General features: G+C 55.6%; 48 protein-coding genes, 1 tRNA gene and 3 pseudogenes (1 of these 52 only partly in view). 28 read left to right on the forward strand and 24 right to left on the reverse strand.

The window, feature by feature from the left end; genetic code table 11:
- The 3 genes from H9L05_RS11225 to H9L05_RS11235 all read left to right on the forward strand — a co-directional run.
- A protein-coding gene (locus H9L05_RS11225) for a hypothetical protein (RefSeq protein ID WP_187731081.1) crosses the window boundary here: on the forward strand, window positions 1–396 show its final stretch. 441 nt of this gene lie to the left of the window's left edge; 396 of the gene's 837 nt are visible here — the last part of the coding sequence; the start codon falls outside the window, past its left edge; the stop codon is at window positions 394–396.
- 17 nt (window positions 397–413) lie between these two features.
- Window positions 414–836, forward strand: coding sequence for an alpha-2-macroglobulin family protein (locus H9L05_RS11230; protein WP_187731082.1), 423 nt, complete (start codon window positions 414–416; stop codon window positions 834–836).
- Between the two features lie 151 nt (window positions 837–987).
- Window positions 988–1422: a hypothetical protein gene (locus H9L05_RS11235; protein ID WP_187731083.1), complete on the forward strand. Its 435-nt coding sequence runs from the start codon at window positions 988–990 to the stop codon at window positions 1420–1422.
- Window positions 1423–1470: 48 nt separating this feature from the next.
- On the opposite strand, the gene H9L05_RS11240 is transcribed toward H9L05_RS11235, so the two are convergent.
- From H9L05_RS11240 to H9L05_RS11255, 4 genes are all read right to left on the reverse strand, one after another.
- A complete protein-coding gene (locus H9L05_RS11240) occupies window positions 1471–1800 on the reverse strand; it encodes a 2Fe-2S iron-sulfur cluster-binding protein (RefSeq protein ID WP_084446342.1) in 330 nt (109 codons plus the stop codon).
- A gap of 205 nt (window positions 1801–2005) precedes the next feature.
- Window positions 2006–3022, reverse strand: a complete 1017-nt coding sequence (locus tag H9L05_RS11245) for an NAD(P)/FAD-dependent oxidoreductase (protein ID WP_187731084.1) — start codon at window positions 3020–3022, stop codon at window positions 2006–2008.
- A gap of 281 nt (window positions 3023–3303) precedes the next feature.
- Window positions 3304–3377: transfer RNA gene (locus tag H9L05_RS11250), tRNA-Arg, on the reverse strand.
- Between the two features lie 114 nt (window positions 3378–3491).
- Window positions 3492–4211 (reverse strand): TVP38/TMEM64 family protein, encoded by a 720-nt coding sequence (locus H9L05_RS11255; RefSeq protein WP_223284373.1) that lies wholly within the window; start codon window positions 4209–4211, stop codon window positions 3492–3494.
- A gap of 207 nt (window positions 4212–4418) precedes the next feature.
- On the opposite strand from H9L05_RS11255, the gene H9L05_RS11260 reads away from it, so the two are divergent.
- The 3 genes from H9L05_RS11260 (at window position 4419) to H9L05_RS11270 (ending at window position 9331) form a co-directional block, all read left to right on the forward strand.
- Complete coding sequence (locus H9L05_RS11260) at window positions 4419–5558, forward strand: cystathionine gamma-synthase (protein WP_187731085.1); 1140 nt, start codon at window positions 4419–4421, stop codon at window positions 5556–5558.
- A gap of 3 nt (window positions 5559–5561) precedes the next feature.
- Complete coding sequence (locus tag H9L05_RS11265; RefSeq protein WP_187731086.1) at window positions 5562–6080, forward strand: hypothetical protein; 519 nt, start codon at window positions 5562–5564, stop codon at window positions 6078–6080.
- Between the two features lie 428 nt (window positions 6081–6508).
- Window positions 6509–9331: a TonB-dependent receptor gene (locus tag H9L05_RS11270; protein ID WP_187731087.1), complete on the forward strand. Its 2823-nt coding sequence runs from the start codon at window positions 6509–6511 to the stop codon at window positions 9329–9331.
- A gap of 71 nt (window positions 9332–9402) precedes the next feature.
- Here H9L05_RS11270 and H9L05_RS11275 read toward each other — a convergent pair whose 3' ends face one another.
- Window positions 9403–10401, reverse strand: coding sequence for an OmpA/MotB family protein (locus H9L05_RS11275; RefSeq protein WP_223284374.1), 999 nt, complete (start codon window positions 10399–10401; stop codon window positions 9403–9405).
- Window positions 10402–10573: 172 nt separating this feature from the next.
- Between H9L05_RS11275 and H9L05_RS11280 the strand changes: the two genes are divergently transcribed.
- The 7 genes from H9L05_RS11280 (at window position 10574) to H9L05_RS11310 (ending at window position 16991) form a co-directional block, all read left to right on the forward strand.
- The gene (locus tag H9L05_RS11280; RefSeq protein ID WP_187731089.1) at window positions 10574–11623 is read left to right on the forward strand and encodes a class I fructose-bisphosphate aldolase; all 1050 of its coding nucleotides are present in this window, start codon (window positions 10574–10576) and stop codon (window positions 11621–11623) included.
- 124 nt (window positions 11624–11747) lie between these two features.
- Window positions 11748–12656 (forward strand): acetyl-CoA carboxylase, carboxyltransferase subunit beta, encoded by a 909-nt coding sequence (gene accD, locus H9L05_RS11285; RefSeq protein WP_187731090.1) that lies wholly within the window; start codon window positions 11748–11750, stop codon window positions 12654–12656.
- A gap of 211 nt (window positions 12657–12867) precedes the next feature.
- Window positions 12868–13611 (forward strand): OmpA family protein, encoded by a 744-nt coding sequence (locus H9L05_RS11290; RefSeq protein WP_187731091.1) that lies wholly within the window; start codon window positions 12868–12870, stop codon window positions 13609–13611.
- A gap of 182 nt (window positions 13612–13793) precedes the next feature.
- Entirely contained in the window at window positions 13794–14111 is a 318-nt protein-coding gene (locus tag H9L05_RS11295; protein WP_223284375.1) for a YMGG-like glycine zipper-containing protein, read from the forward strand.
- Between the two features lie 253 nt (window positions 14112–14364).
- The gene (locus H9L05_RS11300; RefSeq protein ID WP_187731092.1) at window positions 14365–15069 is read left to right on the forward strand and encodes an OmpA family protein; all 705 of its coding nucleotides are present in this window, start codon (window positions 14365–14367) and stop codon (window positions 15067–15069) included.
- A gap of 119 nt (window positions 15070–15188) precedes the next feature.
- The gene (locus H9L05_RS11305; RefSeq protein ID WP_187731093.1) at window positions 15189–15950 is read left to right on the forward strand and encodes an endonuclease III domain-containing protein; all 762 of its coding nucleotides are present in this window, start codon (window positions 15189–15191) and stop codon (window positions 15948–15950) included.
- 57 nt (window positions 15951–16007) lie between these two features.
- Window positions 16008–16991 carry a radical SAM protein gene (locus H9L05_RS11310; RefSeq protein ID WP_187731094.1) on the forward strand — a complete coding sequence of 328 codons (984 nt, stop codon included), beginning with the start codon at window positions 16008–16010 and terminating at the stop codon, window positions 16989–16991.
- Here the strand turns inward: H9L05_RS11310 and H9L05_RS11315 are convergent.
- Complete coding sequence (locus H9L05_RS11315) at window positions 16988–17497, reverse strand: hypothetical protein (protein ID WP_187731095.1); 510 nt, start codon at window positions 17495–17497, stop codon at window positions 16988–16990. The genes H9L05_RS11310 and H9L05_RS11315 overlap by 4 nt on opposite strands.
- Window positions 17498–17574: 77 nt before the next feature.
- Here H9L05_RS11315 and H9L05_RS11320 point away from each other — a divergent pair, with 77 nt between their 5' ends.
- Both H9L05_RS11320 and H9L05_RS11325 read left to right on the forward strand, forming a co-directional pair.
- Window positions 17575–18084 carry a gamma carbonic anhydrase family protein gene (locus H9L05_RS11320; protein ID WP_187731096.1) on the forward strand — a complete coding sequence of 170 codons (510 nt, stop codon included), beginning with the start codon at window positions 17575–17577 and terminating at the stop codon, window positions 18082–18084.
- A gap of 119 nt (window positions 18085–18203) precedes the next feature.
- Window positions 18204–18791, forward strand: a complete 588-nt coding sequence (locus H9L05_RS11325; protein WP_187731097.1) for a TM2 domain-containing protein — start codon at window positions 18204–18206, stop codon at window positions 18789–18791.
- Between the two features lie 67 nt (window positions 18792–18858).
- On the opposite strand, the gene H9L05_RS11330 is transcribed toward H9L05_RS11325, so the two are convergent.
- Window positions 18859–20190, reverse strand: a complete 1332-nt coding sequence (locus H9L05_RS11330; protein ID WP_187731098.1) for a hemolysin family protein — start codon at window positions 20188–20190, stop codon at window positions 18859–18861.
- Between the two features lie 201 nt (window positions 20191–20391).
- On the opposite strand from H9L05_RS11330, the gene H9L05_RS11335 reads away from it, so the two are divergent.
- From H9L05_RS11335 to H9L05_RS11345, 3 genes are all read left to right on the forward strand, one after another.
- On the forward strand, window positions 20392–22596 hold the full coding sequence (locus tag H9L05_RS11335) for a protein-disulfide reductase DsbD family protein (protein WP_187731099.1): 2205 nt from the start codon (window positions 20392–20394) through the stop codon (window positions 22594–22596).
- A 460-nt stretch (window positions 22597–23056) separates the two neighbouring features.
- Entirely contained in the window at window positions 23057–23521 is a 465-nt protein-coding gene (locus tag H9L05_RS11340; protein WP_187731100.1) for an Lrp/AsnC ligand binding domain-containing protein, read from the forward strand.
- A gap of 125 nt (window positions 23522–23646) precedes the next feature.
- Window positions 23647–24609, forward strand: coding sequence for an energy transducer TonB (locus H9L05_RS11345; RefSeq protein ID WP_187731101.1), 963 nt, complete (start codon window positions 23647–23649; stop codon window positions 24607–24609).
- 78 nt (window positions 24610–24687) lie between these two features.
- Here the strand turns inward: H9L05_RS11345 and trxA are convergent, their stop codons facing one another.
- Together trxA and dnaE are read right to left on the reverse strand one after the other, a co-directional pair.
- Complete coding sequence (gene trxA, locus H9L05_RS11350; protein ID WP_084446370.1) at window positions 24688–25020, reverse strand: thioredoxin; 333 nt, start codon at window positions 25018–25020, stop codon at window positions 24688–24690.
- Window positions 25021–25925: 905 nt separating this feature from the next.
- A complete protein-coding gene (gene dnaE, locus H9L05_RS11355; protein WP_187731102.1) occupies window positions 25926–29639 on the reverse strand; it encodes a DNA polymerase III subunit alpha in 3714 nt (1237 codons plus the stop codon).
- A 240-nt stretch (window positions 29640–29879) separates the two neighbouring features.
- Here dnaE and H9L05_RS11360 point away from each other — a divergent pair, with 240 nt between their 5' ends.
- Complete coding sequence (locus H9L05_RS11360; RefSeq protein ID WP_187731103.1) at window positions 29880–30947, forward strand: fatty acid desaturase family protein; 1068 nt, start codon at window positions 29880–29882, stop codon at window positions 30945–30947.
- 111 nt (window positions 30948–31058) lie between these two features.
- Here the strand turns inward: H9L05_RS11360 and H9L05_RS26090 are convergent, their stop codons facing one another.
- The 10 genes and pseudogenes from H9L05_RS26090 to H9L05_RS11410 form a co-directional block, all read right to left on the reverse strand.
- The gene (locus H9L05_RS26090; protein WP_187731104.1) at window positions 31059–31517 is read right to left on the reverse strand and encodes a LysM peptidoglycan-binding domain-containing protein; all 459 of its coding nucleotides are present in this window, start codon (window positions 31515–31517) and stop codon (window positions 31059–31061) included.
- A gap of 131 nt (window positions 31518–31648) precedes the next feature.
- Window positions 31649–33334, reverse strand: coding sequence for a lytic transglycosylase domain-containing protein (locus tag H9L05_RS11370; protein ID WP_187731105.1), 1686 nt, complete (start codon window positions 33332–33334; stop codon window positions 31649–31651).
- 179 nt (window positions 33335–33513) lie between these two features.
- Window positions 33514–34140, reverse strand: coding sequence for an outer membrane beta-barrel protein (locus H9L05_RS11375; protein WP_187731106.1), 627 nt, complete (start codon window positions 34138–34140; stop codon window positions 33514–33516).
- 41 nt (window positions 34141–34181) lie between these two features.
- Window positions 34182–36005 carry an outer membrane beta-barrel protein gene (locus H9L05_RS11380; protein ID WP_187731107.1) on the reverse strand — a complete coding sequence of 608 codons (1824 nt, stop codon included), beginning with the start codon at window positions 36003–36005 and terminating at the stop codon, window positions 34182–34184.
- A 26-nt stretch (window positions 36006–36031) separates the two neighbouring features.
- A complete protein-coding gene (locus H9L05_RS11385) occupies window positions 36032–36379 on the reverse strand; it encodes a carboxypeptidase-like regulatory domain-containing protein (protein WP_187731108.1) in 348 nt (115 codons plus the stop codon).
- Between the two features lie 223 nt (window positions 36380–36602).
- A pseudogene (locus tag H9L05_RS11390) lies at window positions 36603–37246 on the reverse strand (O-methyltransferase).
- Window positions 37243–38049 (reverse strand): DUF4184 family protein, encoded by an 807-nt coding sequence (locus H9L05_RS11395; protein ID WP_187731109.1) that lies wholly within the window; start codon window positions 38047–38049, stop codon window positions 37243–37245. Before H9L05_RS11395 ends, H9L05_RS11390 begins: the two are co-directional and overlap by 4 nt.
- A 45-nt stretch (window positions 38050–38094) precedes the next feature.
- Window positions 38095–38583, reverse strand: coding sequence for a YDG/SRA domain-containing protein (locus tag H9L05_RS11400; protein ID WP_187731110.1), 489 nt, complete (start codon window positions 38581–38583; stop codon window positions 38095–38097).
- Between the two features lie 9 nt (window positions 38584–38592).
- Window positions 38593–39825 carry a M16 family metallopeptidase gene (locus H9L05_RS11405; RefSeq protein ID WP_187731111.1) on the reverse strand — a complete coding sequence of 411 codons (1233 nt, stop codon included), beginning with the start codon at window positions 39823–39825 and terminating at the stop codon, window positions 38593–38595.
- Between the two features lie 184 nt (window positions 39826–40009).
- Entirely contained in the window at window positions 40010–41050 is a 1041-nt protein-coding gene (locus tag H9L05_RS11410; RefSeq protein WP_187731112.1) for a glycosyltransferase family 9 protein, read from the reverse strand.
- Between the two features lie 321 nt (window positions 41051–41371).
- On the opposite strand from H9L05_RS11410, the gene H9L05_RS11415 reads away from it, so the two are divergent.
- Window positions 41372–42661, forward strand: coding sequence for an aminopeptidase P N-terminal domain-containing protein (locus H9L05_RS11415; protein WP_187731113.1), 1290 nt, complete (start codon window positions 41372–41374; stop codon window positions 42659–42661).
- 333 nt (window positions 42662–42994) lie between these two features.
- Window positions 42995–44485: an OmpA family protein gene (locus tag H9L05_RS11420; RefSeq protein ID WP_187731114.1), complete on the forward strand. Its 1491-nt coding sequence runs from the start codon at window positions 42995–42997 to the stop codon at window positions 44483–44485.
- Window positions 44486–44930: 445 nt separating this feature from the next.
- Here H9L05_RS11420 and H9L05_RS11425 read toward each other — a convergent pair whose 3' ends face one another.
- The 4 genes from H9L05_RS11425 to H9L05_RS11440 form a co-directional block, all read right to left on the reverse strand.
- Window positions 44931–45500 carry a DUF4252 domain-containing protein gene (locus H9L05_RS11425; RefSeq protein WP_187731115.1) on the reverse strand — a complete coding sequence of 190 codons (570 nt, stop codon included), beginning with the start codon at window positions 45498–45500 and terminating at the stop codon, window positions 44931–44933.
- Between the two features lie 66 nt (window positions 45501–45566).
- The gene (locus tag H9L05_RS11430) at window positions 45567–47096 is read right to left on the reverse strand and encodes a hypothetical protein (protein ID WP_187731116.1); all 1530 of its coding nucleotides are present in this window, start codon (window positions 47094–47096) and stop codon (window positions 45567–45569) included.
- 216 nt (window positions 47097–47312) lie between these two features.
- Complete coding sequence (locus H9L05_RS11435; protein ID WP_187731117.1) at window positions 47313–47720, reverse strand: EVE domain-containing protein; 408 nt, start codon at window positions 47718–47720, stop codon at window positions 47313–47315.
- 128 nt (window positions 47721–47848) lie between these two features.
- A complete protein-coding gene (locus H9L05_RS11440; RefSeq protein WP_187731118.1) occupies window positions 47849–48088 on the reverse strand; it encodes a hypothetical protein in 240 nt (79 codons plus the stop codon).
- An 839-nt stretch (window positions 48089–48927) separates the two neighbouring features.
- On the opposite strand from H9L05_RS11440, the gene H9L05_RS11445 reads away from it, so the two are divergent.
- From H9L05_RS11445 to H9L05_RS11465, 5 genes are all read left to right on the forward strand, one after another.
- Window positions 48928–50679: a DNA polymerase/3'-5' exonuclease PolX gene (locus H9L05_RS11445; RefSeq protein WP_187731119.1), complete on the forward strand. Its 1752-nt coding sequence runs from the start codon at window positions 48928–48930 to the stop codon at window positions 50677–50679.
- A 29-nt stretch (window positions 50680–50708) separates the two neighbouring features.
- On the forward strand, window positions 50709–51797 hold the full coding sequence (locus H9L05_RS11450; RefSeq protein ID WP_187731120.1) for a glycosyltransferase family 9 protein: 1089 nt from the start codon (window positions 50709–50711) through the stop codon (window positions 51795–51797).
- Window positions 51798–51963: 166 nt separating this feature from the next.
- Window positions 51964–52620, forward strand: coding sequence for a hypothetical protein (locus H9L05_RS11455; RefSeq protein WP_187731121.1), 657 nt, complete (start codon window positions 51964–51966; stop codon window positions 52618–52620).
- A gap of 182 nt (window positions 52621–52802) precedes the next feature.
- A complete protein-coding gene (locus H9L05_RS11460) occupies window positions 52803–53222 on the forward strand; it encodes an OsmC family protein (RefSeq protein ID WP_223284376.1) in 420 nt (139 codons plus the stop codon).
- 19 nt (window positions 53223–53241) lie between these two features.
- The gene (locus tag H9L05_RS11465) at window positions 53242–53514 is read left to right on the forward strand and encodes a UBP-type zinc finger domain-containing protein (protein WP_187731123.1); all 273 of its coding nucleotides are present in this window, start codon (window positions 53242–53244) and stop codon (window positions 53512–53514) included.
- 100 nt (window positions 53515–53614) lie between these two features.
- On the opposite strand, the pseudogene serS reads toward H9L05_RS11465, so the two are convergent.
- Window positions 53615–54890, reverse strand: a pseudogene (serS, locus tag H9L05_RS11470) (serine--tRNA ligase).
- A gap of 418 nt (window positions 54891–55308) precedes the next feature.
- Between serS and H9L05_RS26850 the strand changes: the two are divergent.
- Window positions 55309–56478, forward strand: a complete 1170-nt coding sequence (locus tag H9L05_RS26850; RefSeq protein WP_394368420.1) for a Rho termination factor N-terminal domain-containing protein — start codon at window positions 55309–55311, stop codon at window positions 56476–56478.
- A gap of 8 nt (window positions 56479–56486) precedes the next feature.
- Window positions 56487–57584: pseudogene (gene rho, locus H9L05_RS11480) on the forward strand (transcription termination factor Rho); the annotation flags it as partial.
- Window positions 57585–57671: the final 87 nt, after the last annotated feature.

The raw sequence follows: 57671 nt of genomic DNA on the forward strand, positions 1-57671 counted from the left end.
TACTGGCGAGAGGCGCCCACCGAAACCCAGGCCACGCTCATCGAGGCCTACGACGAAGTACAGAACGACCAGAAAGCAGTGGATGAGATGAAGCTCTGGCTGCTCAAGCAAAAGCAAACCCAGAGCTGGGAAAGCACCCGCGCCACCGCCGACGCCTGCTACGCCCTGCTCCTGCGCGGCTCCGACTGGCTACAGCCCGCCCAGCCCATTCAAGTGACGGTAGGCGGCGCGCCAGTGCAGCCCACCACCCAGCAAGCCGGCACCGGCTATTTCAAAATCACTTTCCCCGCCGCCAGCATCAAGCCCGCTCAAGGGAAGGTGACCGTCAAAAAGACCGACGCTGGCGTAGCCTGGGGGCAATTTATTGGCAATACTTTGAGCAGCTGGATAAAATAACGCCCGCCGCCACGCCTTTGCAGCTTCAGCGTCAGCTGTTTCGGGAGCGGCGCACGGCGGCCGGCCCCGTGTTGGAACCGCTCACGCCGGCCAAGCCGCTGCGGGTAGGGGAGGTACTGGTAGTCCGCCTGACGCTGCGCACCGACCGCACCCTGGAGTACGTGCATTTGAAGGACCAACGGGCCGCTGGCTTGGAGCTGATCAGCCAGGTGTCGGGCTACCGCTACCAGGGCGGGCTGGGCTACTACGAGAGTCCGCGCGATGCGGCTACCAACTTTTTTATGGGTGAATTACCCAAGGGAACCCACGTGTTTGAGTACCGCTTGCGAGCGGCCCAAAGCGGTGATTTTTCGGGTGGCCTAAGCCAGATTCAGTGCCTCTACGCCTCCGAATTTACGAGCCATTCGGCGGGTCAAAGGCTTCAGATTGGGAGCAACTAAGCTCCTTAGTTAGCCAAGTTTTTTTAGCCTCAAAAACGGGCTCGACAGTACTGAAAGGCTGTTTCCAGTGAGTTAAAGCATATGCAGTCTTGTCTGGGCACCATTTAGGCTGTACTTTTGCGTCCTCTTAGCCCTTTTTAAAGCTATGCTGATGCGTAAAATATATGTGCTTGCCGGCCTGCTTTTGTGCGGTGCGCCGGTGCTTGCCCAAGGCAAGAAAACAACCCAACTTCCGAAGTCTTCTGGTCACTTTACAGTACCCGTTACGCCGGCTTTGCCCGGTGAGGAAAAGCTTTCCGCCCGGGAGCGCGTCGAGCGGGATCTGCTGATGCCCGTGCGTCGCAAACAAGCTGCCCTGACCTTGCAGGAAGCCAAACAAGCGTCCGCCGACATTACCGCTCAAGGTGTAGCAGCGGCCGAAGCCAACGCCGCTGAGGAAACCAAAAAAGCCCCCAGCCCACCGCCGCCGAGCCGCACGTTATCTTCTCCACTGCCGACCGCAAGCCGGAGCCAGCTACTAGGAAGTCAACCCGTCGCCGTCGCTAGCCATTGCTGTAAGCTGACCATAAAAAAGCCCCCAGAATAGTTCTGGGGGCTTTTTTATGATTGCTCTGTGAATGTAGCAAAGCAGTGCTTAGATAATGGGCATCAAACGCACTACCAAGCCATCGAGGCGGGGCGTAATGCGGATCTGGCAGGAAAGGCGACTACCGGGGCTAAGTACGGGCAGTGTTTCGAGCATGTACATTTCTTCGTCGCCAGGCTCATCAAGAGCGGGGCCGGCGAGTACTTCTACGTGGCAGGTAGCACACAGGGCCATGCCGCCGCAGGTTGCTTGAATATCGTAGCCGCTGGCCTTGAGTACTTCCATCAGGCTGAGGCTCATATCGGTAGGCGCCTCTATCTCGCGCCGCTGGCCGGGCGCCTCCTCCACGTACACTCGAACTTCGGTAGCGTCAGTCATTTAGTTGGGAGTCCTTGGTTGGTGGTAATCAGTAGTCGGAGTACCAAACTTATCAATTAAAATCGGTGCCCTATCAAAAAATCGTTGTCATCCTTACAAAGAAAAGACCTGCTCACACCAGAACAACAAGCGCACAAACGGCTAGCTTTCACGCGAGTAGGTCTTTCCTTCGGTACGTCAGATAAGGATAGCAATCAAGCCCCGTTTACATAGTAGGCACCCCGTTTACGGTCGTATACTTAAGCACGTATTTCTTGTCCGGGAACATGTACTTGTAAGCGCCCTGTGCCATTAGCGCGGCCTCATGAAAACCGCACAGAATCAGCTTCAGCTTGCCTGGATACGTGTTGATATCACCGATGGCGTACACGCCCGGCACGGAGGTCGAGTAGTCCAGCGTATCTACCTGCACCGCATCGTTGTCTAGGCCCAGGTTCCATTCACCAATAGGGCCAAGCTTTGGCGTAAGGCCAAACAGCGGAATAAATGCATCCACGGGCAGGCTCTCGGTAGTACCGTCGTTGGCGGTGATGGTAACGGCCTCCAGATTATCGATGCCATGCACATGCGTCACGTTAGACGACAGCACAAGGCGCGCGCGGCCGGCTTCGTGCAGGTTTTTCACCTTCTCCGCTGAGTCGGCCGCCCCGCGGAAGGTGGTGCCGCGGTGCACGAGCGTTACTTCTTTGGCAATATCAGCCAGGAAAATAGTCCAGTCGAGCGCTGAGTCGCCGCCGCCGGCAATCACGATGCGCTTATCGCGGAAGGTTTCGGGGTCGCGCACCATGTAGTACACGCCGCGGCCCTGCTCAAAGCGCTCCAGCTCATCGATAGCCGGTTTACGGGGCTCAAACGAGCCCAAGCCGCCGGCAATAGCTACGGCCTTGCACAGCACCTCCGTTCCATCAGTAGTGAACAGCTGAAACGAGCCGTCGTCGAGCTTCGCGAAGCGCTCTACCCGCTCGCCCAGCGTAAAAGTGGGGTGGAAAGGCTCAATCTGGCGCATCAGGTTGCGCACCAAGTCGCCGGCCAGCACCTCAGGAAAGCCGGGAATGTCGTAGATAGGCTTTTTGGGATAAATCTCGGTCAATTGACCTCCTACGGCGGGCAGCGCATCCACCACGTGGCAGCGCAACTTCAACAACCCAGCCTCAAACACCGCAAACAGCCCCACCGGGCCAGCTCCGATAATACAGATATCGGTCGAAATAGTATTCAGCATGCAATCAAGAATCAGCGAAAAACAAACAAACGGCCCTAAGCCGCCTGAATAACAAACAAAGCCCCCAAATCGTTGGGCCCGCCCCACGAATGATGAGCGGTTGCCAAGCGTAGGCATTGCGGGTGCAAAGATAAGTTCAGCCCGCCGCGTTTTTGGTATTCGGCGGCAAAATGTACGGGACTCTGGTAGTTACCTATCGGGCCACATGGCTTTACTGTGTCTAACTACCGAGTCAAATTAACATAAAAAAAGCCCCCCAGCATGTGCTGGGGGCTTTTTCGTGGTCGTGTAAGGAGTCGAACCTTAAACCTCCTGATTCGTAGTCAGGTGCTCTATCCAGTTGAGCTACACAACCATTATCCCGCTTGGGGAGCGCAAAGATAGTCGCTAAAATTTCAGACGTCCAAGCCGGGGGCATTTTTAGCTTAAAATTTTGCCAGAAAACGCGCAAATAGCTGAGAGTCAGATTTTATTTTTCAACGGTTTTTTCGGTGCCACGGTTCAGGGCTCGCTTCAAAGCACGGTTGAAGAGGTAATAAAGCCCAAAAACCGATACGATGATCAGCCCAATTACCAGCAGCTTGCCCGCCGTACCCGTGTCGGGGTCGCTGACGAGGCTAATAACATCCTGCGCTTTGGTGCCCAGCCAATAGAAAAACAGGCTGCGCGGCAGCATTCCAACCACTGAGGCCAGCAGAAACTTGCGCCGGTCGATGCGCATCACGGCCAGCACGAAGGTCATGAGGGCAAAGGGCAGTACCGGCGAGATGCGGGTGAGAATGATGAGTTGCCAGCTTTCAGTTTTCAGCTCCCGCATCACGGCGTCGGCCTTCGGGAAGTGGCGCAGGAAGCTGAGCATGCGGCCATGATCGAGAGAGGTCGCTATCTGGTAGCCTACCAATGCGGCCAGCGCATACGCGACCACCATACCCGGCAGCCCAGCCCAGCTAAAATAAAACCCCGTTACCAGCGCCACAAACGTGGTGGGCGTGAAGGCAAAGGCCATTGTGAAGGCTATGACCACGAAATAAAGAGCAGTCTGGGCGGGTGTGAGCTGCAGCAGCAGTTCCTGATTGCGATAAAGCAGGAAAGTGAGCGAAGAGCTACCCAGCACCGGCAAGGCCACCAGCAAAAACATGGAGACTAGCGTAGACGCGTTTTTTTGGAAAAGCTCTTTGAGTACAGACATAAGCAGCAAAAAATCGGGCCGACTGTGCGTAGCCGGCCCGAAGGTAGAACGTAAACTGCTCAGCAAAGGCTACGCGCCGAGGAAGCCGTTGGCAGTAGAAGCCATTCCGGGAGCTGGTGTCTACCAAAAAATAATCGCGCGCGACATTCTACCTTTGGCCTCTCTTGCCCCACCTCCTAACCTCTACCTTTTCGATTCGCTTCTTCTATGAAATTCGGCACCAAGACTATCCACGCCGGCGTACATCCCGATCCAGAGACCGGGGCCATCATGACGCCTATCTATCAGACTTCTACATACGTGCAGCGCTCGCCCGGCGACCACCGCGGCTATGAGTATTCACGCACCCATAATCCTACCCGCACTCAGCTCCAGGATTCGCTGGCAGCCCTCGAAAACGGGCAGCACGGCTTGGCATTCGCCTCCGGCATGGCTGCAACCGACGCCATTGTGAAGCTGCTTCAGCCCGGCGACGAGGTAATTTCGACCAATGACCTGTATGGCGGCAGCTACCGTATTTTCACCAAAGTATTTGCCCCCCTGGGCATCAAATTCCATTTCGTGCCCATGCATGATATGGCTGCCGTGCGTGAGAAAGTAACCGAGCGCACAAAGCTGATTTGGGTGGAAACGCCTACCAATCCGCTGCTGAACGTGATTGATATTGCCGCCGCCGCCGCCGTAGCCAAAGAAGCCGGCGCCCTGCTGGTAGTGGATAACACGTTCGCTACGCCTTATCTGCAAACGCCGCTCGATTTGGGCGCCGATATGGTAATGCACTCGCTCACCAAGTATATGGGCGGCCACTCCGACGTGGTAATGGGTGCCATCATCGTGAAAGACGACGAGCTGCATGAGCGTCTGCGCTTCCTGCAAAATGCCTGCGGCGGCACGCCCGGCCCTCAGGATTGCTTCCTGTTGTTGCGCGGCATCAAAACATTGCATATCCGCATGCAGCGCCACTGCGAAAACGGCCGCGCCGTCGCGGAGTTCCTGAAGGCGCACCCGAAAGTGGAGAAGGTGTACTGGCCTGGCTTCACCGATCATCCGAACCACGATATTGCGGCCAAGCAAATGAACGACTTTGGTGGCATGATCAGCTTCGTGCTTCAGGGCGACCGCAAGGAAGACGCTATAGCCGTGCTCGAGAAGCTGGAGCTGTTTGCTCTGGCCGAGAGCCTGGGCGGCGTAGAGAGCCTCTGCGGCCACCCCGCCACCATGACCCACGCCAGCATTCCGGCTGAGGAGCGCCGCAAAGCCGGGCTTTCTGATTCCCTCATTCGCCTCAGCGTAGGTATTGAGGATATCGAGGATCTGATCGAAGATTTGCGTCAGGCCATTGGGTAGCAGATGATCAAGCGGAAGCTAACTGGTTTATTATCAGGAGCAAGTATGGTTGTTGGACTGCTGCATTCGGCTCAGGCCCAGCAGTTGCCCACGGCGCCTTTTAAGGGCAGCAACATTATTTGGGCTTCCTCTTCGATGCCGACAGACTCTGTTTTGAGCCAGTTAAGCCAGCATCTGTTGCAAAGAGGTTTCATACTGGATACGCTAGACCGGAACAAAGGCCTCCTGACGACCAAGGTAGTATTGCCTGCTACCTCCCGGGCCGGAGAAATGAAAATTAGGGCAGCGAAGACAGGCACTGATTGGAAGCTGATAGGGACTTATGTTATTCCGGCTTACGGAAGTGGTGTTGCGTATCCGGCCGAATTTATCGGCGCGGAGATGATGCCGGCTAAAAGCGCCTTTCGTATCGTGGAGGAAGCCGCGCGGGTCGTTCCCTGTTGCGACTTGCGCTATGAAAAGGCGAAGGTAAAATTCGGCGCGTTTACCAAAATGGAAGATGCGCTGAAAGTAGTCTGGTAGGTAGTTGTTTCTGGAATGTCTTAACCTATCGTACTGAGAGTCTTGAAGAACCAATAAAAAAAGCGGCATCACACAGAAAAAAGCCCCCAGAATATTCTGGGGGCTTTTTTCTGTGTGATGCTATTGAACATTCGATATATATAAAACAAATCCTGTATACTAGGGAAAGAATTCTATTCTCTCAGTCGCTTACGCAGTTTCGCTTTCGAAATAATGCCTTCTTTCTCACCAATAACTTACGCTTTGCTCGCCGTGGTGGCCGACACGTGTTGTTGTTGCTGATTTTACTCTAAGCTGACACTTAATTCTTTCTGGATACCAAGTACGCAGTGCAGGCGCACTTTTGCCGCTTGTCCGACTGTGGGATACGCCACTGTCGTGATTGTTAGCCGATTCAGCTCCATTCTTTCCAAACCCTTCTTTTTTGTATGAAACAACTACTACTTTTTCTGGTGTTAGTGCTAATATTAGTGCCGGCTTGGGCCCAGAATATCGCTGTGACCGGCCGCGTGCTGGGTGGCAACGGTTCAGCCCAGCCGGGCGTGACCGTGCTGCAAAAAGGCACCACCAATGGTACCAGCACCGACAACGACGGCAGCTACCGCATTCAGGTGCCTTCCGACGCGGTGCTCGTTTTCTCAGCTATTGGCTCGGCTACCCAGCAAATCAACGTAAACGGTCGCACCAGCATTGATGTGCGGATGCAGGACGCCACCACTGACCTCAATGAAGTCGTAATTACGGGTTCTCGGGCTTCAGAGGGGCGCTCCAATATCCTGACTACGGCCCCTGTTGATGTCATTTCGGCCCGTGAAATCAAGGCGTTTGCTCAGACGGAGATTTCTCAGGTGCTTACCTATGCGGCACCGTCGTTTCAATCTTCCCGGCAAGCTATTTCGGATGGAACCGACCACGTAGATCCGGCCAGCTTGCGCGGCCTCGGCCCCGACCAGGTATTGGTGCTCGTGAACGGTAAGCGCCGCCATACGTCGGCCCTGGTAAATATTAACGGCACGGTAGGTCGCGGCTCGGTGGGTACCGACCTGAACGTGATTCCGCTGGCTTCCATCAAGCGCATTGAGGTGCTACGCGAGGGAGCGGCGGCCCAGTACGGCTCCGACGCCATTGCCGGTGTTATCAATATTCAGCTGAAAGACGATTCGACCGGCGTGACAGCCAGCGCAACCGGCGGCCAGCACTATGAGGGCGATGGTGCGGTGTTTCAGGCCGACGCTAACGTGGGCATCGGGCTGGGAGGACGTGGCTTTCTGGATGTCAGCGGGCAGTTTCTGAACAGAGGCTACACCAACCGTACGTTTGAGGATACGGCTCCGCTGATGTATCTGGGGGGTAATAGTGGCAATTATCCCGGCGGTGCGGCCGCTGATACGGAGGCAGAGCGCCGCGCCCTCAAGGAGCAGGATGACGCCATCGTGGCCGAACGGGGCTTCAACCGTAAAAATATGCGTGTGGGCAACTCAGAGGCGCGCAATTATGGAGGCTTCGTGAATGCGGCGTATAGGCTGGGGGGCAATTTGGAGGCGTATGTATCGGGTGGCGTCACGCACCGTACGGGTAAGGCGGCTGGCTTCTACCGCTTGCCCAACCAGCCCACCCAGAGCGACCTGACTATCTTCCCCGACGGTTTCCTGCCTTTCATTAACACGACTATCAACGACCAGTCGGCCATCACGGGGCTGCGCGCGAACATTGCTGGCTTCACCGCCGATCTGAGCAATACCTATGGCCGCAACGAACTGCGCTTTGATATCATGAACACCGTCAATGCCTCGCTGCCCCAGGGTCCGGGTATTCGCAATCAGACCGAATTCTACGCGGGTACGCTGAACTTCAGTCAGAATACCACCAACCTGGGCTTCTCGCGCAAGTTCACAAACCTCGGTTCCCTGGCTACGCTGAACGTGGCCTTCGGTGGTGAGTTTCGCGTTGATAATTTTGAGATTTCGGCCGGTGAGCTGAATTCTTACACCAACGGAGGCCGCTTAATCGGTACTACGCCTACAGCCTCAGGAGCGCAGGTATTTCCCGGCTACCAGCCCTCAGATGAAGTAGATAAGGACCGCAATAACGTAGCGGGCTACATTGACCTGGAAAGCGACATCACGGAAGACTTGTTGGTGCGGCTGGCTGGCCGCGCCGAAAACTACAGCGACTTTGGCTCCAATGTCAGTGGCCAAATTGCTGCCCGCTACAGCTTTCTGGAAGGATTGGCGTTGCGCGGCTCGTTCGGTAATGGCTTCCGGGCGCCTTCCTTGCAGCAGCGCTATTTCACCAATACCAGTACGCAGTTTGTGAGCGGCGTGCCCAACCAGGTGCTCACCGTAAACAACGATAACCCCATTGTGCGCAATAGCTTCGACGATCCCATTCAAAAAGGATTTGGGGTAGAGGCCCTGAAGCAGGAGAAATCGGTGAACTATAGCTTAGGGGTAACGGCTCGCGTGGGCAGAACGCTGACGCTGACCGTAGATGGTTACCAAATTGATATCGACGACCGGATTGTGCTGTCCTCGCAGTTTGTGCGCGCCAATCCTACAGTAAATGCCATTTTGGGGACGCAACCCGTAAGCCGAGTGCAGTTTTTCGCGAATGCCATTGACACGCGGACTCGCGGTATCGACATTGTAGCCAACGAGCGCCTGACACTGGGCGAAAACAGCCGCCTTGGCTTTACGATTGCGGCTAACTTCACCGAAACGGAGGTCCGGGCCTTCAACAGCTCGTCCAGCACTATCAACAATGACCCAACTACCGGTACCACGAACCTGCAAAACACGCTTTTCGACCGGCAGCAGCGCACCCGCATTGAGTCGGCCCAGCCTCGGAGCAAGATAAATCTGGCCGCCAACTACGGCTACGGCATTTTTGGTATTGAGGCGCGCCTGGTACGCTTTGGGGAGGTGGACTTCCGGGATGCCGACCCAGCCCGCGCGGAGCTCGTCGATCAAACGTTTGATGCTAAGTGGATCACCGACCTGACGCTAAGTGCCCAGGTGCTGCCCCAGCTAAGCATTATGGTGGGCGCCAACAACCTGTTCGACGTGTATCCCGACAAATTTCGCCTTCACCCGCGCAACAATCCCAATAACTTCTCAGTGGATCCTGCCACAAGCTTTAACTCCAGTCTCGACAATACCAACCGCAACCGCTTCGTGTATAATGCTAACCAGTTTGGCTTCAACGGTGGCTATTACTTCGTGCGTCTCAACGTAACGCTACCCACTAACTAAACACGATCTTTAGGTTGAGAGAATAAAAAAAGCCCCCAGATACGTTCTGGGGGCTTTTTTATGCATTTGTGCTACTTCGCTGGCTGTGGCGCGCTGGTATTGGAATCCAGAATCTGGAAAAGCTCGTCCAGCTTAGGCGTGAGAATAATCTCGGTGCGGCGGTTCTTTTGGCGGGCCACGGGAGTTTTGGCTACATCAATGGGCACGTACTTTGAGCGGCCCGAGGCTGTCACGCGCTCCGGCGTTACGCCATTGGTGGTTAGCAGGCGGGCAATTTCGGTGGCGCGCAGCACGCTCAGGTCCCAGTTGTCCTGCATACCGGCGGTGCCCCGGCTGATGGGCACATCGTCGGTGTGGCCTTCCACCACCACGTTCACGTCGCGCTGCTCCTGGAGCACGGTTGCCAATTTCTTCAGAGCATCTTGGCCTTTGGGGTCCACTTTTGTAGAGCCCGACTTGAACAGGAGCTGCTCAGAAAGCGACACGTACACTTTGCCGTCCTTGAGCTGCACTTGCAGGTCGCTGTCGTTGAAGCTCAGCAAGGCTTTGCTCACCTTGGCGCGCAGGTCGTTTACGGCCTTGTCTTTCTCAGCCAGAGCTTGCTGCAACTCGGCCAGGCGGGCTTCGCGGGTTTTCAGGTCGGCGGTCAGCTTATCGATTTCCGTCTGACTTTTCCCCAGCTCAGCCTCGCGGCGGGCCAGGTCCTGGGCTACTTTGCTGTAGTCCGCCGATTTGTCGGCCAGAGCGCGGTCGGTGTTTTTGAGCAGCTTCTCGAAGCTGCTGTTCAGCTCGCCGTACAGGCTTTGGGTTTTGCGCAGCACGTTGCCGGTCTGGGTCGAGTCGGCTACCAGGCGCTTATTGTCGAGGCGAAGCTGGGCAAGCTCGTCGCTGGCTTTTTTCAATTCGGCCACGGCCTGGCGCTGCTGGCGCTCCAGGTCGGCCTTGGCTTGCTCGGTGGCCGTTTGGCGGGCACGCAGGTCATCGTATTTTTTGGAGGCAACGCAGCCGGGCAGCAGCGTGGCGGCCGTCAGGCAGAGCGTCCCGAGAAAGAGCGTAGAAGTTTTTTTCACAATAGAACGGTGATTAGCAAAGGGCTGGGGGGCAAATTCAACGGTGTGCACCCCTCGCGGCAAGGTAACCATGCCTGACCCCAACTTCCAACCATTCGTCTTTGCGATGAGATTTTCGACCTATATTTGCCCCCCGTAGTTTTCCGCTCCCGTCTCCCCTAAGAAACCACGCATGGACTCTTATTCTGACCACAGCGCCGACACGCAGGCGCTGCTTCAGCACGAGTGCAAGACGATTGATAAAGCCTTGCTGCACCAGCCCGGCCCCGATTTTCTGGACCGTTGCTTTGTGCCATCCAATCGGACGCCGCAGGTGCTTCGCTCGCTGGGTCAACTCTATAATCATGGGCGGTTGAGCGGAACGGGCTACATGTCTATTTTGCCCGTCGATCAGGGAATTGAGCACACGGCCGGCGCCTCTTTTGGCCCGAACCCCATGTATTTCGACCCCGAAAACATCATCAAACTGGCTGTGGAAGGAGGGTGCAATGCGGTGGCTACTACTTTTGGTACCTTTGGAACGGTAGCTCGCAAGTATGCTCACAAAATTCCTTTTCTGGTTAAAATCAACCACAACGAGCTCCTAACGTACCCCAATAAGTTCGATCAGATTATGTTCGGGTCGGTGGAGGAAGCCTGGAACCTGGGAGCTACGGCCGTGGGAGCTACGATTTATTTCGGCTCAGAAGAGTCGAACCGGCAGATTATTGAAGTGAGCCAAGCGTTTGAGCGGGCGCATGAGTTGGGTATGGCTACGGTGCTCTGGTGCTATACTCGCAACAATGCCTTCAAAACCGCTGACCAAGATTACCACGTGGCTACTGACCTGACTGCGCAGGCCAACCATTTGGGCGTCACCATTCAAGCTGATATCATCAAGCAGAAGCTGCCCGAAAACAACGGCGGCTTCCGCGACCTGAAGTTTGGCAAAACCCACAAGGCCATGTACGAGAGCCTGTCGTCGGATAACCCGATTGATCTGACTCGCTACCAGGTGGCCAACTGCTACATGGGACGTATTGGTCTGATCAACTCCGGCGGGGAAAGCCTCGGCGCCGGCGACCTGGAGCAGGCTGTTAAAACGGCTATTGTAAATAAGCGCGCTGGTGGCCAAGGACTTATCTCGGGCCGTAAGGCATTCCAAAGGCCGTTCGCCGAAGGCGTACAATTGCTCAACGCCATCCAGAATGTGTATCTGGACAGCAAGGTGACAATTGCTTGATTTTAATTAGTGATGAGTAATTAATAAGGAGCAATTATTCTTAGCTGCTCGTAATTTCTTACCGCTTTTTAAAGGGCGTAAATTGCTCATTACTAATTATTAATTACTAATTGATTCAAAAAATATGTCTTGGTTTAAGCGCGTAGAGAAAGGCATCGTCACCCCGACGGAGCATAAGAAGGAGACACCGGACGGCTTGTGGTACAAGTGCCAGGAGTGCAAAACCGTGTCGCCGATGGTGGAGCACAAGCGCCTGCAATACACCTGCCCCAAGTGTAACCACCACGCCCGCATCGATTCGGCCGAGTATTTTGAGGTATTGTTCGACGGCAATCAGTTTACGGAGCTGGATGCCGAACTGTCCTCCGCCGACCCGCTGCACTTCGTAGATACCAAAGGCTATCCGCAGCGCATTGTAGCCACTCAGCAGCAAACCGGGCTGCGCGATGCCGTACGCACGGCGCACGGCCAGATTAATGGTCTTGATCTGGTGGTAGCCTGCATGGATTTTAAGTTTATCGGCGGCTCGATGGGCTCGGTGGTAGGCGAGAAGATTGCCCGCTCCATCGATTACGCCCGCCAGCACCGTGTGCCTTTCCTGATGATTTCAAAATCGGGCGGTGCGCGCATGATGGAAGCGGGCTATTCCCTGATGCAGATGGCCAAAACCTCCGCCAAGCTTGCCATGCTTTCCGAGGCAGGCATACCGTACATTTCCCTGCTCACCGATCCTACCACGGGTGGCGTTACGGCCTCCTACGCCATGCTCGGCGACTTCAACATTTCGGAGCCCGGCGCACTGATTGGCTTTGCCGGCCCCCGGGTTATCAAGGAAACTATCGGTAAAGACTTGCCTAAGGACTTCCAAAGTGCTGAGTTTGTGCTGGAGCACGGCTTCCTCGACTTCATCGTGGACCGTAAGAATCTCAAGGCCCAGCTTACCGACCTGCTGACGATGCTGCGCCCCGCGCCCGAAGTATTAGTGGAGGCACTGCCCTTGCAGCGTAGCCTACGCACGGCTGGCACTGCCTGAAGCTCAACGGACTAGCCATGAAAAAGCCCCCAGATACGTACTAGCGCAGTCTGGGGGCTTTTTTAGCTGCTAGAAGTGCGCTCTTGGTTTCAGCAAGGTTTTTGATAGGTCTAACAATATCTTCAACGAACTTTTTCGGTCGAAATGCAGTAAGCAGCACTGAAATCGTTCATTCCACGTTTAATTTCTGTTTCACTAAGTACATTCTCTCATGAAATCCTCCAACTCAATTCTTTCTCTCTTCCTGGCCTTTACCCTGTTTCTAGGCTCCTGCGCTACGTCGCAGCAGGGCACGGCTACTGGCCCTGATACGTCGGGTAATGGCACAGGCCCACGCAAAACCGGCACTAGCCGTACGGTGAAGGGTGGTGCTATTGGTGCTGGCGCTGGTGCCGTAACGGGTGCTGTACTTGGTCGTGTGATTGGTGGTAAGTCGGGTACGGCAGCAGGCGCCATCATTGGCGCGGCAGTAGGCGGTACGGGCGGTGCACTTATCGGCCGTCGTATGGACAAGCAAGCTGAGGAATTGCAGCGTGATATGCAGAACGCCAAAGTGGAGCGCGTAGGCGAAGGCATTAAGATTACTTTCGACTCTGGTATTCTCTTCGATACCAATGCTGCTACGCTGCGTCCGGCTTCGATGACTGAAATCGACAAAATGGCTGAAACGCTGCAGAAGTACCCCGACACCAATATTCTGGTGGAAGGCCACACCGATGCCAGTGGTTCAGATGCTATCAATCAGCCCCTTTCGGAGCGTCGCGCTCAGGCTGTTGCCAACTATACTACTTCTAAAGGTGTAGATGCTTCACGCGTTCAGACCAAGGGATACGGTTCTTCGCAGCCTATTGCTGACAATACCACTGAGGCCGGCAAGCAAGCTAACCGTCGGGTAGAAATTGCTATCTACGCCAACGAGAAAATGAAGAAGGCCGCTGAGGAAGGCCGCCTGTAATCAGTGCGCTTCGACTAAACGACACAAAAAAGGCCGTCCACATGGACGGCCTTTTTTGTGTCGTAAATAATAAATTACGTGTAGCTCCATCTAAGATTACCCAGAGTAAACTTAAGGACTATACTTATCGTTTACAGATCTGGTTACCACCGGTTTAATCGTGCCACCTAACGAGAAAAATCATGAAAAACATTCGTTTGTATTTCGCTGTGGCTGCGGCCATGTTGTTTTTGGGAAGTAACACTGCCCTGGCTCAGAGCGATACCAAGACTGAAAAGAAAGGCTGGAGCCGTAAAGGCAAGGGCGCTGCAATTGGGGCTGGTACTGGCGCGGCGGCAGGTGCCATTATTGCTGGTAAAGGCGACCGTGGTAAAGGCGCCGTTATTGGTGCCGGCGCTGGCGCCGTAAGTGGCGCCCTGATTGGCAAAAGGCGGGACAAGAAAAAAGACCCGGCCCGGCACCGCGAGTACACCAAGAAAAAAAATAGCCCAAACACTTAGAAAGTTCTCGCAGCAAAAGGCTGCCCTTCGCAAGGGCAGCCTTTTTAACTTCCGGAAAATTAACTCAACTATATTTGCTTCATAAAAAGCCCTTTACGAGTGCGTAAGGGTATTTTTTTGTGGGTGAATAGGATAGGAGCAGGAGTTTGGCAAGGTGGTTGCCTTTCGTGCAGTCATGGAAGGCAATTTATTCCAAACCCTTAAACCAGCCTTTCACCAACGAATACCAAAACAAACCCCCTCACATTACATCATGAAAACTTCCCGTTCGTACATCGCCTTTATACTAGCCCTGTTGCTGCTAGGTGGTAATTTCGCCCAAGCCCAGGACACGACCACCAAGAAGCCAATGAGCAAGACCGCTAAGGGCGGTCTTATTGGTGCTGGTGCTGGTGCCGTAGCTGGTGGCGTATTAGGCCGCGTGCTTGGTGGCAAAAACAGCACCGCTGGTGGTGCTATTATCGGTGCTGCTGTAGGTGGTGCTGGTGGTGCCCTCATTGGCCGCCGCATGGACAAGCAAGCTGCTGAGCTGAAGCGCGAAATGGCTGGTGCCAAAGTTGAGCGCGTAGGCGAAGGCATCAAAATTACCTTTGATTCCGGTATCCTGTTCGCTAAGAACTCGTCTAACCTGACTTCTACTGCTCAGAGCAACATCGCTGAGTTGGCTGCTACGCTGAAAAAGTACGGCGACACCAACGTACTGATCGAAGGCCACACCGACACCAGCGGCAACGACGCCATCAACGATCCTTTGTCGCAGCGCCGGGCCCAGGCAGTTGCTAACTATGCCCAGAGCCAAGGTGTAGACGCTTCGCGCTTCCAGACCCAGGGTTACGGTTCGCGTCAGCCCATCGCTGACAACTCGACTGAGGCTGGCCGCACGGCTAACCGCCGCGTAGAGGTAGCCATTTATGCCAACGAAAAGCTGAAAAAGGCTGCTGAGCGCGGCACTATCTAAGCTTGGTTTATATCTTAAAAAAAGCCCCCAGAATATTTCTGGGGGCTTTTTTGTGCGCTTTTGAATCGTTAGTGAATCGGGTGCGCAACCTCGGGTAAGCCCAGCCGGTACAACCGGCTATGCCAACTACCTACGACTCGCCAGCCGCTGAGAAAACGCGTGAGAATCATGCGATTCTGAATGATTTTTTTCCGCCGCTGACGTTGGAAGCCCCGCGCCGCTCGCCCATGCGCGAGCTCATATCCACGCTGTTATCGCATCGGACTACCCACCACGACGAAGAGCTGGCCTACGACCGGATGCTGGAGGCGTTCAAAGATTGGGAAGGCGTGATGGCCGCGCCAACGGCTGAGTTGGCCCACGCCGTTCGGACTACGCGCTGGCCCGATACCCAGGCCCCGCGTATTCAGGAAATATTGCGCCGCATTAAAGCCGAGCACGGCGAGATTACGCTGGACTTTCTGGCAGATTGGCCCACGGAGAAGGGCTTGGCCTGGCTGATGGATATGCCCGGTATTGGCCTGAAAACCGCTTCTTTGGTGCTGCTTTTCAACTTTCATAAGCCCGTGCTGCCCGTCGATACGCACGTGCACCGCATTGCCCAGCGCGTAGGCATGATTCCGCCCAAAGCCTCCGCCGACAAAGCGCACCAACTATTATTGGCCCAATTGCCAGCCGATGCGCTAGTGTTGCTCAACTTTCACAAGCACAATTACTGGCATGGCCAAAAGATCTGTCTGTTCCTGAAACCAGATTGTCCAAAATGCCCCCTGAAGGGCTTTTGTAACTACTACCAGGAGCATTACGGCCCCGCCACACCAGAGGCGATGGCCGCCACGCCCAAGCACTGGGAAGAAGCTTGGGGCAAACTGCCGCATTGATGAATAGACATCAACAGGAGTAAATTGTAGCGGGCTAAATGAGCTACCTTTGCCGTTATGCGCCTTGTTCGTCATCCGGTACTGTGTAATTACTATGTCACTTACCGGTGCAATGCGCGCTGCTCGTTCTGCGACATTTGGGAAAAACCATCGCCCTATATTCAGCTAGATGATGTGGCCCAAAACCTGCGCGATTTGCAGCGCTTAGGCGTAAATGTGGTGGACTTCACGGGTGGGGAGCCGCTGCTGCACCGTCAGATTCATGAGTTTGTGGGCCTCGCTCACGACATGGGCTTTATCACCACCCTCACTACCAATTGCCTGCTTTATCCGAAATACGCGGAGCGGTTGCGGGGCAAAGTGGATATGCTGCATTTCTCCCTTGATTCGTCGGAGAAGGAAGTGCATGATAAGGGACGTGGCGTCGCCTGCTATGATTTTGTGCTGGAAAGCATCCGAGTTGCCAAAGAACTAGGGGAACGCCCGGATATTCTCTTTACCGTATTTCGCGAAAACCTGGCTCAGCTGGAGGCCGTGTACCGCGACATTACTCAGCCCAACGGCTTGGTGCTTATTATCAATCCGGCCTTTGAGTACAACAGTGTGGCCACGGGCGAACAACTGACCACCGATGAGCTGGATTATTTGTCGGCTTTTGGGCGGCGCAAAGGCGTTTACCTCAACGAAGCGTTCATTCAGCTGCGCAAAGACGGCGGCAACCACGTAGCTAAGCCCGTGTGTCGGGCGGCCAGCACTACGCTGGTTATTTCGCCCAGCAATGAGCTGGTGCTGCCTTGCTACCACCTGGGGGAGAAGAAATTTCCGATTAACGGTCAGCTGTACGAACTGTATCAATCGGGAGAGGTGCAGCAGCTGGCCGCGCTGGAAGGCCGCTTGCCCGCGTGTGAAGGCTGCACTATTAACTGCTATATGCAGCCCAGCTTCGCGGTTGAGACCAGTAAGTATTTCTGGCAAGCCCTGCCCAGCACGCTCCGATACAACCTGGCAAAAGGCACCTGGAAGCGCATGCTGGCGCGCTAATGCACCTGCTCAGGTCGTAGCTGCGCGATAAGCTGGCGCAAGGCTTCGGGCTGTTGGGTGCCCAACAATACCCGGTCGCCATTGTGCAGCTTCAGCTGCAAGCCGTAGGAGCCTGCCACGTTGTAGGCGTAGTTGGAAGTAGAGAGTCCTCGGATGCCCCAGCCGCCGTATTCGCGCAAGGGCGAATATTTGCGTACCTGAGCACTTTTTACTTCCGCCCAGGCCAAGCGACGCCAGTTCAGCGGATAGAAACGATAGGAAATACCTTCTTTGTCAATGTGAGTTTCGAGCCGCAAAAGCGCGAATACACCCATGGTGAGGATAGAAGGCACTATCAGTACCAGCCATTTCAAGCCCGTTGGGGCCGGCATCCGATCAACCATAAAAAAGAATAGCAGGCTTATGGCGAGCGGAATGGCCAGCGTAAGCCACCACCAGGGCCGCCAAAAGTCCTGGCGTTCGGTGAAAAGTGATGGCAGAGCCGGAGCGTTGGCAGATGGCATCATGAATAGCGGAACAGCAGCCGAATCGGGTCTTAATATTAGGCTTTCTTTGTCAATCCTTTCAGCATCTCATCCTGCATATGCCTGCTCTCATTCTGCCCGTTAACGAAATTGCCCCCCAGCTGGGCCCCAACTGTTTTGTAGCCGATAATGCCACCATCGTGGGCGACGTGGTGCTGGGAAAGGATTGCACGGTGTGGTTTAATGCCGTGCTGCGCGGCGACGTGAACAGCATCCGTATTGGTGACAAAACGAATATTCAGGATGGGGCCGTCGTTCATTGCACCTACCAGAAGGCGGCAACTACTATTGGGGCGCGGGTGAGCATCGGGCATCGAGCCATTGTGCACGGCTGCACCGTGGCAGACGATGTGCTGATTGGCATGGGGGCCATTGTGATGGATAATGCGGTGGTGGGCGCGGGCTGCATTGTGGCGGCTGGCGCGGTGGTGCTGGAGAATACGCAGTGCGAGCCCGGCTATCTGTACGCTGGAATTCCGGCTCGAAAAATCAAGCTCGTAACTGAGGAGCAGCGCGCCATGCTTGCCCGTACGGCGGATAACTACGTGCTATATGCCAGTTGGTTTTAACTACCTATTACTCAAATTATTATAATATTTAACTAAATATATATAATAATTTTTCGGTTTATATGGCTAAATAATTACTTTTAGCCTCTCATTTTTCTCATTCTCATTTTATTTCACACATGAAGAAAGTTTATTACTACATCACATTAGCTTTAGTGACGAGTGCCTCTTTGTCATCATGCAGTCAATCAAATTACGCTTTTAAACCAAGTGCTTCGCCTTATCATAGCAGCACTCAACTTGCTGAGAAAGCAGCTACTTCTGAGGTGAATAGCGTAGTTGAGGCAGATATTACGGCTTCTTCAGATGCAGTTACACCAGGGCAAGTATCTAACTCTACTAAAACTGCTGCCAAAGCTCTAGTTGCGGCAACTACTTCAGCCACTACTAAGACGGAGGTTGCACATAATACAGTAAAAGTTGAGGCGCAAAACAAAGTTGAGCAACAAGCTGTCAAAGGCACATCAACCGAGATTAAGAAAGCCGTTGCTGCAGAGGGAAAAAGTCAGACAACAGCTGCACTTCTTTCATTTTTCTTGGGTGGATTAGGTGTTGACCGATTCTATTTGGGATATACCGGTCTAGGAATTCTAAAGCTTTTAACGTTCGGCGGATTTGGCATCTGGGCAATAATTGATTTTGTTCGTATACTGACTGGAAGCTTGAAGCCAAAAGATGGTGAATATGCTCAGAAATTTGATAGCTAAGCTTATTTCAATTAAATAAAAAAGGCCTTTCCGCCATGGAAAGGCCTTTTTTATTTGGTTATTAGCTTTAGAGGTTAAGTGCTTCATCGGCTTCGGCCTCACGCTCGGCGGTGGTGATAACGCGGAGCTGCACCAGCTCCACGGCGCGGCGGGAGCGCTTGAGTACCCGGAACTCGTAGTTATCGACCACGGCCACGTCGTTTACTTCCGGGATGTTGCCATAAATCATGTTCAGCAAGCCGCCAACGGTTTCGTAGTCGTCGCCTTCGGGCAGCGGGTAGGGGAGGTATTCGTTGGCATCCGAAATGGCCGTAGACGTATTCACCCGGTACTCATCGGCCGATACTTTCTCTACCACAGGCACTTCGTTATCGTACTCGTCCTGAATTTCGCCGACCAGTTCCTCGATAATATCCTCGATGGTAACGATACCCGACACGCCGCCAAACTCATCAGAAACGATGGCAATATGCATGTGCTTGCGCTGGAATTGACGCAGCAGGCGGTTGATTTTCTTGGTTTCCGGTACGAAGTAAGCCGGCCGCATAATCTTGGCCAGCTCCACCGATTCGTTTCGCCGAATCAGCTGAAGCAGATCCTTCACGTAGAGAATCCCCACGATGTTGTCGATGGAGCCTTCGTACACCGGAATGCGCGAATAGCCCTCGCTGTACACCGTTTCAAGTACCTCGTCCTGGGGGGCATTTATGTCGATGGCGGCAATCTTGGTGCGAGGCACCATAATCTGCTTCACCATCCGATCATTGAACTGAAAGACATTTTCGATCAGCTCGTGCTCCGAATCCTGAATTTCACCGCTCTGCTTGCTCTGGTCGAGCAGCATGCGAAGCTCTTCGGCCGTATGCACCTCTGAGCCGTGAATGGGCGTAACGCCAATGAGCTTCAGGAAGAAATTCGACAGTCCATTCAGTACCCAGATAAAAGGCCGGAATACGAAATAGAAAAACTGCATGGGCAGCGCCACAAACAAGCTCACCGTCTCGGGCCGCTGAATAGCGAGCGACTTGGGAGCCAGCTCACCAAAAACGATGTGCAGCACGGTAATAACCGCAAACGATGTTGGCAGCGCAATGCGGTGCGCTAATTCAGGGTCAGCCTGGAAGCCAACGAGCTCCATAAAGGCGATAATGATCTGCGAAACAACGCCTTCACCAATCCAGCCTAAGCCCAGCGAAGCTAGGGTAATGCCGAGCTGAGTAGCGGATAAGTAAGCATCCAGATGAGCCAGAATGCCCTGCGTTACCTTCGCAAAGCGGTTGCCCTCTTGCGCCCGGATATCTATTTGCGAGGCGCGTACTTTGACAATAGCGAATTCGGCTGCTACGAAAAAACCATTCGCTAACACCAGCAAAATGGTAAGAAGAATATTTAAGGCCATAGTGTCGGAAACTTCGGCTCACGCGGCCAAGTCTCCTATATAACTACAAAAGTACGAGATTCTGTCCAAGCAGTTTGGGCTCCGATCATATTAGTGGCTGGGGGGCAAAATCAGATGGCGTAAATGGGGGCGCAACCCCCGTCGGCGAAAGTGTGACACTTCCTACCGAACTTTGTTTGCCTTCGAACTGATTATCATCTTATGCTGCCTCACCGAATTCTGCTTTCCCTGCTCCTCCTTCTGCTCGCTGGCGCGAGTTCGATAGCCCAGGTGCTCACACCTACCAAGCTTTCTACGGCCGTCAGCCAGCCGACCGCGAAAGTAGGCGACGAGATAGAGCTGATCGTGAATGCCAAGATGAGCGACACCTGGCACCTCTACGCCACCGATTTCGACCCCGACCTCGGCCCCACGGTTTTTGCGTTCACCTTCCCCAAAAGCGCGGCTTACACGGTAGTTGGCAAACCAAAGTCGGTAAACTCCAAGAAGAAATATGACGACGTATTCGGCGGCGACATCACCTACTTTGAAAAGACCGGCCAGATCCGCCAGCGCATCAAGCTGTTGCAGCCCGGCCCATTGACCATCAAAGCCGACGTAGAATACCAAACCTGCACCGACGTAGATGGCCGCTGCATTCCGGGCGATGAAACGCTCACTTTTGGCCCCATTGAAGTAGCTGGTGCTCCCGCCGGTACGGGCGCCGTGGCTCCTCCGGCCAGCACCTCATCTGCCTCCGCCGGACTGAATGCGGGGGGCAAAAACCCCTCAATTCCAGCCGCCGCACCTGCTGAGGCAGAAGAGCCGGCCGCCGACTTGTCGCCTACGCCGCCAGCTACGGCCGCCCAGGCCGCCGTAGTAGCACCAGCGGCTTCCGTCACTACTGCGTCGGTAGGTGCCGCTGCCCCGGCCACCGATGCTTCGGGCACCGGCAGTATGTGGGGATTTGGCGTTTTGGCCTTCTTCTCGGGCTTGGCCGCGCTTATCACGCCCTGCGTATTTCCGATGGTGCCCATGACGGTTTCGTTCTTCACCGGCGGCACCGACAGCCGGGCGCGGGGCATCCTGAAAGCGTTAGTCTACGGCTTGTCTATCATCCTGATTTACACCATTATCGGTGTTATCGTGGCGCGTTTGCTGGGTGAAGATGGCCCCAACTTCATGGCGACCCATTGGCTGCCGAACCTTATATTCTTTGCAGTCTTCGTGATTTTTGGCTTGTCCTTTTTAGGGCTGTTCGAGATTACGCTGCCCAACGCACTCGTGAATAAAGCCGATGCTCAGGCTGATAAAGGCGGCTGGCTGGGCGTATTTTTTATGGCATTCACACTGGTGCTGGTGTCGTTTTCGTGCACGGGGCCCATTGTGGCCACGGTGCTTGGTTTGGCGGCACGCGGCGAAACCATTATGCCGGTAGTCGGCATGTTTGGATTCTCGCTGGCCTTTGCGCTGCCGTTTACCTTGTTTGCCATATTTCCTTCCTGGCTGAAGAGTCTGCCGCGTTCCGGAGGCTGGCTTAATACGGTGAAAGTCGTGCTAGGCTTTGTGGAGCTTATGCTGGCGCTCAAGTTCTTGAGCATGGCCGACTTGGCGTATCACTGGGGCCTGCTCAACCGCGACGTGTACCTCGTGCTCTGGATTGTGCTTTCCGCTTTGCTGGGCTTGTATCTGCTGGGCAAGTTCAAACTCTCCCACGACAGCGAAATCACGCACCTGAGCGTACCGCGCCTGCTGCTGGCTATTCTGGCGTTCAGCTTTATGACCTATCTGGTGCCCGGCTTATTTGGCGCTCCCTTGCCGCTGCTGGCCGGCTACTTGCCGCCGCAGTCCAACCGCGACTTCACGCTGGCCGCCTCGGGGGGCAATTCTGGCGCTCCACTGGCTACTACCGCCGCCAACAAGCTTTGTGAAACGCCCCTCTACGCCGACTTTCTGGAATTGCCTCACGGTCTGACCGGATTCTTCGATCTGGAGCAGGCCAAGCGCTGCGCTATTGCCCAGAAGAAGCCCATCTTCATTGACTTCACGGGTCACGCCTGCGTCAATTGCCGCAAAATGGAAGCCACTGTCTGGAGCGATCCGCAGGTGCTCAAGCGCCTCCGCGAAGACTTTGTGGTAGTGGCGCTGTACGTGGATGATAAAAAGGAACTCCCTAAAAATGAGTGGTATATCTCCCGACGCGACAGCAAAAAGAAAAATACGCTGGGTAAGCAGAACGCCGACTTTCAGATAGTAGAGTATGGCGTCAATGCCCAGCCGTATTATGTGTTGCTCAATGCGGAGGCCGGCAACCAGCCCTTAGTAGCACCGGTCGCCTATGAGCCTGATGTAGCCGATTTCCTGAAGTTTCTGGACGCGGGCCTCGCCCAATACCGGCGTCAAACCCAACCCATGGCCGCCCGCTAAAAAAGCAAATAGCTTCAGCAAAAAAGCCCTCCAGACGCATTCTGGGGGCTTTTTTGCTGAAGCTTAAGCCGAAGGAAGTTGGCTGAAAGGGAAATAAAAAAGGCTGCACCCACCCAGATGCAGCCTCTCAATTAAGAACGTACCCACCCAGATACGTCCCGGTACTTCCCTTCCCACTATAAAATCCCCAATCAGCTGTAGAAGAAGGGCTCGAACCTTCACAGAGTAGTTAGCCGGCCGCCGGACCAGTTTTTCCCGAATCTCTACCCCCGAGAGAGGAGGGCATGTCTACCAATTCCATCATCCTACAAGATGCTCAACCACCTTTCGTGTTTGATTATGACAAATGTAGTAGAAGCTTCCGAAAAGTAAAAATATGGTAAGCTTTATCAATAAAATTTACAGTATTTTTAATAAATGAGTAGTTTTGTTGCAATCTAATAAATGAAAGACCGCAAAAATGGCTCGTGATTACGAACTTGACGATGTAGACCGCAAGATTCTCGCTCTACTCATCGCTGACGCGAAAATGCCCTACACCGAAATAGCCCGCAAAGTGCATGTGTCTGGCGGCACAGTGCACGTGCGCATGGCCCGCATGGAGGAGCTAGGTATTGTGCTGGGCTCTACGCTTCGCGTTGATTATCAGAAACTAGGCTATGGCGTGAGCGCCTTCTTAGGGATTTATCTGACCAAAAGCTCCGTGTCGGATAGCGTAGCCAAGCTGCTCAGCAAGATCCCCGAGGTCATCAGTATTCACTACACTACCGGCAACTACGGTTTCTTCGCTCGCATCGTGTGCCGCGATACGCAGCACCTGCGCGATGTGCTTCACGACCAGGTTCAGCTCATCGAGGGCATTGAGCGCACCGAAACCCTTATCTCCCTGGAAGAGAATTTGAACCGTTCCATTCAGCTGCTGTAATCATCCCGCTGTGCGGGCCGCTTGCAGGCTCTACGCTTGAGTTTGAATTGGATTGATCCTTGCGCAAGAAGGCAACGATGGTTTGGGCAAAAGATTCGTTTATCACTTCGCCGCGATTCGTGGGTATGAAAACTCTTTCAGTTGCTATGTTTCTGGCCGCTTGGGTAAGTCTGCCCGTACATGCGCGGGCCCAAACACTACCCGCGGTCTACCTGAATGCCCGCGATGAGGAAACGGTGCCCGACAGCGCCACGCATTACCGAGTGGTAGACTTGCTTAGCGACACAGAATTTGGCGTACGGGAATATTCACTGGTTGGTACGCTATTGCTGCGCGGCACGCTCACAGCCATCGAGCCGCCCGTTCGCAATGGCGTATTTACGTGGCTTTACCCCACGGGCGCCAAATCCAGCGAGGTTCATTTTCGCGATAATAAGGCGCAGGGGTTATTTGTAGCCTGGTACGAAGACGGGCGTGTGCGCAGCCGGGGCGAGTACGAGCTGGGGCAGCGGGTAGGGCCGTGGCTGAGCGTACATCGCAACGGGCAAAAGCGCTCGGAAGGCAGCTACCAGAAAGGCGAGCCCCACGGTGAATGGCGCTATTATCACGACAACGGCCAACTCAGTGCCATTGAGCGTCTGTACACGGGCCGCACGCTCAGCCTGACGTATTATTTGCCGGATGGAAATGCCTTGGCTGGTGCTTCGCAAAAGCGGCAGCCGCCGGAGTTTCCGGGCGGCGAAGCGGCGCTGCTCCGCCACATCGCTCAGGCCACGGAGTACCCCAAAGAAGCCCGACGCCGCAATCTGACAGGGCAGGTATTCGTGAGTTACACCGTAGGCGAAGATGGCCGGGTGGGTGATGTGCGCGTGGTGCGCGGCCTCTCACCCGAACTCGACAACGAAGCCCGACGCGTCGTAACTGGTCTGCCTGCTTTTCGGCCTGGCCGCGAGTACAACCTGCCCACGGCCATGACGTTCACGTTGGCCATCAACTTCACGCCCGGCTTCTCGCTTTTTGGCAACACGCTGCCGCCCCAAGGCCCACCCATCGAAGCACGCGCCACCAATCCTGACGCTGGCTTTTGAGCCCTCTGCTGATACCAAACGCAAAAAAGCCCCCAGACTCAGTCTGGGGGCTTTTTCTATTTTATTAAAGGTAGAGCTTTAAGCCACAGTTACCTGCGCATCCAGCTTCTGGGCCAATACGTGCTTCGGCACGGCACCTACTTGCTTGTCTACAATCTGGCCGTTTTTGAACACGAGCAGCGTCGGGATGCTGCGGATGCCAAACTTGGCGGAAGTTTGCGGATTAGAGTCAACGTCTACTTTGCCGATAATGACGCGGCCTTCGTATTCGCCGGCCAACTCCTCCACTACGGGACCCACCATGCGGCACGGACCGCACCACTCGGCCCAGAAATCCACGAGCACGGGCTTATCGGAGTTGATTATTTCTTCAAAATTGGAATCGGTGATCTCAATTGCTTTGTGTCCCATGATAGTAGGGGTTGAATGGTGTAGTTATCTGAGTGCTTACGAGCAAACGGGCCGCAAGGTAGCAGATTGCAGTTCAACAAGCCGCACGCCGGAAAGTTCAGATTGGTAGATATAGTAGAGAATGCAGTAAGCAATAGCGCATCAGTCAAGCAAATGACTCCTGCTTACTACCGCGCCGTCGTCATTTGTTGCTAAAATCCAACGGTTGAAAAGTGAAGCAAGAACCTTTCATGCGAAAGGCATTCATTTCAATTAAGCACTATTAGTCTACGAATCGCTCGTCCCGCGCCGAGCAAGGCGGCTAAAGCAAATAGAAAAGCGACAATACTAAATATGGCACCCAGATGAAGAACAAGTATGCCTAGATAGATAAAAGCAGCAGCTCCCAGTAGCAGAACTATGGTAACGAGAATCGTAGCAGTGATGCTTAATCCTCTCCCCAGCGTATGGGGTGCTTGACTAATGACCCTAACAGGAACTGGTTTTGTCGCCAGACTGGCACGAGTGATAGCAGGTTTAAAAGGCTTGGCAATAAAACGCTTTACCGCTGGCTGTAGCTTGGGTGGTATGGAAATAGGTCGAGAGGAAAATGTAGCAGGCTGATCTGATACGCTTGGCCGGGCCGCAACAGGGCGCAGACTATTGGCATGGGATGGCATAATCACACTTGGACTTGATACTGTCGACACGGAATGATATTCAGTAGGAACCGTTATCCGACGGCTGGGCTGGCAGCAAGCCAGACTCAGAGATAGTGCAGTTGATAAGGAAATAGAAATAAATTTCTGGTAAATCATATGTTTCATAAGCTATCTAAAATGAAAGAGGAGGAACTGTGAAAATAAGATGCACTTTTCACGGTTCCTCCTCACCTTTAGTACCAAGCTGCTCTTCAGCCTAGCCTGTTATATCAACTGGCAGGCGTCCATTTCCATTTCGCGCATCTTGTCGATAAACGCTTTGGGCTCAATCTGGAAGCGGCGCGAGAACATATCGACTGCCAGATGCTCGTGCGGCTCGGCAAACTGAATTTCGAGTCGCTTTTTGCCGGGCGCGGCGGCAATGGCTTCTTCTATCCGGTCAATCATGGGACCCGTTACGGTGCGCAGATCCAGGCGGACGCGCACGCCTTTGCTCATCTTCTCGGCAATGTCGGCCAGGGGGTGCATCGAGATAATGCGTAGATCCCACTGATCCTGGGTGTGGCGGCGCAGTTCCTGCTTGAGGCGAACGTACATGGGCGGCACCTGCTCGTTGGGGTAGTTGCGGGGATTGATGAGGGGGGCAAATTTGGTGTAATCGTCGCGGAAAAGCGCGGGGCTGATGCTCGTCTCGTAATCTTCCAGAGTGAACGTGCAGAAAGGCTGGCCCATTTTCGTGGTCTTAAACAAGACGTTGTTGATGAGACCAGCCACGGCAATTTCTTTGTTTTTGTGGTTGTCAATCACGTCGAGGCCGCAGGTGCAGTAGGCTTCCAGCTCCAGCTTATAGCTGTCCAGCGGGTGGCCGGAAAGGTAGAAACCCACCACATCCTTTTCGCGGCGTAGCTGCTCAGTTTTGCTCCAAGGCTCCATTTCGTGAATCTTGGGCAGCGGCGCGGCTACCGCCCCAAACGCTGACGCGCCGAACAGGCTGTGCTGGCTGCTTTCCTTGGCGGCGGCGTGCTGCTGCCCCAGCTTCATAGCCTTCTCGATAAGGGGCTGGTCGCCGGACGGGGCGTCGAGGTACAAACGGCGGTGCTTGCCAAAGTCGTCGAATGCGCCGGCCTGGGCCAGACTTTCGAAAGTTTTCTTGTTCACGGTGCGCAGGTTTACGCGCTTGGCGAAGTCGAACACATCGGAGTAGATCCCGCCTTTTTCCCGCTCCTGCACGATGCTTTCCACGGCCAGTTCACCGGCACCTTTCACTGCGCCCATGCCGAAGCGAATGGCTCCTTCCTGGTTTACGTTGAATTTCAGCAGACTTTCGTTCACGTCGGGGCCGAGCACGGCCACGCCCTGCTTGCGGGCTTCCTCAATAAAGAAAGTCACCTTCTTGATATCGCCCATGTTGTTGGTGAGCACGGCGGCCATGTACTCAGCCGGGTAGTTAGCCTTCAGATAACCAGTCTGATATGCCACCACGGAGTAGGCGGCGGAGTGGGAGCGGTTGAAACCGTACTCGGCAAACTTCTCCATCACGTCGAACACCTCATTGGCCTTCTTCGCCACAATGCCGTGAAGGTTTTTAGCACCTTCGATGAACTTGTCGCGCTCCAGGGCCATCTTTTTCATGTCCTTCTTACCCATGGCGCGGCGCAAAAGGTCGGCGCCGCCGAGGGAGTAGCCGGCCAGAATCTGGGCCGTCTGCATGATCTGCTCTTGGTACACCATGATGCCCTGGCTGTACTCCAGGATGGGGCGCAGCAGCTCGTGTGGATATACTACTTCCTCGCGACCGTGCTTGCGGTTGATGAAGTTCGGGATGAACTGCATCGGGCCGGGCCGGTACAAGGCGTTCATGGCAATCAGGTCCTCAATGTTCGTCGGTTTCAAGTCCTTGAGGTACTGACGCATACCTTCCGATTCAAACTGGAAGGTGCCGATGGTGTCGCCGCGCTGGTAGAGGGCGTAGGTTTTCTCGTCGTCGAGCGGAATGTCGTCGATGTCGATTTTGATGCCGTGGTTTTTCTCAATCAGCCGCAGGGCATCCACAATGATGGTCAGGGTTTTAAGGCCCAAAAAGTCCATCTTCAGCATACCCGCCGACTCAATCACCTTGCCGTCGAACTGGGTGATGAGCAGCTCCGATTCCTTGGAAGTCGCGACCGGAATGTACTTCGTAATGTCGTCGGGCGCGATGATGATGCCGGCGGCGTGAATGCCCGTGTTGCGCACCGAGCCTTCGAGCTGGGTAGCCAGGCGCAGAATCTGACCGCGCAGGTTATCGGGGCTCTCGTCGCGCCGAATCATGTCCAGCTCCTGGTTTTCGGCGAAGGCCTTGGTCAGGGTGGTGCCTACCTGGTCGGGGACCATTTTGGTGAGGTCGTTGGTCTGGGGCAAGGCCAGCTCCATGGCCCGCGCCACGTCTTTGATACTAGACTTGGCAGCCATGGTACCGAAGGTGATAATCTGGGCCACCTGCGTCTTGCCGTACTTATTTACCACATAGTCAATAACTTTCTGCCGATTCACGTCATCGAAGTCAATGTCGATATCGGGCATGGACACGCGCTCCGGGTTCAGGAAACGCTCGAACAGCAGGGAGTACTTGATGGGGTCAATGTTGGTGATACCCACGCAATAGGCCACCGCCGAGCCCGCCGCCGAGCCCCGGCCCGGCCCCACCGCCACGCCCATGCTGCGGCCATGGTTGATAAAGTCCTGCGTAATCAGAAAGTAGCCCGCAAAGCCCATGGTCTGGATGATGCGCAACTCATAATCAAGCCGCTCCTCGATTTCGGGCGTGCGCTCGGCGTAGCGCGGCGGCTTGGTCATGGTCACGGTGCCATTGCCGGCACCCGGCCCAAAGGCCCCCACGTACGTTAGCTCGCGCAGAAATTCGTCGGCGTTGGCGAAGGGCGCGGGAATAGGAAAATTGGGCAGCAGAATGTCGCGCTGGAGCTTGGGGGGCGTTATTTTGTCAACAATCTCGTTGGTGTTGTCCACGCTCTCCGGCACGTCCTTGAATAGCTCGTTCATCTGCGCCTGGGTCTTGAAGAAGAACTGGTCGTTGGCGAAGCCGAAGCGGGTGTGGGGCTTGGGTTTCTGCAACTCCTCATCAATGCGGCGCAGCTGCTTCTGGGCACGCTCGTCGCGGCTGTAGTCGCGGCGCAGGTTGTCGAGCAGGTCGTACTTCACCTCGCCCTTGCCGGTCATTAGCGTGTAATACTGCGTTTGAACATCACCTACTGGGTTGCTATGCTCCTCGCCGGTGTTCACGCACAGCAGCAGGTCGTGGGCCGCATAGTCGGTTTGGTCCACGTAGTGCGAGTCGTTGGTGCAGATAACCTTAACGCCGTGCTTCTGGGCGAAGCCGAGCAGCACCTGATTCACGTCTTCCTGACTTTTGCCCGTGCCGTCGAAGTTCATGAGCCCGTGCCGCTGAATTTCGATGTAATAATCATCGCCGAACAGATCCAGCCACCACTTCAGCTTCTCCTCGGCTTCCTCTTCCGATTTAAACAGGATAGTTTGAGGAATCTCGGCCCCGATGCAGCAGCTGGTCGCAATCAGGCCTTCGTGGTACTGCTCCAGCAGCTCGCGGTCGATGCGCGGAAACTTGGAGTACACACCCTCAATGAAGCTCATCGAGCACAGCTTGCTCAGGTTATGGTAGCCGGCCTGGTCCTTGGCCAGCAGCAACTGATGATAACGCTTGTCCTTTTCACCCTTCTCCTTGCTGAAGGTTTTCTTGTGGCGGTCTTCGACCAGGTAAAACTCGCAGCCCACGATGGGCTTCACGTTGTACTTATTGGCCTCGGCTACGAAGTTGAAGGCGCCGAACATGTTGCCGTGGTCGGTGAGGGCTACGGCGGGCATGCCATCTTCCTGGGCCTTTTTCATGAGCTTCGCAATGCTGGCCTGCCCGTCGAGCAGGGAGTATTGGGTGTGGCAATGAAGGTGGGAAAACGTAGGCATGGCAAGTATTTTAAGCAGAGGAGTAATTAGTAAAGATACCCAAGCCCGGCCGGAGTTGGAAGTTAAAAGAGCCGTCTGGTTGATAATCAGTGACATAAAAATGCCCCCAACTCGCCCAGTGGCTGCCGCTGCGCGTATAGATTCTAACTAACCCGCCGTTATGCGTGTTGGCATAGCTAACTTGCTCCCGCGGAATGAAATTTCGTATTTGAACCGGATGCCTGACACCTATTAACAACTATGAAATCACTCCCCGCCGTCCTCACCGACCCGGTTTATCAAAAGCCTGCTGCCTACTCGTGGCTGGAAATGCAGCTGTTGAAGGTTTGCCAGGATGAGCGTGACTTGCCGTTTGCGCGGCTGCTTTTCAATATTACGCTCACCCTTATTCCGCTGGCAATTCTGCTCTACATCCCAGGTCTGCCTAACTGGATCTGGTGGTCGGCGGCAGTGCTGTACCATTTTCTGAACAACGTCACCTTCAAAGGCCCTTTCGGGTTGATGCTGCACTGCGTTTGCCATCGGCCGCTGTTCAAAAAAGAGCACGACTGGCTAAATATGTGCATTCCGTGGGTTATCGGGCCGTTATTTGGGCAAACGCCGGAAACGTATTATACCCACCACATGGGTATGCACCACGCCGAGAACAACATGCCCGAGGACACCAGCTCCACTATGAGCTACCAGCGCGACTCGCTGGGGGGCTTTTTGCAGTATCTGGGCGACTTTGTCACCGTTGGAATCTTCCGTTTGCTGTCTTACTTCGACCGCAAAAAGAAAAAGAAGTTCTACTTCAAGTCGGTTCGGGGCGAGGTGGCGTTTTTCGCTTGGTGCATTGGGCTGAGCTTCGTGAACTTCCCGGCTACGTTCGCGGTGTTTATCCTGCCCTTCATCATTTCACGGGTGGTAATGATGCTCGGCAACTGGACGCAGCATGCCTTCGTGAACCCCATTGATCCGGCCAACGCCTACCACAACAGCGTAACGTGCCTGAATACCAAGTACAACCATAAGTGCTGGAACGACGGCTACCACACCAGCCACCACGTGCGCCCCGCCCTGCACTGGACGGAGCACCCCAACCATTTCCTGAAAACGCTGCCCAAATACGTGCAGAATGATGCTATCGTGTTTGAAGGAATTCATTGGCTGCACCTCTTTGCCTGGCTCATGACCAAGCGCTACGACCTGATGGCCAAACACTTCGTAAACGTCGGCGACCGATACAAGAGCGACGAACAAGTTGTTGAAATGCTAAAATCCCGGACGGTGCGCTTCGTTGAGCCCGAGCTGGCTTACGCCAAGTAACCGCCGCTTCGTTTCGCGCTACATAGCGGAGATGACTAAGCACTTATTTAAAACAACAAAAAAGGACGGCGCTGCGCCGTCCTTTTTTGTTAAACTGGTTTCTGCAAAGACCTACTTTGTGGCGCGAATAGTCAGGACTTCGCCGGGCCGTACGTTGAAATCGGGCTTATTATTCCACTCCATAATCTGCTTGATCGTGACGCCGTACTTGCGCGAAATGGCGTACATCGACTCGCCGGCGGCTACGGTGTGGCGTATGGGGCCGGTGGTAGCAGCTGGTGCGGTCGTTGCTGCCTGGGCTGGCTTTGCTGGGGTCGTTGTTGGTCGGGGGGCTGCTGGGCTGGGCGTGGCTGGTGCAGCGGGTTTTAGTGCGGGTGCTGCCGCCGTGGGCACTACGCGCAGTGTTTGCCCCAGGCTCAAAGCAGCGTTGGGGGGCAAATTATTCCAGGTAGCCAGGTCGGCGGGGCGCAAACCGTAGCGCCGGGCTATGCTGTACAGCGACTCGCTTTTTTGCACAATATGCTGACCACTGGCAGGCACATCCAAAACCTCAGTGGTTTCGGTAATCACGGGGCTGGCCGGGGCTGGCCGGGGTGCAGGCGCAGTTGCGGCTGGGGTTGATTTGGTAGGCGCTGGTTTCGCAGGCGCTGGTTTAGCGGACGTGGGCAAATCGCGCAATACTACCTGACCAGGGTTTTTTACTACTGGCTCGGTGGTATCGGCTGCGGGCGTGCGCGTCGTGTCCTGAACCTGGCTGGGGGCAAATTTTGGCTGGCAGCCTGAACCGTGTCGGCGGTAGTAGCTTGTGCAGGAACGACTGGCTGAGACTTTACTCGGCTTGTATCGGGCGTGGCTGCTGTGGGGGGCAAATCTGCGGCTTCCTTGGTTACCGGCGCGGCTGCCGGGGTTGGCGTGGCATCCGCAATTACTACGCTATCTGCCTGTGGCTCTTCTAGAATGGTGGCCTGCTCAACGGGTTCTGTCGGGGCAGTCTCAGCAGGGGTTTTCGCTTTGGGCGTAAGAATGCGGCGGGGAGTAGCCGGCGCCGGTTGCGGCGTAGTTGCGGAGGCTGTGGCTGACCCACTTACCGGGCGCTCAAAAGCCGCCAAAGCCCTCGAATCCTGACTGTCCACGTACTCCACCGCTACTTCGCGCGGACGCGTAAACTGGAGCCAGAGCATGCGGCCGGGCCGTAGCTCCTCCGTGCGGCGCATCCGGTTTTTGGCCAGAATAGCCCGGGTACGCATGCCGTATTTCTGGCCAACAGTAGTCACGGTTTCGCCTGGCTGAGCCACGTGGTATTGCACCGACGACTTATCCCGCTTCTTCTGCACGAAATAAGGCTGGCCCACTACAATGTTGTCAAACGCATACAAATCGTTGTACTGCATGAAGCGCTTCATCTTCAGATTGGCCCGGCGCGCCAGGCTTTCCTTGGTATCACCGGGCAGGGCCACAATGGCGCGCAACCCATTGATACGCACAAAATCAGCATTTTCGGGGTCTATTTCGGGCTGGGAGAGAAGCTGGCCAGCGGTGGCCGTGCGCTGATTGGCGAGCAAAGCAGTGCGCTGCAACTCATCCGTGATGGGCACCAGCATGGTGTAGGCTTTGCCGGCCGGCACGGCGCTGCCGCGGGAAAGCCAATAATTGTGGCGGGCCAGGTCGGCAGGGTCGGCTTGCAGGGTTTGCGCTAACGCCTCAAGACGCTGGCCCGGCTGCACCGGAAACTCCTGTAGCAGCATGGGCGGCTGCGGATTTTGGCCTACGGCGGGCTCGTAGGCTACTTTGTGCGCCAGAAAGGTGAGAATGTAGGGGTGCGTTTTTTCGGAAATCTCCATCTCCGTCGCGCCTACATCGGTGGGCAGCGTGTAGGGCTTGGTGCCGGTCAGGCCGAGGTTGTAGCTGAGCAGCGTATTTAGCCAGTTGCGAAACGTGGCATTGTTGCGCTTAAAATAAGCCGCCGCGCCGCGCGAGGAAGCTACAATGTGCTTGCGCTCATCCACAGTGCCATCTACCTGCACGCCCAGCTCCGTCGCCGACTCGCGCTTGAACTGCCAGTAGCCCACCGCATCGTGAATAGATTGGGCTTCGCCCTGCAAACCGCTTTCCTGCAACGCCAGGTAGCGAAAATCCAGTGGGATTCCCTCGGCCTGAAACGTACGGTCAATCAGCGGAAAGTAGGCGTCGGCCAAATCGACGCGGGCCTGAAAGGAGGGCTGATGGCGGCGCAGGGCGTCCACTTTTTGCTGCACTGCCTGCTGGCCACCATTTGTCAGGCGAAGGCGCATGCCTCCAAAAGCTAGCTCGGACGGTACCGTTACGCTTTGAGCACCCGCCAGCAGGGGCAGCACCCACAAGAGCAGCAGAATTATTCTTTTGTTCATCAGATAAGTTGAGTACACGATCAGTAACGCTTGGCTACCGGGATTATCTTACAAAGAAGGCAAATCTGTTGCGAAAATATGTTTTAAGCGTCGCATACTTAGGCGAAACAAGCCGGCCACAAGGCGCAAAAAGCCCCCAACAGCTGCTGGCTGCTGGGGGCTTTTTTATAAGAGTAAGGCTAACGCGGCGAACCGGCGCCACCTGGGCCGCCACGATCCGGACGCTCACCAGCGCCACTTGGGCTGCCAGTGCCGCTGCGCAGATTGTACGTGAACATCACCATAAAATAGCGCTGCAAAATATCGGTGCGCGTATCCTCGATGTAGGCTTCCGTCACGTTGCGCTGAATGCTACGGTTCTGGCCCAGCATATCGAAGGCGTAGAGGCGGATTTCGCCGCGCTGCTTCTCGAATATCTTCTTGCCGATGCTGGCATTCCAGAGGGCATACTGCTGATTGAAGCCTGCGGCCAAGCCGCCGTTGTAGCGGTGCGTGAGGTCGGTTTGGAGGGTGAAGCCATTGCCCACAATCCAATTGAAGCGCAGTTGGCTGTTCTGGGTGAAATAATTGGTATTCAGCTGCGTACGGGCCGTGTTGCGGGCCCGGCTGAAGTTGGAGTTCGACGAAACCGTGAAGTCCAGCCGCTCGCTGATGTTGCTGCTCACTACCGCGCCCAAGCCCAGCGTGGGCGTTTGGGAGTAGTTGATCACATCGTTGATCAAGCCGGGCGTGCGGCTGTAGCCGGCCGTAGCGTTCAGGTTGAGGTTCGACTTAATAAAGCCCACCGGCATCCCGTAGCTAAGCACGCCGCGGAAATTGTACTGCTGTCCCAGGTTGATGGGCCGCGTTAATTGCCCCCAGCGGGCAGGCGCACCACGCCGCCGTTCAGCTCCAGCTCCGTGTCTTCGGTAGCAATGAAAGTGCTGTTGGTGATATAGTTATCCGTAAAATTGCCGAGCAGCAGCGCGAAGAAAGTAGTCGATTTGCCGGGCTGAGCAGCCGAGTAGCGGATATTGGCTGAGTGCTGGGTTTGCTGCTCTAGGGCCGGGTTGCCGGTGGTAAGCTGTAAGGGATTGGCGTTGTTAACTACTTCCTGCAGCTGCCCGATGGAGGGCGGCGGCGTACTAGAGCGATAAAAGAAGCGCAGATTTTTCTCTCGCGAGAAGTTGTAGCGCAACATGGCGTTGGGCAGGAAATTATAAAACGAGCGGTTGAGGCTGGTCGTCAGCGGGAACTCCTGGTCGCTGCGCAAGTCGGCCTTCTGACCCGATGCACCCACCATTACCTGCAAATCTTTGGTTTGGTGGCGGAAGCTGACGCCTAGGCCCTGCGTGAGGTATGTGTTGGTGAACACGTTGCTCAGCGCCGGGTTTAGCTCGGCGTACTCGCCCGTGTCATCCACGAAGTCGAAGGTGCGCTTGTCGGAGTCGTTAGGAGTATAAGCCAGCGTATAGTTGAATTGCAACTGGTCCTGCTTGCTCAGCGGCTCGGTGTACTCCAGGCGCGTGCCCAGGTTCCAGCCACTCTGATCCAGGGTTGAAAACTGATTGAGCGAATCGGTTTCGGACCGTGTTAGCAGGTTGTTGTCGCCCTGCTTCTGGTTATAATTGAGCGTAGCATTTGCCGACATCGTGCGCCCAGGCTTATGGAAGCGGTGACGATAGAGCAGGTCGTTGTTGGAGTTGAGGCCCGTAAGCGCGGAGCGATAGTCGCTGAGCACGTTGCTGCTGCTTATGTCATCGGCGGCCGTGAAGCCATCGAGGTTGCTGTTGCCGCGGTTTTGCTGCAACGACAGGCGCGGCCGGAAAAGAATGGAATTGGCCGAGTCGATCTTGTGCTCCAGGCGCAGATTGAAGCGGTGATTGATGTTACGACTCGTCGTTAGGGAGTTTTCTGAATACGTCTGGTTGGCGCCCACATCGGACAAGGCAAACTGACGGAACAGGTTGGTGTTGGCCCGGTTCTCCGACAGATTGAAAAAGTAACTGCCCGTGACCTGCGTTTTCTTGTTCCACACGTCGGAGTAGTTCAGGCCAATGGCATGCGTGGTGGAGATACCGCCGCTGGGGCTCACCAGAAAGTCGCCGGCGTTGTTGCCTCCACCTCCGGGCCCGCCGCCCGGACGACCACCGCCGCCAGGGCGTCCGCCACCGCCCCGGTTGCCGCCGCCGCCGGAGCTGCTGGCTACGCCCAGCAGGTCATCGGTGGCAAAGTTTTGCTCGTTGATATTGTTCGATTGGGCCACCACTGATAAGCGCCGGTCGCCCTCGAAGGAGTTGTAGTTGCCGCTCACGCGGTAGCGCTCCGGTCCGGCGCCGGCCACAAAGCGCCCAAACTGCCCGGTCTTGAACTCCGGCTTGGTTACGATGTTGATGGTTTTCTCGGTGTTGCCGTCGTTGAAACCCGAAAACTGCGACTGCTCGCTCTGCCGGTCCAGCACCTGAATCTTATCAATCATCTCAGCCGGAATGTTCTTCAGCACCGCGTCGGGGTCGTCGCCGAAAAAGGGCTTGCCGTCTACCAGAATGCGCTGCACATTCTCGCCCTGGGCCTGTACGCGGCCATCCTGCACGGTTACGCCGGGCATCTTGGTTACGAGGTCCTGGGCGTTGGCGTCGGGGTTGGTTTTGAACGCACGGGCGTTGAACTCGGCCGTGTCGCCTTTCTGCACAGCGGCAGCGGCGCGGCCCGTTACCTCTACTTCCCCAGCTTTATCTGACTGGAGCCCAGCAAAATTCCCCCCAATACCACCGGCGAGCCAGCTACTGTGACGGGCCGGCGCTGGGTTTGGTAGCTGACAAAGGAGATGGTGAGCAGATACCGCCCCGGCGCTACCTCCGTAAAGGAAAAATTGCCCCCCGGATCGGTGGCCACGCCTTGCTTGGCGGAGTCGGGGAGGTGGATAAGCAGCACGTTGGCGCCCGGCAGCCCCGACTGGTCGGCGGCATCCAGCACGCGGCCACTTACGGTTTGGTTTTGGGCGAAAACGTTGGTCGCGGTGAAGGTCAGCCAGAAGCCGAGCAGCAGGCGTAGCGCCTTTCTCATAATCGATAGATCAGGGGTAATGCGGGCGTAGACGCCCGGCAAGGAGGAAGGTTTAATCAGAAAGTAAAATGGCTATCATTTTTCCCGCCAAGCTGGGCACGTAAATCACGTTTAAAGTCACAAAAAAACCCCCGAAGCGACTCTGGGGGCTTTTTTGTGAAATTCTAAAAGAGATAAAAAAATCTGGTGAAAGCCATTCAGCTAATGAGACCAGTTATTGAGATCAGATTTTGCGAAGCAGCAGCAGCCCGTCGCGGAGGGGCAAAAACACGTTTTCAACCCGTGGATCGGCCTGTATCTTATCGTTGAAGGCCCGAACGGCATGGGTGTCTTTATCGGCGGGCTTTACGGAATAGGAGGGCAGCACTTTGTCGCCCCACAGCACGTTGTCGATCAGCAAAAAGCCCCCGCGCGCACCTGACCAATGACCAGCTCGAAGTAGGCGTCGTTGTTGATTTTGTCGGCATCGATAAACACCAGATCCCAGGTTTCGGTGAGCGTGGGCAGCACGGCGCGGGCATCACCAATGTGCAGATGAACGCGCTCGGTGAGGTCGGCGGCGGCCACGTAGCGCCGGATGCGGGTTTCCAGCTCCGGATTTTGCTCAATGGTGTGCAACTCGCCGTCGGGCGTGAGGCCTTCGGCCAGACAAAGCGCCGAATAGCCCGTGAACGTACCAATTTCAAGGATGCGCCGGGGCCGTACCATGTGGCTGATCATGCTCAGCAGCCGACCTTGATGGTGGCCCGACAGCATGCGCGGCGCCAGCACCTGCACGTGGGTTTCGCGGTTGAGGCGGCGCAGCACCTCCGACTCGGGCGTGGTATGGGCTTCGGCGTACTGGTGGCGTGCGTCGTCGGGGGTCACAGTTGGGGCTGCTTTTGGGCGAGTTCGTGGGCAATTTTGCGTTTCAGGGCGCGAGCGGCGCGGGCCTGCTTGGAAGGCTGAAAATAGCGTCGCATCAAAGTTGAGGTAATAAGCAGGGCTAAGCTAATGGCGCTGATGCCCGTCACGATTAAGTAAGTGAGCAAGCTGCGCGAATACGTGTCGTGGATCAGCATAAAGGTGAGCCAGAATATTGCCGTCAGCGCACCGGTGAACGTCCAGAACAAGCGCTGAATTTTGCTGGTAGCTTTTACCAGCCGTGGCTGCACCGGGAGTTTCCAGACAAACCAGGCCATAGCCAGCAAGCCGATTACGGAGAACACATATTGCAGCCATCGATAAAGCGTAAGTGGCCCTACTTGCTGATTCAGAAAGTCAATACCTACCGAAACGGGGCTATTGTTGTGCGTAAAGGCATCCCAGAAAATGTGCGACAGACTACCCGCTAAGATGCCCAGAATGAGCCGTCCGCTCCAAAGATTACGCAAGGGCCAAGGCTCCTCGGATAGCTGACCCAGCCGCGCCCGCAACAGCAACGGCAGGCTGCGGACCAACGGACGTTTCACCACCCCATGAAACAAGCCGGCAATCAGTAGCCCCATCGGCAAATCGAACCAGAATAGGCCCACCCACGTGTGGCCATAATAACCGAAAGGCTTAAGGCGCAGAAAGTACTCGAAATCGGGGGCCATACTGCCCAATACCAACCCCGTTATCGACAGCCACCGACGGGTTCGGAAAAGCAGGGGCAATACTATAGCCGGATGCGAAAGGGTAAAGGGCATTATGAAAAGTTAGTACCTGAAGGAAAGCACAACCATGTAGCGTACTTAAATATGGGCTGATGAGTTAGGAAGAACGGGGGTTGATGACAGCTTCTCCAGCTTAAATCGCCAGATGCTGAAACCTGATTTCCCCGTTTCCTGCCAGTGCGCCGTGATGCGGTACAACCCATCGTAACGGTAGAAAAAAAGCCCCCCAGCACTCTGCATACGGCGTACCACTCGCACAGGCTGACCGGTAGTCTGGCTGCGCGCCAGCTCTAGGTTGGCGCCCGTCAGGGTTTGATCGGCCACTTGCCGGCCCGATGAGCTGCTGCGCCCGCCCTGGCCCGTGTAGAGGATAACGTCACCCAGGTCTACGTCGTCCTCGTACCCTTCGGCTAATACAATCGACTCGGCGCCTAAGCCGCTCCGTGCTCCGATGCCGGCACGGGTAGGCCGGTGTACACCGGAAGCACTCAGCTCCAGCCGGTTCAGAAACTCGTATCCTTCCTGAAAACCGGCAATTGCTCCAAACGTGGCAGGCTGCTTGGCCATCGTGGCGCTTTACTCCGGCACGTACTGCAACACGCTCAGATTGTCTTCGCGCAGCACGTCGTTGGCCAACTCGCTCAGCTCCGAAGCCGTGATAGCGCGGATACGGTCAAAAATCTCGGTGAGCGGCTCCACGCGGCCAATGTCGAGGGTGCTTTTGCCCAGAAGCTGCATCAAGCCGCTGTTGCTTTCTTCTGACATGGCCAGCTGGCCCATAAGCTGCTCTTTGGCCGTGTGCAGCTGCAAGGAACCAAGCGGCTTTTCACGCAGGGTTTTCAGCTCTTTCTGCACCAGCGCTATGGTACGCTTCACTTGCTTTTTCTCCGTACCGAAATAAATGCCAAACATACCCGTGTCGGTGTAGGGCGAATAGGTAGCGTCGATGGTGTACACGAGGCCGTATTTTTCGCGCACTCCCAGATTCAAGCGCGAGTTCATGCCCGGACCGCCCAAAATGTTGGTGAGCATGAAAAACGGAATGCGGCGTGGGTCTTCAATGGCGTACGCCGGGCCCCCGATCAGGCAGTGGGCCTGGGTTATGGGCCTACGCTCCAGTTGCTCCACCCGCTGATACGAGGAAAACGGCGTGCGCGGCCGTGGGCCCAGGCGAGCAGGCAGCGGCGCCAGGTATTTCTCGGCCAGGCGCTTCACTTCCGTAAACGGCAGATTACTTACGGAGCTAAACACCAGCCGATCAGTGCGGATATTATCGATCAGAAACTGGCGGAAGTCCTGCTGCTGAAAGCCCGAAACGCTCTGGCGGGTGCCTAGAATATTGTGGCCTAGGGCATGATTGCCAAAGATAACGGCATCGAAGTCGTCGATGATGGCGTCCTCGGGGGCGTCGTGGTACATGGCCATTTCCTCCAGTATCACGCCGCGCTCCTTTTCAATCTCGCGCTCCGGGAATATGGAGTGAAAGGTGAGGTCGGTGAGCAGCTCGAAGGCGCGCTCGAAGTGCGTGCTGAGCAGCGAGGCGTAAAAGCAGATTTTTTCCTTGGTAGTATACGCGTTCAATTCGCCCCCCACGGTTTCGAGGCGGTTGAGAATATGGAAAGAGCGGCGCTTTTCGGTGCCTTTGAACGCCATGTGCTCCCAGAAGTGAGCCAGCCCTAGCTGGTGCAAATCCTCATCACGCGAGCCAATATCGAGCAGGAAGCCGCAGTGCGCGATTTTGGTGTGCAGTACTTGTTTGTGCAGCACGCGGATGCCGTTCGGCAATTCGTGCAAATCGTAATCGGCCATTTAATACGGGCTTGGAGTCTTGTCTTGGAAACAGCAGAGGGCAAAATGGCTGAACGCGGCCACAAATTTGCCCCCCAACTAGTAATAACCAGCTACGGGCTCGACTGGTTTCCTTCTATTTTCTGGAATGATTGGAAGGGGCACAAAGGTACAAAAAAGCCCCCCGCAACGAAGTTCATTCGCCTTAGTGCTGAGCGGCCGCCCACGCCTCGGCCTCCGTCAGTGCCTCAATGAGCTGCTGCGTTTGGATGCCACGGGCGCAGTAAAAATGACCCAGGGGGCATTTTTTGTAGCCATGCAGGCCGCAGGGCTGGCAATCTAGCTCTTCCTCAATCTGGACCACCCGCGAAAACGGGCTCAGGGGCCCAAAGCCAAAAAACGGGACGGTAGAGCAAAAGACGGCGCACGTAGGCGCGCCCATCGCGGAGCACAGGTGCAGAGGCGCAGAGTCGTTCACGTAATTAAGTACCGCCCCGCGCATCAGCGCCGCCGACGCCAGCAGGGGAAGCTGACCCGCCAGGTTCACGACGCTGTCTCGTCCGCTTTCCTGGCGCAGGCGCTCACACACGGCGCTGTCGGAGGTTGCGCCCAGCAGATACACACTATAATGAGGCGGTAAGGCCCGGAGCAGCTTCAGCCATTGCTCCTCCGGAAACTGCTTGGTGAACCACACTGACGTAGGCGCAATGCACACGTACGGCCCCCGGCTTATATACGGAGCCACGGTGGCCTCATCGGCGGGCGTGGGGAAAAGGCGGGGCGGCGTAAGCGGGGCTTCGGACTCGGGGTAAAGCAAGTGAAGGTTGCGCGTTACCTCATGAATTCCCTGACCCATGAGGTGGGGCGTAACCTGCGTAAAGGCAAACGAAAGCGGATTTTTATCGAAGCCGATGCGCTTGGGTGCGCCCGAGAATGCGGTAAGAAAGCCCGTGGAGGCAAAGCGCTGCAACGTGATAACCCGCTCGTAGTCGCCGGCCCGGATGGTGCGCAGCAAGCGCCACAGGTCGCGGTACTTATGGTTTTTCTTGTCCCAGATGAGCACGTCGCGCACGTGCGGGTGCTGTTCTATGAGGCCCTCGTTGCCCTTACGGACCAAAAAATCGACGGGCGTATTCGGCTCAGTCTGGCGCAGTCTTTCCAGTAAGGCTGTGGCCAGAATAACATCGCCAATGAAAGCGGTTTGGATGAGCAGAATGGCGCGGCGCGGGTGCGACTTGGGCGGCATTAGAAGCGAAAAGCGGATAGAGCGGGGGCGAAAATACCCAAGCTGCCATAGGATACAAGCTTATGGCAAGCTCAAAGAGATCATAAGGTTGATTTTAGGAGCATAACACTAAATAGCCTACATAAAGTGCAGCCACCAGGCTATGGCAGAAAGTAGCGCGAAGCTTCTGCTTCGCGGGTCGTTTGGATCATGACGGGCCGGAGTATCCAAACAACTATTGTTCGACGGTGCACGAAACGGAAGCCTCGCGCTACCTGCATTCCCCTAACTTGCAACCGCGCCCCGGCGCCTCTTCCCATTCCCTTAAACCTAGCCCGTCCTATGCGTTACGGACCTCTTGATCCCCAGCTTTTTATTGAAAATCGCCGCAATTTCGTTCAACAGCTGCTGCCGGCGTCAATGGCCATTTTTCACGCCAACGACACCATGCCCACCAATGCAGACGGCACAATGGCTTTTCGGCAAAATAATGACCTGTTCTACCTTTCCGGCGTCGATCAGGAGGAGAGCATCCTGCTGCTGTTTCCTGATGCCAAGCTGCCGCAATACCGCGAAATACTGTTTTTGAAGGAAACCAGCGAGCATATCCTCATCTGGGAAGGCTACAAGCTGACCAAAGATGAGGCCCGCGCCAACTCCGGTGTCCGCACCATTCTGTGGCTCGACAGCTTCCAGCAGGTGCTGCACGCTCTGATGAATGAGGCGGAGAATGTGTACCTGAATACCAATGAGCACATCCGGGCGGTGGTAGAAGTGGAAACCCGCGATGCTCGCTTTATTAAGGAGATAAAAACCAAATATCCGCTGCATCAATACCGCCGCGCCGCGCCACTGCTGCACCATCTGCGGGCCATCAAGAGCCAGGAGGAAATACGGCTGATGCGCGAGGCGGCCAATATCACGGAGAAGGCGTTTCGTCGATTGCTGGGCTTTGTGAAGCCGGGCGTGTGGGAATACGAGATTGAGGCCGAAATTCTGCACGAGTTTGTGCGCAACCGCTCGCGCGGCCCGGCTTACGGCAGCATCATCGCTTCGGGCGCCAGCGCCTGCATTCTGCACTACGTCAGCAACGACCGCCAGTGTCAGGACGGCGACGTGCTGCTGCTCGACTTCGGGGCCGAATACGGCAACTACGCCGCCGACCTGTCGCGCAGCATTCCTGTGAATGGCACCTTCACCAAGCGCCAGCGTGATGTGTACGAGGCCGTGCTGTCCGTCATGAAGTTTGCTACCTCAAACCTGGTAGCCGGCAATAACATTGAAGACTACCACGCGGCCGTGGGCAAGCACATGGAGCAGGAGCTGATTAAGCTGGATCTGCTCAATGAGGCCGATGTTCGAAACCAAGATCCGGCCGCGCCGCTCTACAAGAAATACTTTATGCACGGCACCTCGCACTACCTCGGGCTCGATGTGCATGACGTGGGGGGCAAATACCGCACGTTTGAGCCGGGCATGGTGTACACCTGCGAGCCGGGTATCTACATTCGGGAGGAAGGACTGGGTATTCGGCTGGAGAATGATATTCTGATTACCCGCAGCCAGCCCGAAGATTTAATGGCTTCTATTCCGCTGGAAGTTGCCGACATCGAGCACCTCATGGGCAAGTAAGAAGATGAGCAGGCGAAGTAAGGCTCAACAGTAAGCCTGAAAAAGGGGCGTTTCGTGAAGGAACGCCCCTTTTTTGTGAGCGCTCCAACGGGTAAAACCAGTTTTTTTGAAAATTAAAAAAGATAAATATTCCTTTGCTATCGCATAGGCAAGCCTGAAAATCAGGCGGAAACGCTGTTTTGGTAGAAATAAGTTCAGAAAAATGCCCCCCATTTGAGGTCGCAACAACAACCTTATTCGTAATGGAAAGTATAGGCAGTCAGTTAAGGCTCTCATTCAACCCGGAATAAGCTGCTAAAACCAAAGAAAATGTTTTCACCTAACCTGTATGCTATGAGACACCTTCTAGCAAAATCTGCGGTCTTGGGATTAGCGCTGGTAGCAGCGGCCCCCGAGGGTCACGCTCAAAGCGCGGACCGCAAGACCGGCATTAGCCTTTACGGCAGCACCCTGCAATACCACGGCGACCTGGGCTCGGAGTGGTTCAAGTCCGACAAGATCGAAGGCGGCGGAGGCATCACGCTCTCGCGTTACCTGACGCCGGGCCTGGACATCGGCCTGTCGGCCAACTACGGGGACATGAAGTTCTCGACCAAGACGCTCAAGCCCATTGAGGATTTGGCCCCCGCTATCCGCCGCTTCGACGCCAACGTGACCACGATTGGGGTGCCCATCAAGTTCAAGCTCAACAACGGCTGGGCCCTGAAAGAGGACGCCATCTTTGCTCCTTACCTGAGCTTAGCGCCGGGTTTGATGATTGCCTCCTCGGATAAGTTCATCAACACGGGCACCGGGGGCGAAACCTTCCAAGGCAACAAAGACCACTACGCGGCGTATTTGCACGGCGCGGCCGGTATCGCCCTAAACTTCTCCCCCTCCTTCGGCATCTTCGTGCAGACGGGCCAGATCTACGGCCTGACCAACACGATTGACAACGTGGATAAAGGCGATCTGAATGACCGCTACCTCCAGCACTCAGCCGGTATCACTTACAACTTTGGCAAGCCCAAGGATGAGGATATGGACGGTGTGCCAGACCGCAAAGACAAGTGCCCCGCCACTCCAGCCGGCGTAGCCGTGGACGAAGCTGGTTGCCCATTAGATGGTGACGGCGACGGTGTACCGGATTACCAGGACAAGTGCCCCACCGAGAAAGGCTTGGCTAACCTAGAAGGTTGCCCAGACCGTGATAACGACGGTGTACGTGACTCAGAAGATGAGTGCCCAGACCAAGCTGGTACGGCTGCACTCCGTGGTTGCCCTGACGCTGATGGCGACGGTGTAGCTGATAAGAATGACACTTGCCCAGACACCCCTGCCGGTACTCAAGTTGATGCTACAGGCTGCCCTGTAAACCTCGACCAAGACGGTGACGGTATCCCAGACAACGTTGATAAGTGCCCTGGCACGCCAACCGGCGCTACGGTAGACTCTACTGGCTGCCGCGTAATTGACCCTGCTTTGATGCAGAAAGTACGTCCAGTACAGTTCGAAACCAACAGCACGGTGATTCGTCGCCAGTCGTATGGCACGCTTGACAACATGATCAAGATTCTGGAGCAATACCCCGAGTATAGCCTCCGCATTGCTGGTCACGCTGACAGCCGCGGTACGAATGAGTACAATCAAGGTCTGTCGGAGCGTCGTGCAGCCTCGGCCAAGCGCTACTTCACTGGCAAGACAGTTGATCCGAACCGTATCACTACGGTAGGCTTCGGCGAAGATCAGCCCGCTGCACCGAACACTTCGGCTGCCGGCATGGCTAAGAACCGCCGTGTAGAGTTCACCTTCGAGTTCTACATCCCAAGCCAGCCTCAGCCTTAATCGCTGACCTGCTTTAGCCCAAAAAGCGGCGGACCCACAGGTCCGCCGCTTTTTTTGTCGTGGCTGCTGGCATGTAGTATGCATATCTGTAAAAAAGCCCCCAGGATGTTCTGGGGGGCTTTTTGTTTTTTTTAAATACTGATCAACAACACAATGAGTTTGTGGCAGCCAGCCTCGGTAACTAGTAACTAGCGGGTTATAGCTTTCGTGTCTCTGAGGCGTAGCTTAGGCTTTCATCGCAATAAGCTGATTTGCAAACCGGGTTGCTTCAGGACTTAAAGAATCTATTAAAGCTGACTACCATAGCTTTTACACTCTTAGATATAGCAGCTTTGCGAACGGGATAGAGACGCGTAGTGGCTGTGCCCCGTTCACACAATATTATAGCCAAAAAAGCCCCCCAGAATTCTCTGGGGGCTTTTTTGGCAATGAATAAATACGGTTTCTACTGGGTTAGTTCACCAACGGCGCCGGGCAGAAACTTTATCAGCTCATCAACCTGAGAACGGGTGAAATTGCCGGATACGGCTATCAAAGCAAAGGATTCGGGCACGGCTTCTACGTTGCCGGTAGCCACGAGCTCCGGTACCCGGTCGCCTTGCTGGCGGATGGCGTAGCGCGTAATAGTCGTGCTGGCCGAATCGGCGGATACGGGAATGGACGTGTATCGCTCGCTGGCCAGCAGGCCGTCTACTTCCTTATTGAGGCCATCCGCCACCAGGCGCTGGGCCCGATCGGTGGTAGGGGTGAAGGTGAGCATTTTAATCTCGCGTACCGAGGTCAGCGCCTGCGCTAGCTCATTATTGCCCCCCAGCTTGCCCAGGCGTGCCAGCAGCAGCCGGGTGGTAAAGCCAGCCGATAAGGTGGTTGCCTTGAAGCCGGAGCGGTTCTCGTATTTGCGAAAAAACTCAGCAACCGTACGGGCTGGGGTTTCGGGGCCGCTTGTGCGGCAGCTTACCGTGAGAACAAGGCCCATTACGGCGACGAGCGAAAGCAGACGTAGTTTGGTATACATAGGGAGGGAGCAAAGGTGGTTTGGCTCCCATACGTAGCTTGGCGGCAGCCCGTTCGAACGGAGGCTCTAATCGAAGGAAACAGTGTTCAGAAAAAAAACGTCGCGGCCCGCGCCCCGGTGAGCGCGCACGTATTGATAGCCGAATGCCAAGAACCGGCTGCCGTACCACGCTTGCATGCCCTCGTAGTTGGTGCTGCTCAGCTTCTCCTTAACCTCCGGGTTAGCAGGCTGCAAAGGCACCACCAGATCATTGGGTGTTGGTAAGCTGCGGTCAATGATTTTGTAGTGGATATTTTCCTCTTCCAGATAGGTCATCACGAGGCGCTGGCCATCGGGCATGGGCCGCAGCCGCACTGTTTCTTCCAACTCATACGATTCCACATCTTTCAGGACGAAAGTGTTGTCCCAGAGTAGGTTGCCACGCCGATCGAAGCCGCACACAATGGCGTGGGTGGTGTGGTATCCGTCGAACTGCCGGTACCGGGTGCCTACCATGCCGGGGCCGTAACTGTCGCTGCGGTAGCGCGGATAATACACCTCCGCCACCAGCACGTAGCCGTTTTGGAAAGGCATTAAGTCGTGCACGAGCAGGCGGTAGCGCAGCGGCAGCTCCCGGTTGGCCGCGCGCCGCTCCTGACTGCGCTGCCGAATACGGGCGGCCCTAGCTGGCTTCAGGTAATCGAAAAAGTGCTTCAGACGCGTAAAATCATAGAAACGCAGGGAGTGCCGGACGCCCGTGGGGGTGGTACCCGCCGTCAGATCAGCCGAAAAAATGCCCTGAGAATAGCGCGGGTCGCGGAGGGTGTAGGTGCCGGCCAACATACGGTCGGAGCTGTCGCCGAGGCTGACTTGCGCCGTTATCAGGCTGCGCTCACTCTCGGTCTGAACAAACTCCGAATTAATCAATTCGCCATCGGCGGAAAGCTGCTTTAGCTGCAAGCGCGATTTCACCCCGTTCGACTGCCGCATAATTACCTCGGCGCGCTTAGTTGCGGAGTCGGTGAGAAAGGTGAGTTCCGTGGAAAGCGGCTCGTACACCGACGGCAGCAATTGGTGCTTGCCGGTTTTCATATCCAGCTTCACTACCGTCATGTGCTGATCCAGGAGCACCGTCACGAACAGATTGCCTGCCAGTACTTTCTGGTCCAGCACATCGCGCGTCACCTCCGTATCGAACTTAACCAAAGCCACGTCGCCGGTGCGACCATCGAGGCCCGCTACCAGCAAGCGCTCCGGGGCGTAGCGCGACTGAAACAGCGCGTACACCGCCGTGGCCTCGGCACTCATCAGCTTGAACTCGTACTCGATCGGAATCTCCACATTCCGCGTGCCCAGATCCTTGAGCTGGTGGTCATATTTGTGGAAGGTGTAGCTAGTGCGTGAGCCAATAAAAACGTCCTTCTCCACCAGCATCACCACGCTGCTGTCCTCGGGGATGGCCAGCACGTGCACATCCGTATCATATTGAGTGAAAGGCAACTCCAGGCGGGCGGGCTGGGCGGGAACGATGGACGTCTCGGGCTCCTGGGCGGCTACTGGCTGCCATGCTACCACCAGCGCCATCATTCCGAGCCACCCGACTATTATATTTTTCATAGCTGACATGCGCCCTATTCGCTGTGACGCTTAGTAAGATACGACGAAGACGGCGTAAAGTCATGTGGTGCAGCTTGTTGTTGGGGGGCTTTTTATGCCTGATTCAGCCGCCAGCAAACAGGCCACGCCAAAAAAAGCCCTCCAGCCCATAATTAAGCGAAAAAGCCTGTTCTACGGACAGTAGACAGGCTTTTCAAAGTATCTGCGTTTCGGGGCTTAGCTGCCCAGCTCCAGCACTACATCAAACTCCTCACTGCGCAACGGCATCACGGACAGACGCGACTGCCGCAGCAGTCCAATCTGACTGAGGCGCGCGTCGAGCTTAATGGCCGCCAGGGATACGGGGCGGGGGAGGGGCTGGTGCGGACGCAACGCAACGGCTACCCAGCCGCTTTCGGGTGGCGCGGTGGCATCGGGAGCGGCAGGCGCGGCTACCTCGGCCAGCCCGACCACGGTTTTATCGGTTACGCTGTGGTAGAACAGCACGAGGTCGCCGGGCTGCATTTGTTGGAGGTAGTTGCGGGCCTGGAAGTTGCGGACGCCAGTCCAGTGGGTGTGCCCATCGCGCACAAAGTCAGCCCAAGAGTAGGCTGCGGGTTCGGATTTAACAAGCCAGTAATTCACTTCAAAAAATAAGTCAGCCGGAAATTCAGAAAAAACTACACGCTAAAAAGCCCGGCAAAAGACGGCCTAAATTTCTCTAGATTCGCTTTTGCCGGGCTTTTTTGCCCCCAACAGTCGTAGGAAAGTGCTTAGCGCAGGCGCAACACAACCAGCTTGTCGTTCTCCACGCGCAGCACGCGCAACCGGAATGGAGGGCGCAGCTCCGTGTTTTCTAGCGTCATCGTCAGGATATCCTGGTTTTCCTCCATTGGCTCCCAGCGACCAATATGCGCCTCCGGAGCATCAGCGGGGCCGAAGGTGTAAAACGTAAACTGCCCATCCTTATCGAAGCGCAACCCATCCAGATAAACCGGACCGTAGCGCGGCACGCTGGGGGCATTATGTAGCCCTGGGGCCGATAAATAACGGTATCGCCGGGGCGGGCTTCGTGCGAGTTGTACCAGGAGCGGCCGTAGAGCGGCCCCGTCGGTCCCTCCGGATTCAGCCTCATCAGATCGCCTACGTTTTCGGTACAGGCCACCAATACCAGCGCTACAAAAGCGGTCAGGAGCGAAAGGATAGAAATGCGCATAATTGAATATATAATAGAACAGTACCAGGAGCCGCAGACGAAACGAAAGGTTGCAAGGCTATTGCGGCAAACGACGAATTTTAAATAAATCCTTTTCCAGCGATACAATTTCGAGCCTGTAGCCTGCCTCCTCCGGATTATCGAAAGTGATGCGAAGTACTGACTCACCTTCGGCTTTCCACTGGCCTTTATGACCTTCAAGCCCGTCCGTAGGAGCAATGTCGTATTGTGTAAAAAGGCCATTGTGCTCGAAGTTGAACCCGGTACGGCCCGCGAAGGGGCAAACGAATACGTATTAGGCCGGTACACTTCTATATCCTCCACATCCTCCTCGTGCGCGTGCAGCCAAGTACCTTCGAGCAGAAGCAGCTGCGGCGACTTGCGTGGGTCGGGTTTACACGTCACGGCTAGCAGCAGCACGCTCAGGCAGCAAAGCAGAGAAAACAGGCGCATAGCAACAGCGTAAGAGTGAGGAATGAGCGAGTAAATTAAAGGCTTTCATTTTACCATCAATAGTTGTACCCGAAAAGCCTATTGGCCTTTATTCCCCCGTATTATTTAAAACATAATATTTCCCAACCCTGTACCTTTACTTTCCTTCTCCATCCCCGCTGGGGGGCAAATTCTGCTTCTGTTTTGGACAATCGCGCCCTGATTCGCGCCTTCCGCCTAGCGGCCTCGCTGCTGGAAGTGCACGACGAAAATTCGTTTAAAATCCGGGCCTATGAAGGCACCGCTGCTGCCCTCGAACGCCTCGAGTTTTCGGTGGCCGAAGTAGAGCGTACCGGCCTGCCCGACCGCACGGGCCTGAGCAAAACCGCCGCCGCCCGCGTGGCCGAAATGCTGGATACCGGCACTTTTGAAGAGCTCACGCGCCTGCTGAGCATCACGCCGCCCGGTGTGGTTGAGATGCTGAATATCAAAGGCATCGGCCCCAAAAAGATTCGGGCGCTGTGGCGCGAGCTGGGCGTAGAAAGCCCAGACGCCCTGCGTGCCGCCGCCGAGCGCGACGAGGTAAGTAAGCTCAAAGGATTCGGCAAAAAAACCCAGGACGCCATTCTGCAAGCCCTCGAATTCAACGACCAAAGTCGGGGCAAGCTGCTGTATCCGCAGGCCGAAGAGCTAGCCGATGAACTGATTGCTCTTTTGCAGGAGGCATTATTTACGGAGTCTGTGGCCGTGGCGGGGGAGGTGCGCCGCCGCCTGGAAGTAGTGGAAAACGTGGTGCTGGTAGCGGCCACCACTCAGCCCGAGAAAGCCCACAAGCTGCTGAACTCCCTCGATGGCCTTACCGCCGACCCCGCGCGTTCGGGGCCGTTTGCGTGGCGTGGCACGGCTACGGCATCCGGCGTAAAAGTGGAAGTGCTGCTGGTAGCCAAGGATGATTTTACAAATCAGCTTTTTCTGCTGACTGGCGCCGAAGCCCATTTGTCGGAGATATTTGCCCCCCAGGCCGCGCATGGCCAGCCGGCTACGTTGCGGCAGCTGCTAAAAAAGGAGCGCTTCTACCAGGAAACGGCTATTTATGAAAAAGCTGGCCTCCAATACGTAGAGCCTGAGTTGCGGGAAGGCCTCGGTGAACTGACATTAGCCAAAGAGCATAAGCTGCCTAAGCTGCTGGAAGATGCCGACCTGCGTGGGAGCGTGCACAACCACAGCAACTACTCCGACGGGGCGCACACGCTGCGCCAAATGGCGGAGTTTCTGCGGGATGAAGGCTACGAGTATTTGGGCATCTGTGACCACTCGCAGGCTGCACACTATGCCAACGGCCTCAGCCCGGAGCGGGTGCGCCAGCAGCACCGCGAAATAGACGAGTTGAACAAAGAGCTTGCGCCCTTCCGCATTTTTAAGGGCATTGAAAGCGACATTCTCGGCGATGGTGCCCTGGATTACCAACCCTCGGTGCTGGCGTCGTTTGACTTTGTGGTGGCGTCGGTGCATAGCAACCTCAAAATGGACGAAGCCCGCGCTACCACACGCATGCTTCGGGCCATTGAGAACCCGTATTGTACGATGCTGGGCCACCCGACCGGGCGTCTGCTGCTGCGCCGCGAAGGCTACCCGATTGACTATAAAGCCGTTATCGATGCCTGTGCCCGGCACCAGGTTATCATTGAGATAAACGCCAATCCGTGGCGGCTTGACCTTGACTGGCGCTGGGTGCGCTACGCCCTTGATCAAGGCGTGAAGCTGAGCATCAACCCCGATGCGCACCATACCAAGGGCTACGCGGATATGCGCTACGGCGTATTTATGGGGCGCAAAGGCGGCCTGACAAAGGAAATGACGTTTAATGCCATGTCTAGGGAGGAAGTAGCCACGTACTTTGCAGAGCGAAAAGCCAAGATTAAGCCGGCCGAAGAGTTTAAAACGACCTTGTTTTAACGGGGGCGCGGGCTGCCGTTAAATAGCTTATGAAGATTCTCGTTCTGCGCTTTTCCTCCATCGGCGACATTGTGCTGACAACACCCGTGGTGCGGGCGCTAAAACAGCAGTTGGCGGGTGCGCAGGTGCATTTTTGTACCAAGCCGTCCTACCGCAGTATCATCGAGCCGAATCCGTACGTGGATAAGGCGCATTATCTTACTGGTTCGCTCACGGAGCTGGTAAACGAGCTGAAAGCCGAGCGTTTCGACTACATCATCGACCTGCACAATAACCTGCGCACCCGCCTGCTGAAGCTGCGTTTGGGAGTGCCCGCTTCGAGCTTCGATAAGCTGAATGTGCGTAAGTGGCTGCTGGTGAACCTGAAGATCAATACCATGCCCCAGCTGCACATCGTGGACCGCTACCTGGCTGCGGCCTCGCCTCTGGGGGTGCGCAATGATGGTCAGGGGCTGGATTATTTTATTCCGGCTAAGGATGAGGTAAACCTAAATATGCTCCCGGCGGGCTTTCAGCGGGGTTACGTGGCCTTTGCTATCGGGGCGCAGCATGCTACCAAGCGCCTGCCCGTGGACCGCATTATCGAGTTGTGCGGATTGCTGCGCCGGCCGGTGGTGCTGCTTGGTGGCCCCGAGGACGAAACGACGGGCCATGTGGTGGGGCTGGCGTTTGCCAAGCAAGCTGCTGTCTCGCCACCGCTTGCGCGCAAAGTCCCCGACAGCCCTTATTACTTTCCGTCCGAACCGAGTACTGTTACTGCTCCAACAACCATTATTTATAATGCCTGCGGGCACTATTCGCTCAATCAATCGGCCTCGCTGGTAAAACAAGCTCAGCTCGTAGTAAGCCACGATACGGGCCTGATGCACATTGCGGCGGCCTTTAAAAAGGAGATCTTCAGCGTGTGGGGAAATACGGTGCCGGAGTTTGGTATGTATCCTTACCGCACCGAATTCCGCATTCTGGAAAGGCCGGGGCTTTCGTGTCGGCCGTGCTCCAAGATTGGCTACGAAAAATGCCCCCTGGGTCACTTCAAGTGTATGCGCGAAATTCAATTCGATCTGGATTTGCCCCCACCCACGATGGCCGCTGATAGTCGCCTGCCCGCCCGCACCTAGATTGTGTCGCGCCCTGTTTATCCTTTAAAAAGCCCGCTGAGAGGCAAATATTAAGACGGAATAAAAAAAGAAGGCCATATACGAATATGTTGTTTTAAAAGTTGCAAATAAATTGTTGCTTTGTCGATAAAACCATATTCTAACCCTTCCTTCTTTTACTCAATTTATGCGTCTTTTTACATTTGGGGCTCGCGCCCTCACCTTGGTTATGCTGTTCTTATGCACGGCTTGCGGACCTAACATTTATCTGGCTAATGACTTTCGTGCTTATGCCCCAAAACACAAAACGGTAGCCATTCTGCCCGCTGCCGTAACAATGCAGCTACGGCCTAATCAGGCGCGCCACACGACGCCGGAGCAGCATAGCGAGCTGGAGTATAAAAGCGGCATCGACTTTCAGGAAAAAATCTATGCCTGGCTGTTGCGCCGCAGCCAGCAGCGCGGCTATACCGTCGAGTTTCAGGATGTGACGCAGACAAACGCGAAGCTGCGCGAGTTGCAGATTCCATATAGCGAGCTGCGCACGCATTCGGCCCAGGAGTTAGCTGCAGCACTAGGTGTAGATGCTGTATTGACCACCAGCGTACGCACCACCAAGCCCATGAGCGACGGCGCTGCCTTGGCCGTGGGCGTGTTGGTGGGCGCTTGGGGCGCTACCAACCAGGCCAATATAACCGTCAATATTCACGAGTCGGATGCCGGTAAGCTGCTGTGGAAGTACGACTACGTAGCCGCTGGCTCGGTGGGAAGCTCGACGGAAGGCATGGTGAACATGCTGATGCGCAATGCTTCAAAGAAGTTTCCTTACACGCCTAAATCCTAAGGTGTAGCATATCCGACCTTCGTGTCGGGACCAGGAGGGCTGTTTCTGCTAATGGGCGGGAGCAGCCCTCCATGTTTATAGAACTTTATCGTAGCGGGATAAATGAGGGAGAAAAAGAGTAAATTATAGCTTTCCTATCTATTCCTGATACTATGGCTGATGCTTCTGTTAAGTCCGTTCTTGTGAAAGTTGGTTCTGATGCCCTGTTAGCTGATGTGCAGGCCGGACGCCATACGTTTGTGCTGGATGAGCCCGAAGGGGTAGGTGGCGAAGACCGAGGACCAACGCCCTACGATATGCTGCTCGCGGCGCTGGGCGCCTGCACCGCCATCACCCTGCGCCTCTACGCCGACCAGAAAAAATGGCCCCTGGAAGCAATAGAAGTGCGCTTGCGCCATCAGCGGGTACATCGCACCGACTGTGATAAGTGTGAGCAGGAAGGCCAGATGCTGGAGGAAGTAGAGAAAGAACTGCGGCTGGTGGGGCCGCTCACGCCGGAGCAGCGCCAACGCTTGGAAATAATTTCGCAGAAGTGCCCTGTGCAGAAAACCCTGATGAGTGGCTTGCGCATCAGAACTCAGCTGGTGCCCGAAAGCAACTGATTCTCCTAAAACCTCTTATATGGAAGCTAAACCGCCTTGCAGTCACCTTGGTAGCTTAACGGAGATTATCGAGGATAAGCAGTATATCTGCCCTGAATGCGTAGCCCTGGGCGACCAGTGGGTGCACCTGCGCGTATGCCAGACCTGCGGGCACGTGGGCTGCTGCGACAACTCCAAAAATAAGCACGCCACCCGTCACTTTCACACCACCCATCACCCCGTTATTACCTCCGCCGAGCCCGGTGAGCGGTGGGCCTGGTGCTACATTGATAGTGCATTTGCTGAGTATTAAGCCATGATCTGAGGCAAGGGGTAAACGCGTATTCGGCCAATCCCTACAGCAAAAAAGCCCCCAGAAGCAGTCTGGGGGCTTTTTTGCGCTGATGACAAAATTAATTCGTGATCTTATCGAAGCCGCAGTAGCTGTGAAGTGCTTTTGGCAGGTTGATGCCGTCCTCCGTTTGGTTGTTTTCCAGCAAGGCGGCTACAATACGAGGCAACGCCAGGGCCGAACCATTGAGCGTATGCAGAAGCTGCGTTTTGCCGCCTTCTGCCCGGTAGCGCAGCTTAAGACGATTGGCCTGGTACGTTTCAAAGTTGCTAGCCGAGCTTACTTCCAGCCACCGGCCCTGGGCAGCACTCCATACTTCGAGGTCGTAGGTAAGAGCCGAAGTAAAGCTCATATCGCCGCCACAGAGGCGCAGCACGCGATAAGGAAGCTCCAATTTTTGCAGCAAGCCCTCAATGTGTGCCCGCATTTCTTCTAGAATACCGTAGCTCTGCTCAGGCAAAGAAATTTGAACGATTTCTACTTTGTCGAACTGGTGCAGGCGATTCAGGCCCCGTACATCTGCCCCCAAGAGCCCGCTTCGCGCCGAAAGCAGGGCGTGTAGCCCGCGTTCCGGATGGGCAGCTTATCGGTGGCAATAATCTCGTCGCGGTAAAGGTTCGTGATGGGTACCTCGGCCGTCGGAATCAGGTAGAGATTATCCTGCGCGTCGTGGTACATCTGCCCGTCTTTGTCGGGGAGCTGTCCGGTGCCGTAGCCCGAGGCTTCATTTACCAAGATGGGCGGCTGCACTTCAAAGTAGCCAGCCTGCCGCGCTTCATCCAGAAAAAAGTTGATAAGCGCGCGCTGTAAGCGGGCGCCTTGTCCCTTGTATACCGGGAAGCCAGCGCCGCTTATCTTGTTGCCCAGCTCGAAGTCGATGATGTCGTACTTCTTTATCAAATCCCAGTGGGGGAGGGCCGTGGGGGCAAATCGGGCTTAGCGCCATGCTCCGATACTACTTCATTATCCTGCGGCGTGCGGCCCGTGGGCACACTGCTATGGGGCAGGTTGGGCAGCTTAAGCAACAGCTGCTGCAAAGCAATTTCTACCTGGCCCAGCTCGTCGGCGTGGGTTTTTATATCCGCTTTGAGGGCGGCCGTACGGGCTTTCAGGTCCTCGGCACCGGCTTTATTGCCGCTTTTCATCAAGCCACCAATCTGGCGAGCCAGCTCATTCGCTTCCGCCTGGGCCGAGTCGTGGGCGGTTTGCAGCTGGCGGCGGCGCTGATCGAGGTTGAGAATGGCCGTAACGTCGGCTTCAGCGGTGGGATAGTGCTTTTTGGCCAGGCCGGCCAGCACGAGGTCGGTGTGTTCTTTTAAAACGGAAACTTGCAGCATAAGGCAAAAGTAGGGAAGTAGCGGAAGCTTTTGTATTCGAAGCAGGCGTAAATATCAAGGCTGACCAGAAGACGCCGCGTAGGTAAATGCGCCGCTGCGAACCATTACGACAGCGCTAATGTCCTTACTATCGTGGCGAATAGCCCGAAAAAAAGCATATCTGATTTGGCGGTTTACCCGTATTAGTCTAACATTGCGACAACAAGCCGGCGGCTGATGCCGGGTCCGCAGTATTTTTTGCTCGCGTACGGCCCGCTTTTATTTCCAGCGCCTCCCGAGTACCCCATTTCCTACGTCTTCTGTGCTTCGCACCGCGCTGCGGTTGCCCTTTATGCCCCGGTTGGCCCGTGCTGCTCCCTATCCATTCTTGTCTGGTATCTCCACCCCCCTTCTGCCCGTTTTCCTCCTAGTTTAGTTTATGTACAATATTGAAGAATTGAAGGACCGTTTGCTTTCCGAGCTAAAAGAAATAGCGGAAGAGCTGAAGGTCGGTAACTTCAAAAAGCTCAGCAAGCAGGATCTGATCTATAAGATTCTCGATCAGCAGGCCATTATTCCCGCCGATCAGCTTCCCCAGAAGATGATAAAGCCCGCCAGCGCTAAAAATGGAGCTGAGCTGCCCTTTTCGGATGTAGCAGAAGCCGATGCTGTACCGGCCGCCGCACCTGCGGCTCCCGCTGCGCGTCCGGCTCCAGCCCGCGCCCGCGCTACCCGTAGTGCCGCTCCAGCGCCTGTTGCTGCTGCCGATGCTGCCTTGGCTGTGGCTCCTGCTGCAACTCCGGCGCCTGAGCTAGCGCTGGCCGATGCACCAGTTGCCGTAGCCGCTCCCGCAGAGGCTACTGTAGCTGCCGACACCGAACTCCTGCCTGACGCGGGTGCCGCCCGGCCCGTAAAGTTGTACCAACGACCTGAGCGCCGCCTGCGCAATGGTGTTGAGCGCACCCGCACCGAAGAAGTAGCACCCACTACGACTTTGAATGGTGTCGCCAATGGCATTGACACATCGGGGGGCGACGTGCCCGCTTCTCTGACGCCGGAAGGTGCCGTAGAGGCTGCTGCCGAGGCGCACTCCGAAACGCCTGCTGCTCCTGTTTCCTTTGCGCCTAATGCACCACGCGAGCCGCGCACCGATCATCCTACTGCCCCCGCGAGCGCGAATACCGCGACGTCCGCGAGCCCCGCGAACCTAGGGAGCAGCGTGAGCCCCGCACCGACGGCCCGCGCGAGCGTGAATACCGTAACGATGCGCCACGCGAAAACCGCGAGCCGCGGGAATTCCGGGAGCCCCGCGAACCGCGCGATAATAGCCGCGAAAACCGGGAGCCGCGCCCACTACGCGATGCCCCGCGGGATAACCGCGAACTACGAGAGCCCCGCGAAAACCGGGAGCCACGGGAGTTGCGCGAGCCCCGCGAACCAAGAGAAAACCGTGAGCCGCGTGAAAATCGGGAGCCGCGGGAAGGCCGCGACCAGCAGCGCCGCGATGACCGCTTTGCGGCCCGCGACCAGCAGCGCGCCCCGCGCCCTGATGGTGGTCAGCAGCCCGCTGGCCAGCCGCAGCGCCCGCGCAACGACTTTGACATTGTAGTGGATGGCGAAGGCACGCTGGAGCTTATGCCCGATGGTGGCTACGGCTTCCTGCGCTCACCTTTCTACAATTACCTCGCCTCGCCCGACGATATTTATGTGGCACCACAGCAGGTAAAGCAGTTTGGCTTAAAGGCTGGCGACACGGTAAAATGCACGATTCGCCCGCCCCGCGAAGGCGAAAAATACTTTGCGCTGGTTGGGGTAGAAAGCATCAACGGCCGCACGGTGGAAGAAGCGCGCGACCGAATTCCGTTCAACAACCTTACGCCGCTGTTTGCGGAGGAGCGCCTGAAGCTGACGACCAAGTCCAGCCTGCTCAGTACCCGCATTCTGGATTTGTTTGCACCGATTGGCAAAGGCCAACGCGGTCTGATTGTGGCCCAGCCCAAAACCGGTAAGACGGTTCTGTTGCAGGAAATTGCCAACGCTATTTCCGAAAACCACCCCGAGGTTTATCTCATTATCCTGCTGATCGATGAGCGGCCGGAAGAGGTAACGGATATGGCGCGCTCGGTGAAAGCTGAGGTGCTTAGCTCTACCTTCGACGAGACGGCCGACCGCCACGTGAAGATTGCCAGCATTGCTTTGGACAAAGCCAAGCGCCTTGTAGAGTGCGGCCACGACGTAGTTATCCTCTTGGACTCTATTACCCGTCTGGCCCGCGCTTACAACACGGTGCAGCCGGCTTCGGGCAAAATTCTGTCGGGTGGTGTGGATGCCAATGCGTTGCACAAGCCCAAGCGTTTCTTCGGTGCGGCCCGTAACGTAGAAAATGGCGGCTCGCTGACCATTATCGCCACGGCACTGATCGAGACTGGCTCCAAAATGGACGAGGTTATCTTTGAGGAATTCAAAGGTACCGGCAACATGGAATTGCAGCTGGACCGCAAACTGGCTAACAAGCGCATCTTCCCAGCCATCGACGTACCAGCTTCCGGCACTCGCCGCGAAGACCTACTCATGGGCAAGGAAGAACTCAGCCGCATTTGGGTACTGCGCAAGTTCATGTCCGACATGACTGCCGTAGAAGCTATGGAATTCCTGAAAGACCGCATCAAAGACACCAAGAACAACAACGAGTTCTTGATGTCGATGAACGGCTAACGTGTTTCTTAAATATGAAAAAAGCCCCCGGATACTATTTGGGGGGCTTTTTTGTGCTTGCAGATTGGTTGTACCATCAAGTAAAAA

This window comes from Hymenobacter qilianensis, from assembly GCF_014489555.1.
Lineage (GTDB): Bacteria > Bacteroidota > Bacteroidia > Cytophagales > Hymenobacteraceae > Hymenobacter > Hymenobacter qilianensis.

Bases quoted from the DNA above. Each gene is read 5' to 3' on its own strand.
- H9L05_RS11235 (WP_187731083.1), top strand. From the start codon at position 988: ATGCGTAAAATATATGTGCTTGCCGGCCTGCTTTTGTGCGGTGCGCCG.
- H9L05_RS11240 (WP_084446342.1), bottom strand. From the start codon at position 1,800: ATGACTGACGCTACCGAAGTTCGAGTGTACGTGGAGGAGGCGCCCGGC.
- H9L05_RS11245 (WP_187731084.1), bottom strand. From the start codon at position 3,022: ATGCTGAATACTATTTCGACCGATATCTGTATTATCGGAGCTGGCCCG.
- H9L05_RS11255 (WP_223284373.1), bottom strand. From the start codon at position 4,211: ATGTCTGTACTCAAAGAGCTTTTCCAAAAAAACGCGTCTACGCTAGTC.
- H9L05_RS11260 (WP_187731085.1), top strand. From the start codon at position 4,419: ATGAAATTCGGCACCAAGACTATCCACGCCGGCGTACATCCCGATCCA.
- H9L05_RS11265 (WP_187731086.1), top strand. From the start codon at position 5,562: ATGATCAAGCGGAAGCTAACTGGTTTATTATCAGGAGCAAGTATGGTT.
- H9L05_RS11270 (WP_187731087.1), top strand. From the start codon at position 6,509: ATGAAACAACTACTACTTTTTCTGGTGTTAGTGCTAATATTAGTGCCG.
- H9L05_RS11280 (WP_187731089.1), top strand. From the start codon at position 10,574: ATGGACTCTTATTCTGACCACAGCGCCGACACGCAGGCGCTGCTTCAG.
- accD (WP_187731090.1), top strand. From the start codon at position 11,748: ATGTCTTGGTTTAAGCGCGTAGAGAAAGGCATCGTCACCCCGACGGAG.
- H9L05_RS11290 (WP_187731091.1), top strand. From the start codon at position 12,868: ATGAAATCCTCCAACTCAATTCTTTCTCTCTTCCTGGCCTTTACCCTG.
- H9L05_RS11295 (WP_223284375.1), top strand. From the start codon at position 13,794: ATGAAAAACATTCGTTTGTATTTCGCTGTGGCTGCGGCCATGTTGTTT.
- H9L05_RS11300 (WP_187731092.1), top strand. From the start codon at position 14,365: ATGAAAACTTCCCGTTCGTACATCGCCTTTATACTAGCCCTGTTGCTG.
- H9L05_RS11305 (WP_187731093.1), top strand. From the start codon at position 15,189: ATGCCAACTACCTACGACTCGCCAGCCGCTGAGAAAACGCGTGAGAAT.
- H9L05_RS11310 (WP_187731094.1), top strand. From the start codon at position 16,008: ATGCGCCTTGTTCGTCATCCGGTACTGTGTAATTACTATGTCACTTAC.
- H9L05_RS11315 (WP_187731095.1), bottom strand. From the start codon at position 17,497: ATGATGCCATCTGCCAACGCTCCGGCTCTGCCATCACTTTTCACCGAA.
- H9L05_RS11320 (WP_187731096.1), top strand. From the start codon at position 17,575: ATGCCTGCTCTCATTCTGCCCGTTAACGAAATTGCCCCCCAGCTGGGC.
- H9L05_RS11325 (WP_187731097.1), top strand. From the start codon at position 18,204: ATGAAGAAAGTTTATTACTACATCACATTAGCTTTAGTGACGAGTGCC.
- H9L05_RS11330 (WP_187731098.1), bottom strand. From the start codon at position 20,190: ATGGCCTTAAATATTCTTCTTACCATTTTGCTGGTGTTAGCGAATGGT.
- H9L05_RS11335 (WP_187731099.1), top strand. From the start codon at position 20,392: ATGCTGCCTCACCGAATTCTGCTTTCCCTGCTCCTCCTTCTGCTCGCT.
- H9L05_RS11340 (WP_187731100.1), top strand. From the start codon at position 23,057: ATGGCTCGTGATTACGAACTTGACGATGTAGACCGCAAGATTCTCGCT.
- H9L05_RS11345 (WP_187731101.1), top strand. From the start codon at position 23,647: ATGAAAACTCTTTCAGTTGCTATGTTTCTGGCCGCTTGGGTAAGTCTG.
- trxA (WP_084446370.1), bottom strand. From the start codon at position 25,020: ATGGGACACAAAGCAATTGAGATCACCGATTCCAATTTTGAAGAAATA.
- dnaE (WP_187731102.1), bottom strand. From the start codon at position 29,639: ATGCCTACGTTTTCCCACCTTCATTGCCACACCCAATACTCCCTGCTC.
- H9L05_RS11360 (WP_187731103.1), top strand. From the start codon at position 29,880: ATGAAATCACTCCCCGCCGTCCTCACCGACCCGGTTTATCAAAAGCCT.
- H9L05_RS11370 (WP_187731105.1), bottom strand. From the start codon at position 33,334: ATGAACAAAAGAATAATTCTGCTGCTCTTGTGGGTGCTGCCCCTGCTG.
- H9L05_RS11385 (WP_187731108.1), bottom strand. From the start codon at position 36,379: ATGAGAAAGGCGCTACGCCTGCTGCTCGGCTTCTGGCTGACCTTCACC.
- H9L05_RS11395 (WP_187731109.1), bottom strand. From the start codon at position 38,049: ATGCCCTTTACCCTTTCGCATCCGGCTATAGTATTGCCCCTGCTTTTC.
- H9L05_RS11400 (WP_187731110.1), bottom strand. From the start codon at position 38,583: ATGGCCAAGCAGCCTGCCACGTTTGGAGCAATTGCCGGTTTTCAGGAA.
- H9L05_RS11405 (WP_187731111.1), bottom strand. From the start codon at position 39,825: ATGGCCGATTACGATTTGCACGAATTGCCGAACGGCATCCGCGTGCTG.
- H9L05_RS11410 (WP_187731112.1), bottom strand. From the start codon at position 41,050: ATGCCGCCCAAGTCGCACCCGCGCCGCGCCATTCTGCTCATCCAAACC.
- H9L05_RS11415 (WP_187731113.1), top strand. From the start codon at position 41,372: ATGCGTTACGGACCTCTTGATCCCCAGCTTTTTATTGAAAATCGCCGC.
- H9L05_RS11420 (WP_187731114.1), top strand. From the start codon at position 42,995: ATGAGACACCTTCTAGCAAAATCTGCGGTCTTGGGATTAGCGCTGGTA.
- H9L05_RS11425 (WP_187731115.1), bottom strand. From the start codon at position 45,500: ATGTATACCAAACTACGTCTGCTTTCGCTCGTCGCCGTAATGGGCCTT.
- H9L05_RS11430 (WP_187731116.1), bottom strand. From the start codon at position 47,096: ATGAAAAATATAATAGTCGGGTGGCTCGGAATGATGGCGCTGGTGGTA.
- H9L05_RS11450 (WP_187731120.1), top strand. From the start codon at position 50,709: ATGAAGATTCTCGTTCTGCGCTTTTCCTCCATCGGCGACATTGTGCTG.
- H9L05_RS11455 (WP_187731121.1), top strand. From the start codon at position 51,964: ATGCGTCTTTTTACATTTGGGGCTCGCGCCCTCACCTTGGTTATGCTG.
- H9L05_RS11465 (WP_187731123.1), top strand. From the start codon at position 53,242: ATGGAAGCTAAACCGCCTTGCAGTCACCTTGGTAGCTTAACGGAGATT.
- H9L05_RS26850 (WP_394368420.1), top strand. From the start codon at position 55,309: ATGTACAATATTGAAGAATTGAAGGACCGTTTGCTTTCCGAGCTAAAA.